Consider the following 56596-nt stretch of genomic DNA (forward strand, 5'->3'; position numbering starts at 1 on the left):
TCGTGGTGCCGGAGGAGACTCCGGCGCCCTGTGTCCGCCTGGACCACCTCTCCGATTACGGGGACACCCTCGATCTGGCCCGGCACGACATCACGACGATCATCTGGTGCACCGGCTTCGGGCCGGACTACCGGATTCTGCCGGACCGGCTGCTCGACGACCGAGGGGCGCCCCTCCAGGAGAAGGGCGTCCTCGGCACGGTCCCCGGGCTGTACTACGCGGGGCTCCCGGACGGGAACTCTCTCGCCCCGGTCGCCATCGCGGCCAGTGTCGAGAACGGGCGGTTCATCGCGCGCCAGATCCACATCGACCACGTCCTGAGGTCCGGCTCCGGGAAGACCTTCCTCACTCCCTGAGCGCCGCGCCCCGGGCCGGCCGGCCCGGGGCGCCTTCCCGGGGGGCGCGCCCGGGGGCCGGGGGCCACCCGGACGACGGAGGGCGCCCATCGATCCGCCCCCTCCGTGTGGCGGGCCCTCAGAAACGCCCATAGCGTCGCTTTATGGCACAACGACAAAAAAACTATGGAAAACCATTCGGATGCGCCCTGGGGATCGCCGCCGCCGTGGCCGGGGTGATCGGCGCCGCACCGGCGGGCGGCGGTGGCACGACCCACACCGTGCGCGCCGGGGAGTCGATCCAGGCGGCGGTCGACGCCGCGAGGCCCGGGGACACGGTGGTCGTGCGCCCGGGGACGTACCGCGAGAGCGTGCTCGTCACCACCGACCGGCTGACCCTGCGCGGCTCGGGCCCCGGGACCGTGCTGCTGCCCGCGACGGACCGCTCGCTCGCCGCGAACAGCTGCGCGCGCGAGGGGCACGGCATCTGTGTGACCGGCACCGGGGAGGCGGACACCGCGCGGGTGTCGGTCCGCTCGCTGACCCTGCGGGGGTTCAGCCGGCACGGGCTGTGGGCCTCCCGCACCGACCGGCTCTCCGTCCGGCAGGTAACCGCCGAGGAGAACGGGATCTGGGGGATCGCCCAGCAGCGCTCCACCCGGGCGTCGTTCCGGGAGAACACGGTGCGGGGGAACGGCGACGCGGGCATCTTCCTCGCCAACGCCGTGGACGCCGAGGGCGGCGCGACCGACCAGGGCGGTGCGGTGATCGCCGACAACAGGGCGACCGGGAACCGGATCGGCCTGACGGTGCGGCGGGTCCGGAATCTCACCGTCCGGGGCAATGAGCTCTCCGCGAACTGCGCCGGGATGTTCATCGTCGGCGACGAGTCCAGGCCCGCCGCCGGGGCGATGACCGTCCGCTCCAACACGGTCTCCGGGAACAACCGGCTCTGTCCGGCGACCCCGAGGCTCCCCGCCATCCAGGGCTCCGGGATCGTCCTCACCGGCTCCGAGGCCACCGTCGTCCGGGGCAACACGGTCCGCGACAACGTGGGTGCCGCGCCGATGTCCGGCGGGATCGTGCTCTTCGAGTCGATGGTCGGCGCGGCCAACACCGACAACGTCGTCGAGCACAACACGGTGACGGGCAACGCCAGGGCCGATCTGGTCCACCGGGGCGGCGGCAGCGGCAACCGGTTCGCCCGGAACTCCTGCGCGTCGTCCGAGCCCGCCGGAATGTGCTGACCCGGGGCCCGGGGCCGCCGGGCCCGCCCCTCCCACCCGCCGAAGGATTCGAGGCCCCATGACCACCCTCAGTACCCGACCGTTCCCGACCGCCCCCGCCGACGGTGCCGCCGCCCCTCCCCCGGGCATGCGGATGCGCGAACTCGTCTTCGGCGCGGCCGTCGCCGCCGCCGTGCGGGCCGCCGCCCGGCTCGGGGTCGCCGACGCGCTCGGCGACGTCCCCGCGAGCGCGGAGAAGCTGGCCTCGGCGGTCCGCGCCGAACCCCGGCCGCTGCGCCGGCTGCTGCGCGCCCTGTCCTGCCACGGTGTCTTCGAGGAGCGGCCGGACGGCACCTTCGGCCACACCGAGATGTCCCGGATGCTCCGCGAGGACGATCCGCAGAGCCTGCGCTGGATCGCCCTGTGGTGCACCGAGCCCTGGACCTGGGCCGCCTGGCCCAGGCTGGACGACGCCGTGCGCGCGGACGGCGGCCCGGTCTTCCAGGACCTCTTCGGCAAGGGCTTCTTCGAGTATCTGCACCAGGACGCCGGCGAGTCGGCCCAGGTGTTCAACCGGGCCATGACCACCTCCAGCCGGCAGTCCGCGCTGGAGGTGGCCGAGCTGCTCGACCTCACCGGGGTCGGCTCGGTCGCCGACATCGGCGGCGGCCAGGGGCATGTGCTGGCGAGCCTCCTGGAGAAGCACCCCGGGGTGAGCGGCACCCTCCTGGATCTGCCCGATGTGGTGGCGAAGGCCGACCCCCGGCTGCTCGACGGCGGGGCGCTGGCCGGGCGGGTGAGCGTCGTGCCCGGCGACTGCCGCCGGGAGATCCCGGTCGGCGCGGATCTCTACATCATCAAGAACATCCTGGAGTGGGACGACGACAGCACCCACGCCACCCTCCGCAATGTGGTGGCGGCGGCCCGTCCCGGGGCGCGGGTCGTGGTGATCGAGAACCTGGTGGACGACACCCCGTCGATGAAGTTCACCACCGCGATGGATCTGCTGCTGCTGCTCAATGTGGGCGGCGCCAAGCACACCCGGGAGTCCATGGTGGAGCGGATGACCCGGGCGGGGCTGCCGCCCGGCTCGGTCCGCCCGGTGAACTCCTATCTCCACGCGTTCGAGGCCGTGGTCGCGGAGGAGGGCACCGGCCTCGGCACGGACCCCTCGGCCCAGGAGGCGGTGGCGGCCGTACCCGGGTGAACCACCGCCGCGTCCCGGGTGCGCGAAGGCGCCCCGGGCCCCTTCCGGGGTCCGGGGCGCCTTCGCGCCGCGCGGTGGTCAACCCGGCGGGGACCAGGTGTAGAAACGGTGGGCCATGGCGTCCTTCGGGCCCTGCCAGGTCTCCGGGTCGTACGGGCTGATGTACGCGTTCAGCCGGTCGCTGAGGTCCCGGAACTCGGGGTGTTCGACCACCTTCGCCACGGCGGGCCCGGGCGGCCGGTCCGACTCGATCAGATGCAGATACACATCGCCGAACTGGAAGAGGCTGCGCCGTCTCACTCCGACGAGCCGCGGCAGTTCGCCCTCGTCGGACGCGGCGAACAGCTCGGCGATGCCATCGGCCGACTCGGGCGCCATCCGGGCCACGATCAGGGCCTGGTGCGGGTAGTGGGCAGGCTGGGACACGGTCGGTCGCCTCCCCGCTCAGCCGGCGGCGGGGGCCGCCGCGCGGCGCTCCCGGTCCCGCTGCTCGATCTTGTCCCGGATCAGCGCCATCTGGACCTTGGAGTTGCGGTTGATGTTGTCGGTCATCCAGTCGTCGTCGACCGGGGCGTCCGGCTTCATCGCGAAATCCTGCCGCCAGTGCATCCGGGTGCCGCCGGGCACCTCGGAGAACTCCCAGTGGATGTCCATGTGCTGGAACGGCCCGGTCTCCACCCGCCGGGCGCGCACCGTGCGGCTCTCCCGGTCGGGGGTGCGCTCGGAGACCCAGCTCCACACCTTCCCGTTCTCGTCGGGGTGCATGGTCAGCCGGAAGGTGGTGGTGTCGCCCCTGCGCTCCAGCACCTCGACCGAGGCGTACTCGCTGAAGAGCTGGGGCCAGTTCTCCAGGTCGTTGGTGATGTCCCAGACGACGTCCAGGGGGGCTCTGACGGTGATCTCGTTCTCGGTGTGTCCGGGCACTTCAGGCTCCGCTCTTGGTCAGGGACGTGTTCACGAGGTCGAGGAACTCGCGCGGGGTCGCGCACTTCTCCGCGTCCTGCGGCATCGGGGTGCCGTGCCGGTTCTCCAGCGCGGCGACGATGCCGAGCAGGCCGAGCGAGTCCAGGCCGTACTCCTCGAAGGAGGTGTCCGGGTGGTCCGCCAGCTCGGCCGGATCGACGGGGATGCCGGCGTTCTGCCGCATCAGTCCGGCCAGTTCCTCCGGGGTCACTGCGTCTGTCATGCGTTCTCTCCTTGTCGGGTGGGGTTCCGGGGCGGTGGCGCGGGGGCCGCGCTGCGCAGCACGAGTGCCGCGTTGGAGCCCATGAGCCCCCGGCTGAGGACCAGGGCCGTGCGCAGCGGCGCCCGGCGGGCCTTGCCGGTGACGACATCGATGTCGTGGCAGACGTCGAAGACATTGGGCGTGGGCGGTACGACTCCGTGCTCCATGGCCATGACGGCGGCGGCCACATCGAGCACCGGCCCGCCGCAGTAGGCCCGGCCGGTGCCGGTCTTGGGCGCGGTGACGGGCACCCGCCGGCCGTGCTGGCCCAGGGCGTCGGTGATCGCCAGCGCCTCGGCGCGGTCGGCCTCGGGCACACCGAGGGCGTCGGCGAAGACCACATCGATCTCCTCCGGCGCGCAGTCCGCCTCCCTCAGGGCGCCCTGGATGGCCCGGGCGAGGCCCTCCCGGGAGTCCTGCCAGCGGGAGGGGCCGCTGAAGGTGGCCGCGTGCCCGGCGATCCTGGCGCGCGGCCGGGCGCCCCGGCGCAGCGCCGCCGACTCCTCCTCGACCACGAGCATCGCACCGCCCTCGGCGGGTACGAAGCCGCAGGCCTCGGTGGTGAAGGGCCGGTAGGCGCGGGTGGGGTCCTCGCTGGTGCTCAGGTCCTCGTAGCCGAGCTGGCAGACGACCGAGTAGGGCGCGAGGGGGGCCTCGGCGGAGCCGACGACGACGGCGTCGGTGCCGCGCCGGATCGCCCCGGCGGCGTGGGCGAAGGCGTCGAGGCCGCCGGCCTCGTCGCTGCACACCACCCCGCAGGGCCCCTTGAAGCCGCCCCGGATGGAGATCTGGCCGGTGCTGGCGGCGTAGAACCAGGCGATGGACTGGTAGGGGCCGACGAAACGGGGGCTGTTGCCCCACAGGGCCTGGAGTTCGCGCTGGCCGAACTCGCCGCCGCCGGAGCCCGACGCGGTGACCACCCCGACGCCGAAGGGCGAGCCCTCGTAGTCGGCGCGGCCCAGCCGGGCGTCCGCGAGGGCGAGATCGGCGGCGGCCATGGCGAAGTGGGTGAACCGGTCGGTCTGGACCAGGAAGCGGTCCTCGACCAGGGTGTCCGGCTCCAGGTCGCGGACCTCGCCGCCGACGCGGAGCGGCAGGTGTTCACAGCCCTCGCGGGTGATCCGGTCGAGGACGCTGATGCCCTCCTGGGTGGATTTCCAGAAGACGTCCGCGCCGATGCCGTTGGGGGCGATGACGCCGATCCCGGTGATGACGGTCCGCCGGCCGCCGCGGTCCGGGCTCCCGCTCGGGTCGCGGCTGCGCCGGGTTCGGGTGGTGCTCATCGTGGCCTCCCACTGAGTCGGCTCATGACGACCGCTGACTGGAATCCGCCGAACCCGCTGCCGACGGAGAGCACATGGCGCAGCTTCCGGGACCGGGCGGTGCGCGGTACGTAGTCCAGGTCGCACTCGGGGTCGGGGGTCTCGTAGTTGGCCGTCGGCGGCACCGTCTGCCGGTCCATGGCCAGCACACAGGCCACCAGCTCGATCGCCCCGATCGCGCCCAGGGAGTGGCCCACCATGGATTTGATGGAGCTCATCGGGGTCCGGTAGGCGTGCTGTCCGAGCGAGCGCTTCACGGCGGCGGTCTCGTGGCGGTCGTTCTGCTTGGTGCCCGAGCCGTGCGCGTTGACGTAGTCGATCCTCGTGCCGTCGAGCCGGGCGTGGGCGAGCGCGGTGTCGATGGCGCGGGCCATCTCCAGCCCCTCGGGGGTCAGCCCGGTCATGTGGTAGGCGTTGCCGAAGGTGGCGTAGCCGCCGATCTCGCAGTACACGGTGGCACCGCGGGCTCGGGCGTGCTCCAGCTCCTCCAGGACCAGGACGGCACCGCCCTCGCCCATGACGAACCCGTCGCGGTGGGCGTCGAACGGCCGGGAGGCGTGCTCCGGGTCGTCGTTGTTGGGCGAGGTGGCCTTGATGGCGTCGAAGCAGGCCACGGTGATCGGGGATATCGGGGAGTCCGACGCGCCGGCGACGCAGATGTCGGCGCGGCCCTCCTCGATGGCGTGGAAGGCGTAGCCGACGGCGTCCAGGCCGGAGGTGCAGCCGGTGGAGACGGTCTGCACGGGTCCGTGGGCGCCGATCTGCTCGGCGACGGCGGAGGCGAGGGTGCTGGGCGAGAAGGCGCGGTGGAGGTGGGCCCCGGCAGGGCGGTGGTCCACGTCCCAGCGGGCACCGGCCGAGGAGACGGCGACATAGTCGTGTTCCAGCCGGGTGGTGCCGCCGACCGCGGTGCCCAGGGAGACACCGATGCGCCAGGGGTCCTCGCGTTCGGGGTCGAGCCCCGCGTCCCGTATCGCCTCCCGGGCCGCCACCAGGGCGAATTGGATGTACCGGTCCGAGCGGGCGGTGTCCTCGGGGGCGAGGCCGTGCTCGGCGGGGTCGAAGTCGACCTCGGCGGCGATCCGGGAGCGGAACCCCTCCGGGTCGAAGAGGGTGATGCCGCGGGTCGCGGTGCGCCCGTTCGCCAGCAGGTCCCAGAACGCCGGGGCGCCGACACCGCCGGGGGCGACGACGCCGACCCCGGTGACCGCCACCCGCCGGTTCACGACACTGCCCCGGAACGTTCCGGCGGACCGCCGGGGGCCGAGGCCTGTTCGGTGCCCTCGGTGTCGACATGGCCGAGTTCGGGGCGGGGCGCGAGGGGGCCGAGGTGGAAGACCATCCGGGCCTCGGTGTCACCGACGTTGCGGAACCGGTGGCGCACATTCAGCGGGATCATCAGCCCCTGGTCGGGGCGCATGGAGTGGGTGACACCCTCCAGATCCACTTCCAGGAGCCCGCTGACCACATAGACGAACTCCTCCGAGTAGGGGTGGTAGTGCTCGCCGATGCGCTCACCGGGCTGGACGATGGCCAGGCCCATGAAGCCGCTGGTGGCGCCGACCGCCGTGGGGGTGAGCATGGCGCGCAGATCGCCGCCGCGCCGGGTGTTGGGCTGGGTCTCGCTGAGGTCCACGATGCGTGGGCTGTGCGTGGTCATACTGCTTTCCTCCAGTTGGCCCCGGTGGGCCTGGCGGTGCGGGGGTACGCGGGTCAGGACTCGGGCGCCGCGAGCCGGTCGGTGATCAGCTGCATGTCGGAGCCGGCGACGGAGCGGGCGATGTCGGCCTGGGTGCCCCGGGCGATGGCGTCCCCGTCGATGAGCAGCCGGCCGAGGATGGCGGCCTTGCGGGGGCCCCGGACACCGAGCGCGAGCGCCGGGTGGTCGTCGAGGGGGCCGTTGACGTCGATGAGCCGGACCACGATGTCGTCGCGCTGGAAGACCGTGCTGCCGACGATGGGGTTGTGCGGGTCCTCGGCCGCCGCCTCGTCCTGCCGGGAGAGCAGCCGGGCGACCGCGAGGCCGCACTCCTCCTTCGCCCGGTAGAGCAGGGCGTGCCGGTTCACATCGTTGGGTCCCGGCCCCTCGGCGGCGACATGGTGCACCGCGGGGAGCGCGGCGCGGGTGAAGAAGAGCCGGGCGGAGTTGGCGTCGTCCAGGTCCCGGTCCTGCTCCAGATAGGGGTTGATGGCCTCTTCCACGGCCCGTACCTCGGGCTGCCGGGCGACATGGCGCAGGGCGGCCATCAGGTCGCCCTGGACCTCGATGGCCCGCACCACCCGGTTGCCCTGCATGAAGAGGGAGGTGCGGCGCAGCCGGGTCTGGTCGTCGACCCGGGAGGACGGCGAGGTGTAGCCGGCGAGGATCTTCGCCACGGCCTTCTCGCTGCCGGGCTTGACGGTGAAGGTCAGGGCGTGGCGCACCACTCCGTCGCCGACCCGGGGGGAGGGCTGGAGGCCGCCCCTGGGCTGCTGCTCGGGGGTGGTGCTGAAGGCCTGGCCGGTCTCGCGCAGCACACTGAACCGCAGCGACCTGGTGTCGCGCACACAGCTGTGCAGCGGCAGGACGGTCTCCACGTGCTCCTCGCTGTTCACCCAGGCGAGGAACGGCGGCGCGCTCTCCCACTCGCTGGTGATCAGCCACTGGGAGGGGTTCTCGATGGACTGGCAGAGCTGGTCGCTGATGTGGCCGGGTACGGAGGCGACATGGTTGCGCATGTGCTCGTACGCCTCCAGGAACTGCTTCTGGGCCCCGTCGTAGAGATCCAGCAGCAGTACGACCCGGAGCCTCGACCCGTCGAAGGCGGACTGCGATATGCGTTCCGACAAGGTGGTCATCCCTGTTCACACTCCTTCGCGACCGCGCCGCCGCCACGGACATGGCCCGTCGTCAGTCGTCATCCGGTATCCGCCGCGGGGCGGTGGTCGGCCGCCGCGCGGTGCGCGTGATCACCCCTGGCGCGGGGCGCTCCCGTGCACCGATCGTGGTCCGGTACCACCTGTGGCGCGAGAGATGGGCACCATGCGAGTGAATGGGCGGGGGAAGGCCCGTCGCGACGGGCACACAGATTCCATGCATGGGACCACTGAGAGAGCCAAGAACACCGGGACCCCAGATGTCCGGGTGCCGATCCTGATCGTGGGCGGGTCCCTGGTGGGCCTGTCCACCTCGATGTTCCTGAGCCGGCACGGCATCGGACATCTGCTGGCCGAGAAGCACGCGGGCACCTCCACCCATCCGCGCGGACGGGGGATCAACGTCCGGTCGATGGAGCTGTTCCGCCGCGCCGGGGTGGAGCGGGAGATCCGCGAGGCCGCCGCCGTCCTCGCCGGCAACCATGGAATCCTCCAGGCCGGATCGCTGACCGGCGAGGACCAGGAGTGGCTGTTCCGGGAGATCGACCCGGGCGGCGGACTGGCCCGGATCAGCCCGTCCACCTGGTGTCTGTGCAGCCAGAACGACATCGAGCCGGTGCTCGCCGCCCGTTCCCGGCAGGAGGGCGCCGATCTGCGGTTCGGCACCGAGCTGCTCTCCTTCGAGCAGGACGCCACGGGGGTGACGGCGCTGATCGAGGAGCGGTCGTCGGGTGAGCGGACCACCGTGCGGGCGGACTATCTGGTCGCCGCCGACGGGCCGCGCAGCCCGGTCCGCGAGCAGTTGCGCATCGGCCAGAGCGGCAACGGCGAGCTGTTCCACAACGTGAGCCTGACGTTCACCTCGCGGCAGCTCGTCTCCATCGTCGGGGACCGCCGCTTCATCGTCTGCTATCTGACCGCGCCGGGGGCCGACGGGGCGCTGCTGCCGGTGGACAACGCCGAGCGCTGGGTCTTCCACGCGCCCTGGCACCCGGAGCGGGGCGAGCGGCTGGAGGACTTCACCGACGACCGCTGCCGGGACCACATCCGCCGTGCGGTGGGCGCTCCGGAGCTGGATGTGGAGATCACCGGCAAGGCGCCCTGGCACGCCGCCGAACGGGTGGCCCGGCGGTACTCGGTCGGACGGGTGTTCCTCGCCGGTGACGCGGCCCACGAGATGTCCCCCACCGGCGCCTTCGGCTCCAACACGGGCATCCAGGACGCCCACAACCTGGCCTGGAAACTGGCGGCGGTGCTCCGCGGATGGGCCGGGGCGGCGCTGCTGGACAGCTACGGCGAGGAGCGGCAGCCGGTGGCGAAGGCGACGGGTGAGCGGGCGTCCGCCCGTTCGGCGGAGCACAGCCACCCCGGTTACGAGGCCCCGGCGGTGCCCGGCGGGCGGCAGGGCGGGGTGCTGACGGTGGCCCTGGGGTACGGCTATCCCCGGGGCGCGGTCGTCGGTGTCGACCCGGCGCGTCCGGTCGTACCGGAGCGGATGTCGCTGACGGGCGAGCCCGGCACCCGCGCGCCGCATCTGTGGGTGCGCCGGCAGGGCGAACGGATGTCGACCCTCGATCTGTACGAGCGCTCACTCGTTCTGCTCTGCGGGGAGGGCGCGGTGTGGCACGACGCCGCGCACAAGGCCGCGGCGCGGCTCTCCGTACCGCTGGACGTGTACGCCATCGGGGACGGGCCGCTGGCGGAGCTGGTGCCGGAGGAGGGCTGCGACTGGACCGGGACGCACGGCACGACGGCCGAGGGCGCGCTGCTGGTGCGTCCGGACGGCTTCGTGGCCTGGCGCTCCGCGGGTGGCGCGCTCGACCCGGAGAAGGCGGTGGCCGAGGCGCTGGCGCAGGTGCTGCGGCTGGGCGTGTCGGGGCAGCACCAGGACTGAGCGGCCCCCGGACGGCCCGGCGGACGCGCCTTCCGGAGGTCGCACGCGTACGGAGATTTGCGCAAAGACATCGCGCGTGTGACCTCCGCGTTCTACCGTGCGCGGATAGCCCACCGTGTGCGGGAGGTGTACAAAGAAGACATGGCCGAACGTTACGGTCGCCCACGCTCGGTTCTGCGGATGCGGACTGTTGCCGGGCAGGTCTTTCTCCTCCAAGTGGCGATCGTGCTGTTGCTCGTCGGCGCGAGCATCGTCGCGCTCGTCCTCCAGTCGCACGCGGACACCGAGCGGGAGGCCGTCAACCGGTCGGTCGCGGTGGCCCGGACCTTCGCCGACTCCCCCGGGATGGACGCGGCGCTCAAGAGCCGCGACCCCACGGCGATCCTCCAGCCGAGCGCCGAGGACGCCCGCAAGGACTCCCATGTCGACTTCATCGTGGTGATGAACACCGACGGCATCCGCTACACCAGCCCGCTGCCGAACGAGATCGGGGAGAAGTTCGTCGGTGACATCGGGCCGGCGCTCGCCGGACAGGAGGCCACCCAGCGGGTGCCCAGCGGGCTCGGACCGCTCGTCCAGGCCGTCGTCCCGGTCTTCGACCGCGGTGGCACGGTGATCGGGGTGGTCTCGTCCGGGGTGACCCTGGAGCGGGTCAGCGGGGCCGTCGAGGACCAGTTCCCGCTGCTGTTCGGCGCCGCGGCCGTGGTGCTGCTGGTCACCACCGGCGGTACGGCGCTGGTCACCCGGCGGCTGCGGCGGCAGACCCATGGGCTCGGTCCGGAGGAGATGACCCGGATGTACGAGCACCACGACGCGGTGCTGCACGCCGTCCGGGAGGGGGTGCTGATCGTCGGCGGCGACGGGCGGCTGCTGCTCGCCAACGACGAGGCGCGCCGGCTGCTGAAGCTCCCGGCCAGGGTGGAGGGCAGGCTCGTCGGCGATCTGGGGCTCGACCCGGCGACCGCCCGGCTGCTGGCGTCGGGCCATCCCGCCACCGACGAGGTGCACCAGGTGGGCGACCGGCTGCTGGCCGTGAACCAGCGCCCCACCAGCCGGGACGGCAGCAGGCTCGGCAGTGTGGCGACCTTCCGGGACACCACCGAACTCCAGGCCGTCAGCGGACGGGCGGAGGTCGCGCAGGGGCGGCTGAAGCTGCTGTACGACGCCGGTACGGAGATCGGCACCACCCTGGACGTGGTGCGCACCTGCGAGGAGGTGGTGGAGTTCGCCGTCGGCCGGTTCTGCGACTACGCCACGGTCGACCTGGTGGAGTCGGTGCTGCGCGGCGAGGAGCCGACGGCGACGGGCGCGGGCGCGGACATGCGGCGGATCGCCGCCGCCGGGACCGGCGACGCGACCGCCCACTTCCGTCTCGGCACCACGATCCGCTATCTCCGCAGCACCCGGATGGGCGCGGGGCTCAACCAGGGCGAGGCGATCCTCGAACAGGACCTGGGCGCGTTCTCCGGGTGGGAGCAGCAGGCGCAGGGGCGGGCGGAGAAGCTGGTGGAGGCGGGTTTCCACTCGATGATCGCGGTACCGCTGCGGGCGCGCGGGGCGATCCTGGGGGTGGCCATCTTCTGGCGCTCCGAGACGTCCGAGGCGTTCGAGGAGGAGGACAGGTCCCTCGCCGAGGAGCTGGTGGCCCGCGCGGCGGTGAGCGTGGACAACGCCCGCCGCTACGACCGTGAGCACACCATGGCGGTGACGCTTCAGCGGAGTCTGCTGCCGCGCGGGGTGCCGGAGCAGACCGCCCTGGATGTCGCCTACCGCTACCGGCCCGCGCAGGCGGGGCTCGGCGGGGCCGGCGGGGTGGGCGGCGACTGGTTCGACATCATTCCGCTGCCGGGCGCGCGGGTGGCGCTGGTCGTGGGCGATGTGGTGGGGCACGGGCTGCACGCCGCGGCCACCATGGGCCGGCTCCGCACGGCGGTGCACAACTTCTCCACCCTCGATCTGCCGCCCGACGAACTGCTGTGGCACCTCGACGAGCTGGTGGCCCGGATCGACGCGGAGGAGACGGCGGGCGGGGAGTCCCAGGTCACGGGGGCGACCTGTCTGTACGCCATTTACGACCCGGCGTCCGGGCGCTGCACGGTCGCCCGGGCGGGGCACCACCAGCCGCTGGTGCTGCGCCCGGACGGCACGGCCGTCTTCGCCGATGTGCCCGGCGGGCCGCCGCTGGGCCTCGGCGGGCTGCCGTTCGAGACGCTGGAGCTGGAGCTGCCGGAGAACAGCAGTCTGGTGCTGTACACCGACGGTCTGGTGGAGGACCGGGAGCGCGACATAGACGAGGGGCTCGCGCTGCTGCGGGAGACCGTGGCGGGGCATCCGGAGCGCACCCCCGACGAGACCTGCGAGGCCGTGCTCGCCGCGCTGCTGCCCGAGCGTCCGCGCGACGACATCGCGCTGCTGGTGGGCCGTACCCGGGTGCTGGGCACGGCGGAGGTGGCGGAGTGGGAGGTGGCGTCGGACCCGTCGGCGGTGGGCGAGGTGCGGAACGCGGTCACCCATAAGCTCGGTGAATGGGATCTGGGAGAAGAGGCGTTCACGACCGAGCTGATCCTCAGCGAGCTGGTCACCAACGCGATCCGCTACGCGATCGGGCCGATCCGGGTGCGGCTGATCCGCGACCGGACGCTGATCTGCGAGGTGTCGGACCACAGCAGCACCTCGCCGCATCTGCGGCAGGCGGCGAGCACCGACGAGGGCGGGCGGGGGCTGTTCCTGGTGGCGCAGTTCGCGGACCGGTGGGGGACGCGCTACACCCCGGACGGGAAGGTGATCTGGACGGAGCAGCCGATCCCGGGGCACGAGGAGTGAGCCTGTGGATCGGGGGGCCGCCCGGCGCGGGGAAGACGACGGTGGCCAGGCTGCTGGCCCGGCGGCACGGTCTGCGCTGGTACGGCGCCGACGCGCACACCTGGAAGCACCGGGACCGGGCCATCGCGGCGGGGCACCGGGCGGCGATCCGCTGGGAGGCGCTTCCCCGGGAGGAGCGGTGGTCGGCGCCGGAGGAGGAGTTGCTCGCGATGTCGCTGCACCACGAGCGCGGCGCGATGATCGCGGAGGATGTGCGGGCGCTGCCGCCGTCGCCGCCGACGGTGGTGGAGGGCACCCCCGTGACCCCCCGGTTCGCCGGACCCCGCGCCCTGTGGCTGCTGCCCACCCCTGAGGTCCAGCGCCGCCGCCTCGCGGAACGCGGCCTGGAGCCGGGCCCGCTGGCGCTCTACCGGCATCTGGTGCGGGTGATCGAGGCGGAGGTGGAGGAGTACGGGGGCGCGGTGCTGCGGGTGGACGGGGAGCGGGGGGTGGCCGAGACCCTGGCGGAGGTGGAGGGGTTCTTCGCGGGGGAGTTGTCGGGGGTGCGGACGGCGGAGGGGCGGCGGGGGTTGTTGCGGTACGCGAACGGGGTGGTGGCGGAGCAGTACCGGGGGTTCCTGGGACGGGCGTGGGCGCCCCGGGCGGGCCTGGTGGCCCGTTTCGCCTGCGAGTGCGCCTCCCCTGTGTGCGAGGAGGACGTCCCCCTCGACCCCCTGGCCTACCCCCCACCCCTCCCCCTCCTGGCCCACGGCCACGCCGCACCCCCCAACGCTTCCGCCGTCTGAGGCACCCCTCTCAGCCCCACTGGCGTTTGAGGCACACCCCTCAGCCCCACCGGCGGCTGAGGCAGCACCACCCAGCCCCGCCGGCGGCTGAGCAGCACCACCCAGCCCCACCGGTGACTGAGCAGCACCACCCAGCCCCACCGGTGACTGAGCAGCACCACCCAGCCCCGCCGGCGATTGAGGCGCGGGGGTCCGGGGCTGGCCCCCGACCCGGGCCCGCACAGTGCGGGCACCTGTCGCACAGGGTCCGTCCTCAAACGCCGGACGGGCTGGATCTCTCAGCCCCTCCGGCGATTGAGGAGCACCACCCAGCCCCGCCGGTGACTGAGCAGCACCACCCAGCCCCGCCGGCGATTGAGGCGCGGGGGTCCGGGGGCCGGCCCCCGACCGTGGCCCGCACAGTGCGGGAACCTGTGGACCAGGGTCCGTCCTCAAACGCCGGACGGGCTGGATCTCTCAGCCCCTCCGGCGATTGAGGAGCACCACCCAGCCCCACCGGTGACTGAGCAGCACCACCCAGCCCCGCCGGCGATTGAGGAGCGGGGGTCCGGGGGCCGGCCCCCGACCGTGGCCCGCGGGATGCGGGCACCTGTCGCACAGGGTCCGTCCTCAAACTCCCCCGGAGCTGCCTCTGGCAGGTGCCCCCAGACGGGCTGGGTTTGCTCGGGCTACCGTGGCGCGGGGGCCGGTATCACGGGTGGGTGGTGGGGGTTTGACTCTCACATCGGTGTGAGGGTTTAGCGTCGGGGCACGGGCAACCGCCAGCTCACCACGGGAGTGACACCCATGCCCCCTTCTGTCGTCCACCTCAACGGCCACCCCACCACCACCCCCGCCCTCTCCCCCCTCGCCTTCGCCGGCCACGCCCACTTCACCGCCATGCAGGTCCGCGACGGCGGCGTCCGCGGGCTCGATCTGCATCTGGAGCGGCTGCGCGCCGCCTCCGTCGTGTTGTTCGGGCGGGCGCTCCCCGAGGAGCGGGTGCGCTCCCGTCTCCGGGCCGCGGTGGCCGCGGCCGGACCCGGCGATCTCTCGCTGACCGCCACGGTGTTCTCCCCGGCGGGCGAGTTCACGGTCGCCGGGCCCGAGGTGGAACCCGGGGTACTGGTCCGTACCGCACCCCCCTCCTCGGGCCCGGCCGGCCCGCTCACCCTCACCACCGTCGAGCACGAGCGCTTCCTCCCGGCGGTGAAGCACGTCGGCGAGGTCGCCAAGACCCATCTCCTGCGGCAGGCCGCCGCGGAGGGCTTCGACGACGCCGCCTTCGTCGACCGCCGCGGCCGGCTCAGCGAGGCCACCATCTGGAACCTCGCCTTCTGGGACGGCACCGCCGTGGTGTGGCCCCGCGCCGCGATCCTGACCGGGACCACCATGGGCATCCTCCGGCGGCAACTGGCCCACCTCGGCGTCCCCCAGCAGGTGCGGGACGTCACCCCCGCCGATCTGCCGGGGCTGTCGGGGGCGGTGGTGATGAACTCCTGGACCCCGGGCGTGGCGGTGCGCCGGATCGGCTCGGCGGCACTGCCCGCCGCGCCGGACTTCCTGGAGGTGCTCCACCGCGCCCACGGCGCCGAACCCCTCACGGCTCTCTGAGGAGCCGGGTGCCGCAGCGCAGATTCCAGCGCCCGGCCCGGGAGCTGAGTTCGGTGAGCGTCAGCGGCGCGATGTCCAGCCGCCAGAAGACGGGCAGCGGCAGGCCGAGCGCGTGAACCAGCGCGGCGCGCGCCACCGCCGGGTCCACCACCGCGACGAGCCGGCCGGTATCCGGGGGCAGCGCGTCCAGCCAGCCCCCGACCCGGGCGCACAGCGCGGTCAGCGCCTCCCCTCCGTGGGGCGCGGCCGACGGGTCGGTGAGCCAGTGCCCCACCGCGTCCGGCTCGTCCCGGCTCACCTCCGCGAGGCTCCGGCCGCGCCAGCGGCCCATGTCCCACTCGCCCAGCTCCGGCGCCTCCCGGGCGGCGAGCCCGAGCGCCCGGGCCGTCAGCCGGCAGCGCGGCGACGGCCCGGACACCGCCCGGTCCGCCCTCGGCAGCCCTCCGGCCGCCGCCCGCGCGCTCACCAGACCGGCCTCGTCCGGCGGTTCGCCCGCCTCGAAGCGGGCCTCGCGGAGGGCCTCCGTCGCCACCGGCGCGACCATCATCATCCGTACCGTCATTTCCGGCCACCCCGCGCCGTAGCGGTGCCCGCCCGCAAGCGGTACGGTCGCGTGGACATGACGAGAGTGTGATGGAAGTCCGGTGGGAATCCGGCACGGTCGCGCCACTGTGTACCCGCACCGACGCGGGAAGTCAGACCCCGCGCCCTCGTCTGCGGCACCAGGCACCACGACCGGGACGCGTGCTCCCTCAGGAGGTTCTGCCATGGCTCAATCCGCTGTGCCCGCCCCCACCGCCACACCGGCGGTCACCCCCGTCTCCTGGAAGGAACTCGCCCCCTGGGCGGCCTTCGTCGGCATCCTCATGCTGATCCTCCTCTACTTCGTCGGCGCCGAGCAGGGCGCCACCGCCCTCGTCTCCGGCGAGGGTGTCCATGAATGGGTCCACGACGGACGCCATCTGCTCGGCTTCCCCTGCCACTGAGGGCGGCCTGCGATGAACTCCATATCCGTACGGGCCCTGCTGGTACGGGGCATGCTCGCGGGCCTGATCGCGGGGGCGGTGGCCCTGGTGGTGGCGTACTTCCTCGGTGAGGGGCCGGTGGACGCGGCGATCGCGTTCGAGGAGAGCCACAGCCATGGGCACGGCGGCGAGGAACTCGTCAGCCGGGCCGTGCAGTCCACGGCCGGTCTCGCCACCGGTGTGCTGGTCTTCGGGGTCGCGGTCGGCGGTATCGCCGCGCTCGCCCACTGCGCCGCCATCGGCCGCGCCGGGAGCTTCGGCCCCCGTGCCACCGCCGCGTTCGTCGCCCTCGGCGGGCTGCTGACGCTGTATGTGGTGCCGTTCCTGAAGTACCCGCCGAACCCGCCGGCGGTGGGCGACCCGGGCACCATCGGGGAGCGGACGGCGGTGTACTTCCTGATGGTGGTGGTCAGTGTGCTGCTGGGGCTCGCGGCGCTGATCACCGGGAGGCGTCTCGCGCCCCGGCTGGGCAACTGGAACGCGACGGTGGCGGCGGTGGCGGGGTTCGTGGCCGCCACCGGACTGGCGTTCGCGTTCCTGCCCTCGTACAACGAGGTACCCAAGGACTTCCCGGCCGCGGTGGTCTGGGAGTTCCGGCTGGCGACACTGGCGATCCAGGTGACGCTGTGGGCGGTGTTCGGTCTGGTCTTCGGCCATCTGGCCGAACGGCTGCTCACCCCCGGGGCGCGCTCCGGGGCCCGCCGGACGGCGGCCACGGCGCGCTGACCACCGTACGGACACCGGCGGAGCCCCCGCCGGTGTCCGATTCCTTCAAGACCGGCGGCGCGGGGCCCGCCTACGGTGGGGGCATGACTCCGCGCTTCGACTCGATCGGCATCGTCGCCTCCGACATGGCCGCGTCTCTCGCCTTCTACCGCCGGCTCGGCCTGGACGTCCCCTCCGGCGCCGACTCCGCCCCGCACGCCGAGGCCACGCTCCCCAGTGGGGTGCGGGTGCTCTGGGACACCGAGGAGACCATCCGCTCCTTCGACCCCGGGTGGACCCGGCCCACCGGGGGCGAGCGGCTGGGGCTCGCCTTCCGCTGCGACACCGCCGCCGAGGTGGACTCCGTCCACGCGGAGCTGGTCGCCGCGGGGTACCGGAGCCATCTCGAACCGTGGGACGCGGTGTGGGGGCAGCGCTACGCGGTGGTGCTGGACCCCGACGGCTGCGGTGTCTCGCTGTTCGCGGACACGGACACGGACACGGACGCGGGCACGGACGAGGACTAGGCCGTCTCCTCAGGGGCGGGACGCGGTGTAGGCGGTGAGGGTCGTCCCGGCCAGCTCGCGCATCTCCCGGGCGAGGTGTGCCTGGTCGGCGCAGCCCGCGGCGAGCGCTGCCGCCGTGAACGGCACCCCCCGGCGCACCAGGGCCAGGGCCCGCTGGAGCCGCAGCACCCGGGCGAGGGTCTTGGGTCCGTAGCCGAAGGCGTGGAGCGAGCGGCGGTGCAGTTGCCGGGCGCCGAGGCCGACGGCGCGGGCGGCGGCGGAGACCGTCTGCCCGCTGTCCAGATGCCGGACAATCCGTTCCAGTACGGGGTCCGGCGGGTCCGGCGCGCCGGCGGCCGTCCGGAGCACCAGCTCCTCCAGCGCGGCGGCGGGGTCGGCCGCCGCGTCGATCCGCTCGGCGAGCCGGCGGGCCACGGCCGCGCCCCAGAGGTCGGCCAGCTCCACCCGCTGATCGCGCACCTCGTGCGCGGGGACGCCGAGGAGCGCGGGCGCGGTCCCGGGAGCGAAGCGCACCCCCGCGTACCGGGCGCCCTCCCCGCCGGTGTGGGCGCGTGTGTCGGGCCCGGCGACCAGCAGCCGCCCGGGGGTCCACACCAGATCCATGCACCCGTCGGGGAGGACGGGGTGCGGCCCGCTGTGCGGCTGCTGCCAGACAACGGCACCCGTGAGCCGCGCGGGCCGTTCGCTGTACATGCGCCCGAGGCTAACCGCTTCCGCCGCCCGGCCGCCGGTCGAGCTCCCCGATCAGCCCGAGCGCCCCGCCGAGCAGCCCCTCCTCGCCCCCGGGGCCGGCCGCCCGGCGCGCGGGACCGGGGCCCGAGCCGAGCGGCTCACCCGGCCCGTTCACTCCCCCGGCCCCGGTTTCTCCTGGCGTGCGCGGGGCTGTTCGCGGCCGGTGTGGAGGCGGGACCTCACATCGTCGAGCGGGAGGAAGCGGGACCAGCGCTCGGGGAACTCGGACGGCATGTCGCCGGTGCCGCCGTCCCCGTCGTAGAAGTCGTCGTCATCGTCGTCGTCATCGTCGAACTCCTCGAAGATGTGTGCCGCTCGCGCCCTGGCCAGCACCTGCGCGGCCTGGGCCGCGCGGGCGCGCTCGTTGTCCGCGCGGGCCGCCGCCGTGGCCACCGAGGGCCAGACATGGTCGATCGCCGCGTTGACCGCCGCCCCGACGAGCACCGCGAAGGCGGAGATCCCTATCCACAGCAGGACCGCGATCGGCGCCGCCAGCGACCCGTAGATGGTGGGGCCCTCGACCTGGCTCGTGAGGTAGATCCGCAGCAGGAAGCTGCCGAGCACCCACATCCCGAGGGCCACCAGCGCCCCGGGCACATCCTCGATCCAGGGCGAGCGCACCGGCACCGAGACGTGGTACAGCGTGGTCAGGAAGACGATCGAGAGCAGACTGACCAGCGGCCAGTACAGGACGGTGACGACCTCGGTGCCCCAGGGGATCAGCTCCACCACCCGGTCGGGGCCCACCACCGCGAGCGGCAGCACCACCGCGCCGATCAGCAGGGCCATGAGGTAGAGCAGAAACGCCAGCAGCCGGGTGGCGACGATGCCGCGCCGGCCGTCCAGCCCGTACATCACGGTGATCGTGTCGATGAAGACATTCACCGCCCGCGACCCCGACCAGAGCGCGATGGCGAAGCCGATGGAGATGATGTCGGGCTGGCCGCCGTGGGTGACATCCGCCAGCAGCGGCCGGGCGATGTCGTTGACGCCCCGGTCGGACAGGACGGTGCCGACCGCGTTGAGGATGTTCACCTCGATCGAGGCGACCGTGGTGGTGTTGGTCCAGTCGTCCATGTAGCCGAGCAGGCCGAGAAGTCCCAGCATCAGCGGCGGCAGCGAGAGCAGCGTGAAGAACGCCGCCTCGGCCGCCAGGCCCAGAATGCGGTATTCGATGCATGAATTGACCGTGTCCTTCAGCAGCAGCCACGCCATCTTCCGTTTGGAGACGTTGCGGTAGAGCACTCGGGCCCGGTGGAGACGGCCCGATGGCCGCTCGGGTGTTTCATTTGCTGCCTGCACCTCCTTACCGTATCGGCATGGCAGCTAGCACCCACACAGTGACCAACCAGGCTCCGCCGCTGGTCGGGTACGACGTCTACACCGCGGACCGGGTCCTGACCGAAGCCGTGGAGCGGCATGTTCCGCCGGAGCTGACGAAGGTGGTGCACGGCGAGCTGGCGGAGCTGGGCCGTGCCGCCGGTTCGGCCGAGGCACAGCGCTGGGGCGCCGAGGCCAATGAGAACCCGCCGCGGCTGCGCACCCACGACCGGTACGGCGTCCGGATCGACGAGGTGGACTTCCACCCGTCCTGGCACCGGCTGCTCGGCCACGCCGTGGGGGCGGGGCTGACCGACGCCTGGGGCCGGCCGTCCGGGCACGTCCGGCGCGCCGCCGGCTTCCTGGTGTGGACCCAGGCGGAGGCCGGGCACGGCTGCCCGCTGTCGATGACCCACGCCGCCGTGCCCGCGCTGCGCACCGACCCGGGGCTGGCGGCGGCCTGGGAGCCCCGGCTGACCTCCCACGGCTACGGGGGCGAGCTGCTGGAGCCCGCGTCGAAGCCGGGGAATCTGCTCGGGATGGGGATGACGGAGAAGCAGGGCGGCAGCGACGTCCGGACGAACACCACCGGCGCCCGGCCACTGGACGCCGCCGGGGAGTACGTGCTGACCGGCCACAAGTGGTTCTGCTCGGCGCCCATGTCGGACGGCTTCCTGGTGCTCGCCCGCGCGCCCGGCGGGCTGACCTGCTTCCTGGTGCCCCGGGTGCTGGAGGACGGAACCCGGAACGTCTTCCGCATCCAGCGGCTCAAGGACAAGCTGGGCAACCGCTCCAACGCCTCGGCCGAGGTCGAGTTCGACGGCACCTGGGCGCGCCGGGTCGGGGAGGAGGGCCGCGGGGTGCGCACCATCATCGACATGGTGGCGGCGACCCGGCTGGACTGTGTGATCGGGTCCGCCGCGCTGATGCGGCAGGCGGTGGCGCAGGCCGTCCACCACAGCGCCCACCGGGAGGCGTTCGGCGGGCCGCTCCTCGACAAGCCGCTGATGCGCAATGTGCTGGCCGATCTGGCGCTGGAGTCGGAGGCGGCGACCGTGCTGGGGCTGCGGCTGGCCGCCGCGTACGACGCGGACACGGAGGACGAGCGGGCGTTTCTGCGTCTCGCGGTGCCGGCCGCGAAGTACTGGGTGACCAAGCGGTGTACGCCGCTGGTGGGCGAGGCGCTCGAATGCCTGGGCGGCAACGGCTACGTGGAGGAGTCGGGGATGCCCCGGCTGCTGCGGGAGGCGCCGCTCAATTCGATCTGGGAGGGATCGGGCAATGTGCAGGCGCTGGACGTGCTGCGGGCCCTCCAGCGCGAGCCGCGGGCGCTGAACGCGTTTCTGACCGAGGTCGGGGCGGCGCGCGGGGCGGATCACCGGCTGGACGGGGCGATCAGGGAGCTGCTGACCGAGCTGGCCGATCTCAGCGGACTGGAGGCGCGGGCGCGCCGGCTGGTGGAACGGATGGCGCTGGTGCTCCAGGGGTCGCTGCTGGTGCGCTGGGCGCCGCCGGAGGTGGCGGACGCGTTCTGCGGTTCGCGGCTGGGCGGGGACTGGGGCACGGCCTTCGGGACGCTGCCGCACACCCTGGCGCTGGGGGCGGTGGTGGAGCGGGCGCGGGCGGTGGGGTGAGCCGCCGGCGCGGGGCCCGGGCGGAGACGGAGCCGTCCCGAGTCGCCGGGTGACGCGCTGGACAGAACGGAACCGAAAAGGAGGAAACGGGCGTCACGTGGGGCAGGACCGCCCCGAGCGGCCCGGCGGCCGGGCGTGGTGTGATGGCTGCCCGTCGTAGATGATCATGCTCGGGGTGGTGCTGCGCCGACACGGCACCACCCCTCGCGCTGTTCACTTTCGGACACCGCGAACCGATTCGCGAGGGTTGCAGAGGGTTGCAGCCGTGTCGGTGCGGTACCGCACCACCCGTACCACCGCGCAGGAGGACCCCCGCGTGCAGACCAGACCGATCGACCTGGCCACCCTCGCCGCCATGGACACGGCGGAGTCCACCGGACTGCTCAAGAAGGTGCGGGAGGCGACGCTCGGCGGGCGCAGACCCCCGGTGGGGCCACGGGCCGAGATCGGGGAGTCCTGGCAGCGGCTGGTGCGGCTCGGGGTCGATCCCGAGCGGGAGCGCCCGGCGGCGCCGCTCCCCCTCGACGAGGTCGAGCGGCGCCGCTCCGGCTCACCGCTGGGCGAGGTGCTCCGGGTGCCGAGGGACGGCCTGGTGTCGATCGCCGAGGCCGCGCAGCACGTGGTGGTCGTCGCCGACAGCGAGGGGCGGCTGCTGTGGCGCGAGGGGAAGGCGGCGGTGCTGCGCAGGGCCGACGCGCACGGGTTCGTCCTGGGGGCCGATCTCACCGAGGAGTCCATCGGCACCAACGCGGTGGGCACCCCGCTGGTCACCGGGCGCCCGCTGCATGTGCACGCGGCCGAGCACTTCCTCTCCGCGCACCACAGCTGGACCTGTTCGGGCGCGCCGGTGACCGACCCCCGGGACGGCCGGCTGATCGGGGTGATCAATGTCAGCGGCGCGCTCTCCACCCTCCATCCGGCCACCCTCGCCCTGGTCACGTCGGTGGCCCGGCTCACCGAGGCGGAGCTGCGGAGGCAGCACTTCCGCGCGCTGGAGCGGCTGCGCTGCGTGGCGGGGCCGCTGCTGGCCCGGCTGACCGGGCGGGCGCTGGTGGTGGACGCCGACGGATGGCCGGCGGCGGTGATCGGGATGCCGCCGCCGGAGCGGCTGCCGCTGCCGAAGTCGCCCCCGGGCGGGCCGCTGTGGCTGCCGTCGCTGGGGATGTGCGTGGTGGAGCCGGTGCCGGGCGGCTGGCTGGTACGGGTGGTGGAGGAGGGGCGGCCCGCGGGGTCCGGCGCCCGGGTGGTGCTGGATCTGAGCCGCCCGCGGCTCGCGTCGGTGACGGTCCGCGGCGAGGCGGGGAGCTGGACCCAGGAGCTGAGTCCGCGCCACGCCCAGCTGCTCGGCGCGCTGGCGCGGCACCCGGAGGGGCGGAGCGCGGCCGAGCTGGCCCGGGATCTGTTCGCCGATCCGACCCGCACGGTCACGGTGCGCGCGGAGATGTCCCGGCTGCGGCGGCACCTGGCGCAGGTGCTGGCCAGCCGCCCGTACCGGTTCGCGGACGGGGTGGAGGTGGAAGTGATCCCCCGGCTGTGGCCCGGGCGGCCCGGCGTGCTTCCCTGACCTGTATGAACATCGCCGTGACCACGTGGTCCCTGGAGCAGACCTCCCCCGCCGAGCTGCGGCCCTCAGCCGCGGCCCCCGGGGATGTACGGATCGTCCGGGCCGAGGTGCCCTCGCCCGAGTTCAGCCGGTTCCTCTACACGGCGGTCGGCGGGGACGTCCAGTGGTCGGACCGGCTGGCGCTGACGCATCCGGAGTGGGAGGAGGTGCTCGGCAGGCCGGGCACCGAGACCTGGGTGGCGTACGAGAAGGGGACTCCGGCGGGGTACGCGGAGCTCCAGGCGCAGGACGGCGGCTCGGTGGAGATCGTCTACTTCGGGCTGATCGCGGCGTTCCGGGGCCGGCGGATCGGGGGCCATCTGCTGTCGTACGCGGTGGCCAGGGCCTGGGATCTGGCGGAGCGCTGGCCGGAAATCGCCCCGACCGAGCGGGTCTGGCTGCACACCTGCTCCAAGGACGGGCCGCACGCGATGGACAACTATCTGCGGCGCGGCTTCCGCCTCTTCGACACCACGGTGGCGGACGAGCCGGACACCCCCACGCCCGGCCCCTGGCCTGGTGCGCACCCCGCCGCCTCCTGAGCGCCGGGCCGGCCGCGCTCCGGGCAACCGGAACGCGGCCGGCTAGTGACCGACCACACAGTGTCTCGCGATACGGGACATCTCTGTCCACCATGCGGATAATGGTGGACTGTCGTCCGATCGCCATGACACGCTTCCGTCATGTCTGAAGCTGGAATTGCCTTGGTGAGTCGGCGGCACGTCGATCTCGGCCGCATGTGCAGTGCCATCTGTCCCGCCTGCTGACAGCTCAGCGCAGTCGGGCCTCTTCCCGATGTCTCCCTGAACTCCCGGCGTTCCCCGCAGCCTGCCCCGCTTCGCAGTCTTAGCCGTCTCCCGTCTGAGCCGCCTCGACGATCACCGAAATCGCCACCCTGCGCACCGTCGCGCCTCCCCGCGAGTGTGCAGCTCAGAGCCGCCCTCCTGCAGCATCGAAGGACATATCGCCATGCCCGCCACCCCGGAAAAGCCCGCCCCCGCCGCGCCCCGCCGCCGAGCTGGACGCCACCGCGGCGAGGGCCAGTGGGCCGTTGGCCACATGACGCCCCTCAATGCCAATGAGCAGACCAAGAAGGACGACGACGGTCTCAATGTGCGGACACGCATTGAGACGATCTACTCCCGCCAGGGATTCGACTCCATCGACGGCGCCGATCTGCGCGGACGGATGCGCTGGTGGGGTCTCTACACCCAGCGCAAGCCCGGGATCGACGGCGGCAAGACCGCGATCCTCGACCCGGAGGAGCTGGACGACAAGTACTTCATGCTCCGGGTCCGCATCGACGGCGGCCGGCTGACCACCGCTCAGCTGCGGGTCATCGGCGAGATCTCCCAGGAGTTCGCGCGCGGCACCGCCGACATCACCGACCGGCAGAACGTGCAGTACCACTGGATTCGCATCGAGGACGTCCCGGAGATCTGGCGCCGGCTGGAGGCGGTGGGCCTCTCCACCACCGAGGCCTGCGGCGACACCCCCCGGGTGATCCTCGGCTCCCCCGTCGCCGGGATCGCCGAGGACGAGATCATCGACGGCACCCCCGCGATCGACGAGATCTACCGCCGGATCGTGGGCAACAAGGACTTCTCCAACCTGCCGCGCAAGTTCAAGTCCGCGATCTCCGGCTCCCCGCTGCTCGATGTGGCGCACGAGATCAACGACATCGCGTTCGTCGGCGTCAACCACCCCGAACTGGGCCCCGGTTTCGATGTCTGGGTCGGCGGCGGGCTCTCCACCAACCCCAAGATCGGTGTGCGTCTGGGCACCTGGGTGTCGCTGGACGAGGTCCCCGATGTCTACCAGGGCGTCATCTCGATCTTCCGCGACTACGGCTACCGCCGGCTGCGCAACCGCGCCCGGCTGAAGTTCCTCGTCGCCGACTGGGGCCCGGAGAAGTTCCGCCAGATCCTGGAGGAGCAGTATCTGCTGCGGAAGCTGGCCGACGGGCCCGCGCCCGACCAGCCCGTACAGCAGTGGCGTGACCATGTCGGCGTCCACCGGCAGCGGGACGGACGGTTCTACGTCGGGTTCGCGCCGAGGGTCGGGCGGGTCGACGGCACCATCCTCACCAAGATCGCCGCGCTGGCCGAGGCGCACGGCTCGGGCCGGGTGCGCACCACCGCCGAACAGAAGATGATCGTCCTGGACATCGCGGAGGACCAGGTCGACTCCGTGGTGGCCGGTCTGGAGGCGCTGGACCTGCGGGTCAAGCCCTCCCCCTTCCGGCGCGGCACCATGGCCTGCACCGGGATCGAGTTCTGCAAGCTGGCCATCGTCGAGACCAAGGCGCGCGGCGCCTCGCTCATCGACGAACTGGAGCGCCGGCTGCCCGAGTTCGACCAGCCGATCACCATCAACCTCAACGGCTGCCCCAACGCCTGCGCCCGTATCCAGGTGGCGGACATCGGTCTCAAGGGGCAGCTGGTCCTGGACGACGACGGCAACCAGGTCGAGGGCTACCAGGTCCACCTGGGCGGCGCGCTCGGGCTGGAGGCCGGATTCGGCCGGAAGGTCCGCGGGCTCAAGGTCTCGGCCGACGAACTCCCCGACTACGTCGAGCGGGTGGTGCGCCGCTTCCAGGAGCAGCGCGAGGACGGCGAGCGCTTCGCCGCCTGGGCGGCCCGCGCCTCCGAGGAGGCCCTCTCATGAGCGAGCGGGCGGCCCCCTTCTACTGCCCCTACTGCTCGGACGAGGACCTGCGCCCCAGCGAGCAGGGCCACGGCGCGTGGGAATGCGCGGGGTGCAACCGCGCCTTCCAGCTGAAGTACCTCGGGCTGCTGGCCCGTGGATTTCAGCGCAACGACGGTGGAGGCGACGGGATATGACGGCACTTCGGACCAGTGATCTGCGAGGGCTCGCCGAGCGGGCCGGGCGGGAGCTGGAGGAGGCGGACGCGCTCACGGTGCTCACCTGGGCGGCGGAAACGTTTGGCCCCCGGTTCTGTGTCACCTCCTCCATGGAGGACGCGGTGGTGGCGCATCTCGCGTCCCGCGCCTTCCCCGGCGTCGATGTCGTCTTCCTCGACACCGGTTACCACTTCCCCGAGACCATCGGCACCCGGGACGCGGTCGAGGCGGTGATGGACGTCTCGCTGATCACGCTCACGCCCCGGCAGAGCGTGGCCGAGCAGGACGCCCAGTACGGGCCCCGGCTGCACGACCGCGACCCGGACCTGTGCTGCTCCCTGCGGAAGGTCAAGCCGCTGGAGGAGGGGCTCGCCGGGTACGACGCCTGGGCGACCGGGCTGCGCCGCGACGAGTCCCCGACCCGGGCCGGCACCCCTGTCGTCGGCTGGGACGAGCGGCGCCAGAAGGTCAAGGTCGCGCCCATCGCCCGCTGGACCCAGGAGGACGTGGACGGCTACGCGGCCGAGCACGGCGTGCTCACCAACCCGCTTCTGATGGACGGCTACGCCTCCGTGGGATGCGCGCCCTGCACCCGCCGGGTGCTGGAGGGCGAGGACGCGCGCGCCGGCCGCTGGGCCGGCCGGGGCAAGACGGAATGCGGGCTGCACGGATGACCGATCAGGACCCGAAGACCACCCAGGGGCAGGAGAAAGACGTGACTGGGGCCACCATCTGGCTCACCGGGCTGCCGAGCGCGGGCAAGACCACCATCGCCCTCGCCCTCGCCGAGCGGCTGCGCGCCGAGGGACACCGCACCGAGGTGCTCGACGGCGACGAGATCCGCGAGTTCCTCTCGGCGGGCCTCGGCTTCGGCCGCGCGGACCGGCACACCAACGTCCAGCGCATCGGTTTCGTCGCCGAACTGCTCGCGTCCCACGGCGTCACGGTCCTCGTCCCGGTCATCGCGCCCTACGCCGACAGCCGCGAGGCCGTCCGCAAGCGGCACGCCGCCGAGTCGACGCCCTATCTGGAGGTGTATGTCGCCACCCCGGTGGAGGTGTGCTCGGAGCGGGATGTGAAGGGGCTGTACGCCAAGCAGGCCGCGGGCGAACTCACCGGTCTGACCGGCGTGGACGACCCCTACGAGGCTCCGGCCGCCCCCGATCTGCGGATCGAGTCACAGGATCAGAGTGTCGAGGAGTCGGCGGCGGCTGTGCACGCGCTGCTGGCGGGGAAGGGTCTGCTGTGAGCGACGCGCACGGTACGGCGGTGGTGAGGTCCGGGGCCGGGGACACTCCCTACGCCCTGTCGCATCTGGACGCCCTCGAATCCGAGGCGGTGCACATCTTCCGCGAGGTGGCGGGGGAGTTCGAACGGCCGGTAATCCTCTTCTCCGGCGGCAAGGACTCCATCGTGATGCTGCATCTGGCGCTCAAGGCCTTCGCGCCGGCGCCGGTGCCGTTCTCGCTGCTGCACGTGGACACCGGGCACAACTTCCCCGAGGTCATCGAGTACCGCGACCGCACGGTCGCGCGCCACGGGCTGCGGCTGCATGTGGCGCTGGTGCAGGAGTACATCGACGCCGGGACGCTGCGGGAGCGGCCCGACGGGACCCGCAACCCGCTCCAGACGGTGCCGCTGACCGACGCGATCCGGGAGCACCGCTTCGACGCGGTGTTCGGCGGCGGACGGCGGGACGAGGAGAAGGCCCGGGCGAAGGAGCGGGTGTTCTCGCTGCGCGACGAGTTCTCGCAGTGGGACCCGCGCCGGCAGCGCCCGGAGCTGTGGCAGCTCTACAACGGCCGGCACGCCCCCGGCGAGCATGTGCGGGTGTTCCCGCTCTCCAACTGGACCGAGCTGGATGTGTGGCAGTACATCGAGCGGGAGGAGATCGAACTCCCGGAGATCTACTTCGCCCATGAGCGGCCGGTGTTCCAGCGCGCGGGCATGTGGCTGACGGCCGGGGCCTGGGGCGGGCCGAAGGGCTCGGAGGCGGTGCAGACCCGGCTGATCCGGTACCGGACGGTGGGCGACATGTCGTGCACGGGCGCGGTGGACTCCGACGCCACCACCCTGGACGCGGTGATCGCGGAGATCGCCGCCTCCCGGCTCACCGAGCGGGGAGCCACCCGAGCCGACGACAAGATGTCCGAGGCCGCGATGGAAGACCGCAAGCGCGAGGGGTACTTCTAGCCATGACCACCACCACCGAACATCTCTCGGCCACCACCCTGCTGCGGTTCGCGACGGCGGGCTCGGTGGACGACGGCAAGTCGACGCTGGTGGGGCGGCTGCTGCACGACTCCAAGTCGATCCTGACGGATCAGCTGGAGGCCGTGGAGAGCGCCTCGCGCTCCCGGGGCCAGGAGGCGCCGGATCTGGCGCTGCTGACCGACGGGCTGCGGGCCGAGCGGGAGCAGGGCATCACCATCGATGTCGCCTACCGCTACTTCGCCACCGCCCGGCGCCGGTTCATCCTGGCCGACACCCCCGGCCATGTGCAGTACACCCGGAACATGGTCACCGGCGCCTCCACGGCCGAGCTGGCGGTGGTCCTGGTGGACGCCCGCAACGGCGTGGTCGAGCAGACCCGCCGCCACGCGGCCGTCGCCGCCCTGCTTCGGGTGCCGCATGTGGTGCTCGCCGTCAACAAGATGGACCTCGTGGGGTACGCCGAGCCCGTCTTCGCGCGGATCGCCGAGGAGTTCACGACGTACGCCTCCGAACTCGGCGTCCCCGATGTGGCCGCCATCCCGATCTCGGCGCTCGCCGGGGACAATGTCGTGGACCCCTCGGCGCACATGGACTGGTACGGCGGGCCGACCGTCCTCGAACACCTGGAGACGGTCCCGGTCAGCCATGACCTCACCGCCTGCCATGCCCGGCTGCCGGTGCAGTACGTCATCCGTCCGCAGACGGCCGAGCACCCGGACTACCGGGGGTACGCGGGCCAGGTCGCGGCCGGCGCGTTCCGGGTCGGCGAGCAGGTGACCGTCCTGCCGTCGGGGCTCACCTCCAGGGTGAGCGGGATCGATCTGCTCGGCCGGGCGGTGGACATCGCCTGGGCGCCGCAGTCGGTGACGCTCCTCCTGGAGGACGACATCGACGTCTCCCGGGGCGATCTGATCGTGCCGAGCGGTGACACCCCCGCCACCACCCAGGACATCGAGGCGACGGTCTGCCATGTGGCCGACGCGCCGCTGACGGTGGGGCAGCGGGTGCTGCTGAAGCACACCACCCGCACGGTCAAGGCGATCGTCAAGGACATTCCGTCCCGGCTCACCCTCGACGACCTCTCCCAGCACCCGGCGCCGGGGCAGCTCGTCGCCAACGACATCGGCCAGGTGCGCCTGCGCACCGCCGAGCCGCTGGCGCTCGACTCGTACGCCGACTCCCGGCGCACCGGCTCCTTCCTTCTGATCGACCCGGCCGACGGCACCACGCTGGCGGCCGGTATGGCGGGCGACTCGTTCGCGAGCACCGCCAAGGCCGCACCAGCGGCCGACGACGACGCGGAATGGGACTTCTGATGATGACGACCGATGTGTTCGCGACCTTCGCGAAGGAGGGCGGCCGCGTGGGGAGCGGCACCCTCGGCGCGGGCTCCGGGGGTGTCACGCGATGTGCGCGATGACCCGTACCCACCACCCGTACCAGAAGCGAAGACACCGTACTGCCGACTTCCCGGCCACGCCCGATACGCGTGAGAGCCGGGGCCAACGAGGGGACCATCTCCCGTGCCAGCCACCCGCACCACCCTGCGCCGCGGTGTTGCCGCAGCCGCCGCCCTGCCGCTTCTGATCGGAGCACTCGCCTCCTGCGGATACGGCTCCGAAGCCACCGAGGACGAGAAGGCCCCGGCCGCCAAGGGCGAGAAGCTCTCCTCGGACACCGTGAAGCTCGGCTACTTCCCGAACCTCACCCACGCCACCGCCCTCGTCGGTGAGCAGGAGGGCATCCTCCAGAAGGAGCTGGGCGGGACCCAGCTCACCTCCACCACCTTCAACGCCGGCCCCTCCGAGATCGAGGCGCTGAACGCGGGCTCGATCGACATCGGCTTCATCGGCCCCTCGCCCGCCATCAACGGGTTCACCAAGTCCAAGGGCAAGAGTCTGCGGGTCGTCGCCGGCGCCGCCTCCGGCGGAGTGAAGCTGGTGGTCAACCCCGAGAAGATCAAGACGCTGGACGATCTCAAGGGCAGGAAGATCGCCACCCCGCAGGTCGGGAACACCCAGGACGTCGCCTTCCTCAACTGGATAGCCGAGCGGGGCTGGAAGACCGACGCCCAGAGCGGCAAGGGCGATGTCAATATCGTCCGCACCGACAACAAGATCACCCCGGATGCCTACAAGTCGGGCTCCATCGACGGCGCCTGGGTGCCCGAGCCGACCGCGTCGAGGCTGGTGAGCCAGGGCGCCAAGGTGCTCCTGGACGAGTCGACGCTCTGGCCGGACAAGAAGTTCGTCATCACCCACATCATCGTGTCGCAGAAGTTCCTCAAGGAGCACCCGGACGTGGTGGAGGCCGTGGTGCGCGGCTCGGTGAAGACGAACAACTGGATCAACACCAACCCGGAGAAGGCCAAGGCGTCCGCGAACGCCAAGCTGAAGGCGCTCACCGGCAAGGCGCTCCCGGCCGAGATCCTCGACCCGGCGTGGAAGTCCATCCAGTTCACCTCCGACCCGCTGGCGTCCACCCTGCGGACGCAGGCCGGGTACGCGGTGAAGGCCGGGCTGCTGAAGGCGCCCGACCTGAACGGCATCTATGACCTGAGGGGGCTGAACGAGGTCCTCAAGGCCGACGGCAAGCCCGAGGTCTCCGACTCCGGTCTCGGCGTCAAGTAACCCGCGCAGCCACGTTCCCCAGGAGGTGACGACCATGGCCACCCTCACCAAGGACCAGGCCGAGGACCGTACAACGGCCGGGCACGCCGCCCGTATCGAGCATGTCTCGAAGTCCTTCGCGGGTCCCGGGGGGCGGCAGCTCGTCCTGGACGACATCAGTCTCGATGTCGCTCCGGGCGAGTTCGTCACCCTCCTGGGTGCCTCGGGCTGCGGAAAGTCCACCCTGCTCAATCTGGTGGCGGGGCTCGACGCGCCCTCCGCCGGAACCATCACCACCCAGGGCCGTCCCGCGCTGATGTTCCAGGAGCACGCGCTGTTCCCCTGGCTGACGGCGGGCAAGAACATCGAACTCGCGCTGCGGCTGCGCGGGGTGGCCAAGTCGGAGCGGCGGGGCGAGGCCGAGCGGCTGCTCGACCTGGTCCGTCTCGGCGGGGCCCACGGCAAGCGGGTGCACGAGCTGTCCGGCGGTATGCGGCAGCGGGTCGCGCTGGCCAGGGCGCTCGCCCAGGACAGCCAGCTGCTGCTGATGGACGAGCCGTTCGCGGCGCTCGACGCCATCACCCGGGATGTGCTGCACGACGAGCTGACCCGGATCTGGCGGGAGACGCGGCTCTCGGTGCTGTTCGTCACGCACAACGTCCGGGAGGCCGTGCGGCTCGCGGAGCGGGTGGTGCTGCTGTCGTCCCGGCCGGGGCGGATCGCCCGGGAGTGGACGGTCGGCATCGAACAGCCGCGCCGGATCGAGGACGCCGCCGTGGCGGAGCTGTCGGTCGAGATCACTGAAGAACTGCGTGGGGAGATCCGCCGACATGGCCAGCACTGACACCACCACCACCGGCAAGGCGGGCAAGGCCGGCCGGACCGACGACCTCGCCGGTCTGGAGGCGGGGCTCGACGCGCTGGACGCGGTGCAGTCCCACCGCACCCCGCTGCGTCAGGTGCTGCTCCAGAAGGTGCTGCCGCCGCTGGTGGCGGTCGCGCTGGTGATCGCCGTCTGGCAGATCCTGGTGGAGATCGAGGTCACGGACGAGGGCAGTCTGCCCGCGCCGTCCGCGGTGTGGGACAGCGTGTCCACCCTGTGGGTCCAGGGCACCCTGCTGGAAGTGGTGTGGACCAGCGTCTCGCGCGGTCTGCTCGGCTTTCTGCTGGCGCTCGCCATCGGTACGCCGCTGGGGCTGCTGGTCGCCCGGGTGAAGTTCGTCCGGGCGGCGATCGGGCCGATCCTGTCGGGGCTCCAGTCGCTGCCGTCGGTGGCCTGGGTGCCGCCCGCGGTGATCTGGCTCGGGCTGAACAACCAGATGATGTACGCGGTGATCCTGCTCGGCGCGGTGCCGTCGATCGCCAACGGTCTGGTCTCCGGGGTGGACCAGGTCCCGCCGCTGTTTCTGCGGGCGGGGCGCACCATGGGCGCCACCGGGATGAAGGGGACCTGGCACATCGTGCTGCCGGCCGCGCTGCCCGGCTATGTGGCGGGGCTCAAGCAGGGGTGGGCGTTCTCCTGGCGGTCGCTGATGGCCGCGGAGATCATCGCCTCCTCGCCCGATCTGGGGCTGGGGCTCGGCCAGTTGCTGGAGAACGGACGGAGCAACTCGGACATGCCGGGGGTGTTCATGGCGATCCTGCTGATCCTGCTGGTGGGTATCGCCATCGATCTGCTGCTCTTCAGCCCGCTGGAGCGGGCCGTGCTGAGGGGGCGCGGGCTGCTGGTCAAGAGCTGAGCGCGGGCTGTCGCCCCCGTCACTTCCCTTCCTTCCTCCGACCGGAACAGAGTCCGTGCCATGCGCCCTCCCGTCCTGCTCGTCGTCGCCCACGGCAGCCGTGATCCACGGCACGCGGCCACCGTCCACGCCCTGGTGCGCCGGGCCGGGGAGCTGCGGCCGGGGCTCCGGATGGAGACCGCGTTCCTGGAGTTCGACACACCGTCCGTGCCGGAGGCGCTGGAGCGGCTCGCGGCGGCCGGGGGCGGCCGGGCGGATGTCGTCGCCCTGCCGCTGCTGCTGACCCGGGCCTTCCACGCCAAGTCGGACCTCCCCGGTGTGCTGGGGGAGGCATCGGCGCGGCTGCCGGGGCTGCGGGTCCGGCAGGCCCGGGTGCTGGGCCCCTCGCCGCTGCTGCTCGCCGCGGTGGAGCGGCGGCTGCGGGAGGCCGGGGTCCGGCGGTCCGACCGGGGCTCGACGGGGCTGGTCCTGGCCGCCGCGGGCTCCACAGACCCGGAGGCGATCGCGGCGATCGCAGCCATGGCGCGGGAGCTGAGGCGCACCGGTTGGTGCTCCGTGCGGCCCGCGTTCGCCTCCGCATCCCTGCCGCGGACCGAGGACGCGGTGCGTTCGCTGCGGCAGGACGGCTGTGCCCGGGTGGCGGTGGCGCCGTATGTCATCGCCCCCGGCCGGCTGCCCGACCGGATCGCCGAGGGGGCCCGGGGGGCGGATGTCCTCGCGGGAGTGCTGGGTCCCTCCCCGGAGCTGGCCCGGCTGCTCCTCGAACGCTACGACGCGGCGGCGGCCTGCGCGCCGGCCGCCGCGAGGATGGGCGTCCTCGCCTGACACCCCCCGGGAGGCGCGGCCGTGTGACAGGGCCGTGGCCGTACGGTGACGGGTGTGGTGCGCACCCCGCGCACCATCGAGGGAAGGAGGCCACTCATGTCATTCCACTACCACAAGCGGATCACTGTGATCCCCAAGCTGCTCCATCTGAACATCGGCTCGCGCGGCTGGTCCTGGACCGTCGGCACCCGGCGGGCGCACATCACCCGGGACCGGCACGGCCGCCGCACCACCGCGGTCCGTCTCCCGGGCGGGTTCACCTGGCGCCGGCGCTCCCGCCGGCACTGAGACCGGGACCGCGGGCGAGTGGCGTCCGCGCCCCGTGGGGGAAGGGCACGGACGCCGCCCGGCCGGCTACTTCACGAGCTTGAGCAGCTTGTTCGGGGTGCCGGGGGTGGAGTTGGACACCTTGCCCGGGGTGGCGCCGTCGGTGAGGGCCCGGGCGATCTGCGCCGGGGTGGCACCGGGGCGGGCCGCGAGGTGGAGCGCCGCCGCGCCGACCACGTGCGGGGCCGCCATCGAGGTGCCGGAGATCGTCCTCGTACCGGTGTCGCTGGTGTGCCAGGCGGAGGTGATGTCCGAGCCGGGCGCGTACAGGTCGACGGCCCGGCCGAAGTTGGAGAAGGACGACTGGGCGTCGGTCCTGGTGGTCGAGGCGACGGTGATGGCCTCGGGGACCCGGGCCGGTGAGACACGGCTCGCGTCGGAGGACTCATTGCCCGCGGCGACGCCGAAGGCGACCCCGGAGGCGATCGCCTTGCGCACGGCGGTGTCGAGGGCGACATCCGCGCCGCCACCGAGGCTCATATTGGCGACCGAGGGGCCCTTGCGGTTCTTGGTGACCCAGTCGATACCGGCGACGACCTGCTCGGTGGTGCCCGAGCCCCGGTTGTCGAGCACCCGCACGGCCACGATCCGCGCCTTCTTCGCCACCCCGTGGCTCGCACCGGCGATGGTGCCGGCGACATGGGTGCCGTGGCCGTTGCCGTCCTGCGCGACGGTGTCGTTGTCGATGGCGTCGAAGCCGTTGCTCGCGCGGCCCTGGAAGTCCCGGTGGGTGACGCGGACGCCGGTGTCCAGGACGTACGCCGTCACTCCCGCGCCCCCGCCGTCGGGGTAGGTGTACGCGCGGTCGCCGGCGGTGGCGGTCTGGTCTATCCGGTCCAGGCCCCAGGACGGCGGGTTGGTCTGGGTGGCGCTGATGGAGAACTTCTTGTTCTGCACCACCTTGGCGACGGCCGGGTCGGCGGCGAGCCGCTTGGCCTCGGTCTCGCTGAGCCCGGTGGCGGAGAAGCCGTTGATGGAGGAGGTGTAGTCGCGGCGCAGTTCGCCGCCGTACTCCTTGGCCAGTTCGCGCTTGTCCGCCTTCTCGTCGAGCATGACGATGTAGCTGCCGCTGACCGCGCCGGCGGCGCCGGTGCCGTGGACGGTGCCCTCGGGGGGTGCGGAGGCACCGGCGAAGGAGGCGGTGAGGGCGGTGCCGCCGATGGTGGCGGCGATGGCGGTGAGGGCGGCGGTGAGCTTGATTCTGCTCTTGCGGCGGTGGGTTGCCATGGGGAGGGGGCTCCTCGTGAGCGGGGGGTGGGGGGTGCCCGGGGAGGGGGTCGTCCGGGCTGGCTCGAACCCTGGCTCATTGACGCGCTCAGATCAAGCTGCTGTGATTTTCACAACAAGGTTATGTAACGATAAGTCAGCGATGTTTCCCGGCGCATGACTTGCCGGCCACCCTCCGTCCCCTCCCCCGCCTCAATCCCCGGCCGGTCCTGGCGGCACCTCCCAGAGGCAGCTCTGCCAGAGCTTGAACACGGCCCCTGGTCCACAGGACCCCGCACAGACCGACCAACCCAGCCCGTCCGGCGCTTGAGGACGGACCCTGGTCCACAGGACCCCGCATCCCGCGGGCCACGGTCGGGGGCCAGCCCCCGAACCCCCGCTCCTCAAACGCCGGAGGGGCTGGATTTCGTACCCGGAGGAGCTGAGTTCGCTCGGGGAGGGCGGGAAAGTCAGCCCGTCCGGCGCTTGAGGACGGACCCCGCACCACGGGAAGGCAGGCACACCACCCCGGCGCGGGGCACCCCGTCAGCGGGGCAGCTCCGCCTCGATGAGGGCCGCCGCCATCGGCGCACCCCCTTCCGCCGCCATCCGCGCCCTCACCTCCGCGAGCCTCACCCCCACCCCCTCATCCCCCACCAACCCCAGCACCGCCTCACGAATCTCCCCCGGAGTCGCCGTCGCCGAATCCAGCCGGCGCGCCACCCCCAGCCCCACCAGCATGTCGGCGTTGCCGAACTGATCCACCGCCTGGGGGACCGCCACCATCGGTGTGGCCGTCGCCAGCCCCTCCTGGCTCCCCCCGGCCCCCGCGTGCGTCACAAACGCGTCCGCCTGCTCAAGGACCGAGAGCTGCGGCACCCACGCGTGCACCTCCACATTCCCCGGGATCTCCCCCAGCTCCCCCACCTCCACATGCCGGCCGATCTGCAGCACCATGTGCCACCCCGCCAGCCCCCCGAACGCCTCCAGGCAGGCGCGGTAGAAACCGGGGTGCTTGGTGTAGGACGACCCCAGCGACACCAGCAGCACCTTCTCCGCCCCGGCCGGCCGCTCCCACCGGCCCTGGTCCGCCCGCTTCCCCTGGCAGGCGCCCACAAAGGTGAAGACCGAGGTGTCGACCCGGTCGGCGTTGGGCTGGAGGGCGCTCGGGATCAGCACCACCGCGCGCCGGGGCCGGGCGAGCAGATCATCGGGGTGGGTGTCGCCCAGCCCGTTCTCCGTGAGCCAGTCACCGAAGCGCGCGTAGTACGCCCGGCCCCGCTCGCTCGCCTTCAGCTCCGCGTACAGGGGCTGGGCCACCTCCTCGTCGTACCCCTCCCAGGGAACGAGGTTGGGCCAGAGCGAGACGGCCGGCACCCCCCACCGGTGGGCCAGCACCTGCGCGGAGTAGGCGGTGATGTCATGGAGGACCAGATCGGGCTCGTCCCCCTCGAACGCCGCCGCGAGCTGCGGCAGCACCTGGATCGCGTCCCGGAGGAAGGGCTCGATGTTGTCGATCAGATCCGTCCCCCACCCGTCCGGGTCGTCCTCGGTGGGCAGGACGGAGTCGTAGACCACGGGTGTCGCCCCCGTCGCGGCGACCCTCCCGGCGAAGGACGCCGGGATCGCGTAGCTGACCCGGTGGCCGCGCGCCACCAGCTCGCGGATGACCTCCAGGCTCGGGTTCACATGCCCGGGGGCGGCGATGGAGAACATGGCGATGTGCGCGCGCTGCGGTTCGTTCATTCCCTCACGCTAAACGAGACGATACGTATCGTGCAACTCATATTCCCCGGCCGCCCGGCTCATCTCTGATACCTGGCCAGCACCAGATTCCCGTCCTTCACCAGCCGCTCCGCCAGCTCCTCCCGCCCGATCGCCCCGCTGTAGAACTCCTGGTACGCCGGGGTCGCCACCTTGTCCTTCCACTCCGGATACCCCCGCACGGACTGCGCCGGGGCGGGCCTCAGCCCCCGCGCCAGCGCCGCCCCCACCGCCCAGCCGTCCTCGCGCACCCGCAGGGCGGGATCGGCGAGCGCGGCCGACCCGGTCGGCAGCATCCAGTCGCCCTTGGCCAGCCGCACCATGTTCTTGGGCTGGAGCATGAAGTCCAGGAACCGGACGGCCTCCTTCTTGTACGGGGTGTCCTCGGCGATCGACAGGGTCTGCGGGCTCACCCCCTGCACCGTGCCCCCGGGGCCGGCGGGCGCCGGCAGCACCATCCACTCGAACCCCTCGGGGGCCTGCTGCGCTATCTGCTGGCGGTAGGCGAACCCGAGCGGCACCATCGCGTACTTCCCGCCGAAGAAACCGGGCAGCGCGTCCGACCCGCCCATCCCGAGCGTGCCGCGGGAGGCGGTGCGATCGGTGTTGACCTGGTCGTGGACGGTCCCCGGCACCACGCCGTCCCCGTCCTCGAAGCGGACCGTCACCTTTCCGTCGGCGCCCCGGTGGAAGAGCCGGCCCCCGGCCGAGAGCCCCAGGTTGAGGGTGACGGAGACCGGCTCCTTGAGCGGCCAGGCGACCGCGTACCCCCCCTCCCCCATCGACGCGGTCAGCACCTTCGCGACCTCCCGGAACTCCCCCCAGCTCCAGGGCCGCTCCGGGGTGGGAATCCGTACGCCCGAGGACTCGACGATCCTCCGGTTGGCGATCAGGACCCGGGGCTCCTGGAGGAAGGGGACGCCGTAGACGCCCTCGCCGAAGGTGACGCTCTCCCAGCTCCGCCGGGGGATGTCGGAGGTGAGCCGGGCGGGCAGCAGCCCGCGGAGATCGGCGAGATAGCCGCCGTGGGCGAAGTCCGCGAGGTCGTCGGAGGCGTCGTGGATGATGTCGGGGGCCTCGCCGCCCTCGAAAGAGGTCAGCAGCTGGTCGTGGACGCTGTCCCAACTGCCCTGCACATATTCGACCCGCACCTCGGGATGGCGCGCGTTCCACTCCCGTACCAGCTCCTTGTTGGCGTCGACGGACTCCTTCTGCCAGGCCAGCGACTGGAAACGGAGCCTGATCGTCCCGTCCCCCCGCTCGCCGTCGCCTCCGCCGCCCGAGCAGCCGGTGAGCAGCAGGGCGAGCACGGCGAGGACGGCCGGCAGGGAGCGGACGCGCGTGCGGGTACGGGCCCGAGGCGTGCGCATCAGGCCTTCACCGCCCCGGCCACCATGCCACCCGTGATCCGCCGCTGGATCACCGCGAAGATGACCAGCGAGGGGAGGGTGGCCAGAAACGCGGCGGCGGCGAGCGGCCCGAGGTCGGCGACCCCCTCCGCGCCGAGGAAGTGGGTCAGCACGACCGGCAAGGTCTGTTTCTCCGGGGTCTTGAGGAGGACGAGCGCGAAGAAGAACTCGTTCCACGCGGTGATGAAGGCGAAGAGCCCGGTCGCGACGATCCCGGGCGCGAGCAGTGGCGCGACGACCGAGACGAGTATCCGCACCCGGCCCGCGCCGTCCACGGCGGCGGCCTCCTCCAGTTCGGGCGGGACGGCCCGGACGTAGCCGACGAGCATCCACAGCGCGAAGGGCAGCGCCCAGACGACATAGACCAGGATCAGCCCGCCGAGGGAGTTGATCAGCCCCAGATTCTTCAGGATCAGAAAGAGCGGGATGATCACCAGAATGAAGGGGAACGCCTGGCTGACCACCACCCAGCCGGTGGCGGCGGTGGCGAGCCGGGTGCGGTGACGTGCGATGACATAGGCCATCGGGGTCGCGATCGCCACACAGACCAGCGCGGCGCAGACAGCGCTGAGCAGGCTGTTTCCGGCGGCCCTGAGCAGGGGCTGCTCCTCGAACGCCGCGCGGAAGTTGGCGAGGGTCGCATCCTGCGGAATCCAGGTCGGGTGGAGCGAACCCAGCTCCCGGGCGGGTTTGAAGGCGGTGGAGATCAGCCAGAGAAAGGGGAACGCGAGAAAGACGAGATAGCCGAGGAGCGCGAGGTACTGTCCGGCGCGCCCGGCCCGTCCGGTGCGGATCACTGGTCGTCGCCTCCCCTGAGCCGTCCCACGAGATGGAGCGCGAGCATCACCGAGATCACCGCGACCATCACACAGCTCATCGCGGCGGCGTAGCCGAACTGGCCGTAGCGGAATGCCTCCTCGTACGCGAAGAGCATCGGGAGGCGGGTGCGCCCGCCGGGGCCGCCGCCGGTGAGGACCCACACCAGGGCGAAGGAGTTGAAGTTCCAGATGAAGTTGAGTGCGGTGATCGCGAGGGCGACGGGTCTGATCGCGGGCCAGGTGACGGTGCGGAACCGCCGCCAGGCGCCCGCGCCGTCGAGCGCGGCTGCCTCGTGGAGTTCGTGCGGGGTGTTCTGGAGCCCGGCCAGCAGGGCGACCGTCGTCTGGGGCATGCCCGCCCAGACACCCACGACGATCACGGCGGGGAGGGCGGTGCCGAGCCCGGTGAGCCAGTCGCGGCCGTCGCCGAGGCCCAGATCGCGGATGGTCTCGTTGAGGATGCCGGCGTCGGGGTTGTAGACCAGCCGCCACATGATGCCGACGACGACCTCGGGCATCGCCCAGGGGATGATCGCCAGCGCGCGGGCCAGCCAGCGCAGCCGCAGATTCTGGTTGAGGAGCAGCGCGAGGCCGAGGGCGAGCGCGAACTGGGGGACGGTGACCCCGACCGCCCACAGCAGGCCGATGGAGAAGGAGTCCCAGAAGAGGGTGTCGTGGACGAGGTCCCGGAAGTTGAGGGTGCCGATCCACTGGGTGGGCTGGGTGCGCCCGGACTGGGAGTCGGTGAAGGCGAGGGAGATGCCGTAGAGCAGCGGGGCGACGCTGAGGACGAGGATCGGGATCAGGGCGGGGAGGACCAGGAACCAGGCGCCGTGGTCCAGGGTCTTTCCGGGCCGCCCCCGGGCGGGGTCCCGCCCGGACCTGCCGGATCTTCCGCGCTTCCCGGACCCGCCCGACCCGCCCGACCCGCCGGACCCGCCGGACTCACTGGACCCACCCGCGCCACGGGGGCCCCCGGAACCTCCCGGCCGCTCCGGCCGAGGGGGCGCGCTCGCCGATGTCACGTATGACACTCCTTTGGGCGGCTTTCCACCGATCTGGCCGCCCCGGCGGCCCCCGTCATCGTCCTGACGGGACGTGAGTTCGTCAAGGAGACGTTCGGGCGGATGGGAGACTTTGGCGGATTCCTACGGGTGAGACACGGCGGGAGAGGGCGCGGCGATGGACGAGGCACGGGCACGGCGGGTACTGGAGGCGGCCGGGATCTCCCCGGGCGCGGAGCTGCTGGCCCTCGGCGAGAACGCGGTCTTCGCCGCCGGTGACACGGTGGTGAAGGTCGGCCGCTCGGCCGAGCTGCTGGGCCGGGCCGAGCGGGAGATCGCCGTCGGGGTCTGGCTGGCGGAGGCCGGGGTGCCCGCGGTACGGCCCGCGCGGTCCGCCGCCGAACTGGTCGACGGCCATCCGGTGACCCGGTGGCACCGGCTGCCGGACCCGGTCCGGCCGGCCGGGCCCGCGGACCTGGCGGGGCTGCTGCGACTGGTGCACGCGCTGCCCGCGCCGGACTTCGCCCTGCCCGCGCGGGAGCTGCTGGGCGGGGTGGAGCGGTGGCTGCGCCTCGCCGGGGACGCGATCGATCCGGCGGACGCGGCCTATCTCCGGGAGCGCCGGGACGGCTTCGCCGCCGCCTCGGCCGCACTGGTGCCCCGGCTGCCCCCGGGCCCGGTCCACGGGGACGCGCTGCCGCGCAATGTCCAGGTCGGACCCGACGGCGCCGTGCTGGTGGATCTGGAGACCTTCTCGGCGGATCTGCGGGAGCACGATCTGGTGGTGATGGCGCTCTCCCGCGACCGGTACGGGCTGGCGCCCGAGGCGTACGCGTCGTTCACCGAGGCGTACGGGTGGGATGTGCGGGAGTGGGAGGGGTGCGCGGTCCTGCGCGGTGCGCGGGAGACCGCGAGCTGTGCCTGGGTGGCCCAGCACGCGCCGTCGAACCCCCGGGCTCGGGAGGAGTTCTCCCGGCGGGTCCGGTCCCTTCGGGAGAACCGGCCCGAGGTGCGCTGGCACCCCTTCTGAGCAGGGGGCGGACGGCGGGCCCGCCGCGAGCCGGGGGGCCGGGGCCCGGGCGCCCGCCGGGAGCGGGGGCGCGGTGCCTCAGGCTCCCGCCGGCGCGAGGAGCTTGGTGGGCCACGCGGTGTCCACCACGGCCTCGGTGTTCCCCTTCCGCCGCAGAAACGCCTGGAAGCCCGCCGCCCACTCGGCGTACCACCCGATCTGACGCTCATGCAGCTCCGCCGGGTCCAGCGCGGCCACCGAGGGGTGGCGCCCGGCCACCGCGATCGCCACCCGCACCGCCGCCACCGCGTCCGACGTGGCGTCGTGGGCGGCCTCCAGCGCGATGCCGTACTCCGCGCAGACGGCCTCCAGGGTGCGCTTGCCCTTGCGGTACCGGTCGACGGCGCGGTCGATGGTGTACGGATCGACGACCGGGCCGATCGGGCGGCCGGCCAGCCGCTCGGAGAGCGAGGGCAGCCGGTGCCGGTGCAGTTCGGCGGTGAGCAGTGTCAGATCGAAGGCCGCGTTGTACGCGACGACCGGGACGCCGCGCTCCCAGTGGCCGGTGAGCGCGGCGGCTATCTCCTCGGCGACCTCCGCCGCCGGGCGGCCCTCCGCCGCGGCCCGCTCGGTGCTGATGCCGTGGATCGCCGTGGCCTGCTCGGGGATGCGGACCCCGGGGTCCGCCAGCCACAGCCGCCGGCCGACCGGCTCCCCCGCCCGCACCCGGACGACCGCGGCCGTCACGATCCGGGCCTCCAGCGGATCGGTGCCGGTCGTCTCCAGGTCGAAGCCGACCAGTGTTTCCCCGTGCCAAGCCATCGTGCAGCCCTCCTTGTGCGGTGTTTTCCCCCATCGGTTCCTCACCTTCCCACGCGCCACTGACATCGGTGCGGGCACGGCCGGAGGAAGGAGGGAAGAGGAAGGAAGGAGGGGACAGGAGGGGCGGGAGGGGCGGGGCGACGGCTCAGGAGACGGGCCGTGAGTCGGCCCACTCCGACTCGAACTCCTCGCGGTAGGTCTGGAAGAGCCCGTGCTCCCCCTCGTTCCCCGCCCGGACCACGGAGCGGCCCCCGCCCCGCAGCACCAGCACCGGCGCCTCCATCCCCCGCGCCTTGCGCAGATAGGTCTGGACGACCGCCAGGCCGTCGGGCCCGTCGCCGTCGACCAGATAGGCGGTGAAGCGCGGGGTCTCGTCGAAGACCTGGATCTCGAAGGCCCCCGGGTCCCTGAGCCGGGCGCGCACCCGCCGCATATGGAGGATGTTCATCTCCACGGTGCGGCTCAGCTCGCCCTTCTTGAGACCCATCTCCCGCTCGCGCCGCTTGACCGCGCTGCTCGCCGGGTTGAGGAAGAGCAGCCGGACCCGGCAGCCCGACTCGGCGAGCCGGATCAGCCGGCGGCCGGAGAAGTTCTGCACCAGGAGGTTCAGCCCGATCCCGATGGCGTCGAGCCGCCGGGCGCCGCCGAAGAGGTCCTCGGCGGGCAGCTGCCGCTGGAGCCGCACCCGGTCGGGGTGGACGGAGACCACATCGGCGTACCGGTCGCCCACCAGGTCCTCGACCGCGTCGACGGGGAGCCGGTCGGCGGACGGGACCCCCGCGCCGCTGCCGAGTATGTCGAGCAGCCGGGCCGACGCGCGCTCCGCCTGGGCGAGGACCGCCTCGTTCAGGGCGCGGTTGCGGGAGACCACGTTGCGGGTGACCTCCAGCTCGTCCAGCGCCAGTTCCACATCGCGCCGGTCGTCGAAGTACGGCTCGAAGCAGGGCCAGTGCTGCACCATCAGCTCGCGGAGCTGGGGCAGGGTGAGGAAGGAGAGGACATTGTCGTCGGCGGGGTCCAGCAGATACCCCTTGCGGCGGGAGACCTCCCGTACCGCCACCGCGCGCTGCACCCACTCCTGGCCGGCGGGGCCCGCGGCGGCCACCACCCAGTCGTCGCCGTGCACCGGCTCGTAGATCGGGCGCAGCACCGCGGCCACGACGGCGCGCAGCCGCTGCTCGACCAGGTTCAGCCAGATGTAGGCGCGCCCGGCCCGCTGGGCGCGCGTACGCACCTCGCTCCAGGCGTCCGCGTCCCAGTCCAGCTCCGCCCCGATCTCCATCGGTCTGGCGAGAGAGACCGCACCGGGCGGGATGTCGCCGGGGTCCCCCTCGTGACCCGTGTCACCGGGGGGTAGCTCCAGACCTCCCGAGCTCACCCGCGCACCGCCTTCCCGTCCCCACCCAACGATCAAGGAAGACTACTCCGCATGCGGGACACGGTGCAGCCGGATCGCCGGGGCGGTTTCCCAACTCCCGGACCACGCCGATACGTTCCTCCAGGCGAGATCCGCCGGAGTGAGCCGATTCATAGCGGTACGGTCCGCCGGTCGCCCGGGAAGTACAGATGGAACGCGATGTTGACCGCGTCATCCACGGCTGCCGGGCGCGGCCACGATACGTTCGTAACGATCCGGTCGTTCTGTCCTCCCGTATCCGGATCGGAAGGGTAAGAGTTCTTCCATGCAGGTCTGGCCGGGACAGGCGTATCCCCTCGGCGCCACCTACGACGGCGCCGGAACCAACTTCGCGGTGTTCTCCGAGGCCGCGCACCGCGTCGAGCTGTGTCTGCTGCACGACGACGGCTCCGAGACGGCGGTGGAGCTGCGCGAGACGGACGCCTTCGTCCGGCACGCCTATCTGCCGGGTGTGATGCCGGGTCAGCGCTACGGCTTCCGGGTCCACGGCCCGTACCGGCCGGAGCGCGGCCAGCGGTGCAATTCCGCCAAGCTGCTCCTGGACCCGTACGCCCGTGCGATGAGCGGTCGCGTCGACTGGGGTGAGGCGGTCTACGGCTATCACTTCGGCCGTCCGGACTCCCGCAATGACCTGGACTCCGCTCCGCACACGATGGCCTCGGTCGTCGTCAATCCGTACTTCGACTGGGGCGACGACCGCTCCCCCCGGACGGACTACCACCGCACGGTGATCTACGAGGCCCATGTGAAGGGTCTGACGATGCTCCACCCGGAGCTGCCGCCGGAGCTGCGCGGAACCTACGCCGGACTGGCCCACCCGGCGGTGATCTCGCATCTGACGGAGCTGGGCGTCACCACGCTGGAGTTAATGCCGGTGCATCAGTTCGTCGACGACCACCGGCTGGTGGACGCCGGGCTGCGCAACTACTGGGGTTACAACACCATCGGCTTCTTCGCCCCGCACAACGCCTATGCCTCCTGGGGCGACCGGGGCGAGCAGGTGCTGGAGTTCAAGCACGCCGTCCGGGCGCTGCACCAGGCGGGCATCGAGGTCATCCTCGACGTCGTCTACAACCACACGGCCGAGGGCAGCCATCTGGGGCCCACGCTCTCCTTCCGGGGCCTCGACAACGCCTCGTACTACCGGCTCGCCGAGGACCGCCGGCACTACACGGACACCACCGGCACCGGGAACTCGCTGCTGATGCGGAGCCCCCATGTGCTTCAGCTGATCATGGACTCGCTGCGGTACTGGGTGACCGAGATGCATGTCGACGGTTTCCGCTTCGATCTGGCGGCGACGCTCGCCCGGCAGTTCCACGAGGTGGACCGGCTCTCGTCGTTCTTCGATCTGGTGCAGCAGGACCCGGTGGTCAGCCAGGTGAAGCTGATCGCCGAGCCCTGGGACGTGGGCGAGGGCGGCTACCAGGTGGGGAACTTCCCGCCGCTGTGGACCGAGTGGAACGGGATGTACCGGGACACGGTGCGGGATCTGTGGCGCGGCCAGCCGCGCACCCTCGCCGAGTTCGCCTCCCGGCTGACCGGCTCGTCCGATCTCTACCAGGACGACGGGCGGCGGCCCCTGGCCTCCATCAACTTCGCCACCTGCCACGACGGCTTCACCCTGCACGACCTGGTCGCGTACAACGGCAAGCACAACGAGGCCAACGGGGAGGGCAACCGGGACGGCGAGAGCCACAACCGGTCGTGGAACTGCGGGGTGGAGGGGGAGACCGACGACCCCCGGGTGCTGGAGCTGCGCGGCCGGCAGATGCGGAACTTCATCGCGACGCTGATGCTGTCGCAGGGCGTGCCGATGCTCAGCCACGGCGACGAGTTCGGGCGCACCCAGGGCGGCAACAACAACGCGTACTGCCAGGACAGCGAGATCTCCTGGGTGAAGTGGCCGGAGCCGGGTGCCGCGGACGAGGGGACGCTGCTGGAGTTCACCCGGACGATGGTGTGGCTGCGCCGGGACCACCCGGTCTTCCGGCGGCGGCGCTTCTTCCACGGGCGCCCGGTGGAGGGCACCCACGACGAGCTGACCGATATCGCCTGGTTCACTCCCCAGGGGAAGGAGATGGCCCCGCGGGACTGGCAGGCCGCGCAGGCCAGGGCGCTGACGGTGTTCCTGAACGGGCACGCCGTCTCGGAGCCGGGGCCCCGGGGGGAGCGCATCCGGGACGACTCCTTCCTGCTGATGTTCAACGCCGGGGCCGAGGACCTGGACTTCGTGGTGCCGGTGCACCACGGCCGGCTCTGGCAGGTGGTGGTGGACACCGCCCGCGCGGAGGGGGTCCCGCCGGGCGCGGGCTCGAAGGTCGCGGCCGGGGAGCGGGTGTGGCTGGTGGGACGGAGTCTGGTGGTGCTGCGGAGACCGGCGTAGGGGCCGGGGGCACGCCGGGGAGGCGACCGGGCGGGCGCCGGGGCGGACCCGTCCGGAGCCGATCGGCCGACACCGGGCTCCGGCCCGGTGACACAGACCGCCTCCCAGGGGGTACGTAGGCAGTCATGAAGCCCACCGCCACCTACCGGCTCCAGCTCCAGCCCGCCTTCCCCTTCGCGTCGGCCGCCCGGGCCGTGCCCTATCTCGCCGGGCTCGGCGTCTCCCATCTGCATCTCTCCCCCGTCCTGGAGGCGGTGCCCGGGTCGGCGCACGGCTATGACGTCACCGACCCCACCCGGGTACGGGAGGAGCTGGGCGGCGAGGAGGGGCTGCGGGCGCTCGCCCGGACCGCCCGCGAGCACGGGCTCGGCCTCGTCCTGGACATCGTGCCGAACCACATGGCCGCCGTCCCCCGGTACAGCCCCGCCTTCCGGGACGTGCTGCGGCAGGGGCCGTCCTCCCCGTACGCCCGCTGGTTCGACATCGACTGGGAGGCGGGCGGCGGGCGGGTGCTGCTGCCGGTGCTGGCCGGCCGGATCGGGGACGAGACGGCGGCGATGCGGGTCGAGGGCGGGACACTCCACTACGGGGAGCACCGCTTCCCGCTCCGGGAGCGGACCGCCGATCTGCCGCTGCCGGAGCTGCTGGACGCCCAGTGGTACCGGCTCGGCTGGTGGCGCCTCGCGCGCACCGAGCTGACCTACCGGCGCTTCTTCACCGTCCCGGAGCTGATCGGGGTACGGGTGGAGGACCCCGGGGTCTTCGAGGCCACCCACGCCAAGATCCTGGAGCTGGTGCGGGACGGGGTGGTGGAGGGACTGCGGATCGACCACCCCGACGGGCTCGCCGACCCGGAGGAGTATCTGCGGCGGCTGGACCGGGCCACCGGCTCCGGCTGCTGGACCGTCACCGAGAAGATCCTCACGGGGGACGAGCGGCTGCCGCCCGGCTGGCCGGTGGCCGGGACCACGGGGTACGACGCCCTGCGGCGCGTCGATGGCCTCTTCACCGATCCGGCGGGCCACCGGGAACTGGTCCATCAGTACCGCGAGTTCTCCGGGGCCGCCGGGGACCGGGGCGGCTACTGGGAGGCCACCGTCCGCCGGGCCGCGTACCGGGTGCTCACCCATGAACTGGACGCCGAGGTCTCCGCGCTGACCCGGCTCGCCGAGCGGGTCTGCGCCGGTGACCCCGGGCTGCGCGACCACGCCCCCTGGGCCCTGCGCACCGCGATCCGTGAGCTGCTGGTGCGGGTGCCGGTCTACCGGCCGTACCGGATCGGCGGCGACGAGGTGCTGACGGTCGCGGCGGCGGCGGGCGCCAAGGGCGCGTTCGCGGTCCCCGAGGAGGCCGGCGCCGTCGATGTCGTACGGGATCTGGCGCTCGGCCGGCTCGGGGAGAGCCCCTCCCGGGACGCCTTCCGCGCCCGGTTCGCCCAGACCTCGTCCGCGCTGCGCGCCAAGTCGGTCGAGGACACGGCGTTCTACCGGCACACCCCGCTGGTCTCGGCCAACGAGGTGGGCGGCGACCCGGGCAGGCCCGCCGTGGGGGTGGCGGAGTTCCACGCGTACGGCGAGCTGCTGGCGCGCGACTGGCCGACCACCGGGACCGTGCTGACCACCCATGACACCAAGCGCAGCGCGGATGTGCGGGCCAGGATCGCGGTGCTCTCCGAGTGCCCCGAGCGCTGGGCCGGTTTCCTGGCGGGGATCACCGAGGAGTCGGCCCGGCTGGAGGGCGGACGGGCGCCCGATCCGCATCTGGCGTGGGTGGCGTGGCAGACGGCGCTCGGCTTCGGCTTCCCCTATGGCGAGCGGTTGCAGAACGCGCTGCTCAAGGGGGTGCGGGAGGCGGCGCTGCACACCACCTGGACGGAGCCGGACCCCTCGTACGAGAAGGCCGTGACCACCTTTGTGAACACCGGGCCCGCCGGGCCCCCGCTGTACTCGGTGGCCCGGTTCGCCCGGGAGCTGGCTCCCTACGCGCGGGCGAACGCGCTGGGCGCGGCGCTGCTCCAGCTGGCGATGCCGGGGGTGCCGGATCTGTACCAGGGCACGGAGCGGGAGTATCTGGCGCTGGTCGACCCGGACAACCGGGGGGTGTTCGAGGAGGGCGCCCCGGACGAGCGGACGGCGCTGACCCGGGCCGCGCTGCTGCTGCGGCGGGAGCGGCCGGAGGTGTTCGGCGCGTCGGGCACCTATGTGCCGCTGCGGGCGAGCGGCCCCGCCGGGGACCACTGTGTGGCCTTCTGCCGTACGGGCGAGGTGGTGGCGGCCGTCACCCGGCTGTCGCTGGGGCTCGAACGGTCGGGGGGCTGGGGGGAGACGGAGCTGACGCTGCCGGCGGGCCGGTGGGCGGATCTGCTGGCGGAGGGGCGGGAGTCCGGTCCGTACCGGGCCGGGGGGCCGGTGCGGTTGGCGGAGCTGTTCGCGGACCGGCCGGTGGCGCTGCTGGCCCGGGTGCGGGAGGGGGCACACGGGGCCGGGGGTCCGGAGGGGCCCGGCGGGGGGTGAGGGCCGGGGCGGTGCGGCCGGCGGGGCGGCGGCTCAGCGGGCGGTGAGGGCCGGGGCGGTGCGGCCGGCGGGGCGGCGGCTCAGCGGGCGGTGAGACGGAAGCTCATCCGGCCGAAGCCGACCATGTCACCGTCCCGCACCACCACCGCGCCGGTCACCCGCCGCCCGTTGACGGTGGTGCCGTTGGTGGAGCCGAGGTCGCGCAGGAGCCAGGCGCCCCGGTGCAGGCTCAGTTCGGCGTGCGTCCGGGAGACCGTGTCATGGCTCAGCCGCAGTCCGTTGCCCGGGTCGCGGCCTATCCGCAGCGGATGGGGGCCGGGCTCGGGCAGCAGCAGCGGCGGCAGCTTCTCGGCCTGCCAGGCCCTGCGCAGCCGTACGAAGAAGGCGGACGCGCCGCCCACGGCGCCCACCAGCCGCTGGCCGATGCCCTCCGGCGGTCCGCCGAGGTCGGCGGTGAGGGCTTTCAGCTCCTCCACCCGGACGGCGAGCAGGGCCAGTTCCATCCGCCGCAGAAAGGTGTCGTGGGACAGCCTGCCGTCGGCCGCGCCTTCCCTGAGCACACCGACCACCCGGTCCCGCTCGGCGTCGGAGAGCCGGGCGGGGGCGGAGTGAGTGGGGAACTCGAAGGACGATGTCACCCTGTGATTGTCGGGCCGAAGAGAGCGCGCTGTCCAGGAAACGGACCGTCCCGGTCGTCCGAGTACAGCGGCTGACCTGCACGGAAGCCTCGGTTCCGGGTTTAATTGTCCCCGCTCCGGGGGCTGTCGGATGGGTAGAGTGGGCTCCACGCCCCGGACCGAGGAGAGGAGGCGAGTGCCGTGTTCACCCCACCCATCCCGCGCTCCCGCCCCGTCCGCCCGGCGTCCGCTGTCTGAGACCGGGAGCGCACCACCGCTTTCTCCCGGAGGACACTCCCATGACCGGTCTGGTCATTCGCGCGCTCGACGAGCGCGACGCGGCACTCTTCGACACTCTGCCCGACCCGCTCGGCACCGGCCGTGCGCTGGCCCTCGCCACCCACCGGCCCGAGTGGAAGCGGGTCGCCCTGCGCGACGGCCGGGTGGTCGCCCGGGCCGCCTGGTGGGGCGGGCCCGATGATGAGAAGCCCCTGCACATCAACTGGTTCGACCTCGCCGAGGGCGAGGAGGAGGCGGGCGCCGAGCTGCTCCGCGCCGGGCCCCACCGCGTCCCCTATCTGCTGATCCTGCCGCGCGGCTGGCGCGAGGACCCGGTGCTGCGCGCGGCCGGCGAGGCACGGCTGCGGGCCGCGGAGGCGGCGGGGATGAGCGTGCTCGTGGAGCGCCACCAGTACCGCTGGACGCCCTCCTGCGGGCTGCCCGCCCGGCCGGGCCGGCTCGTCTTCCGGCCCGAGCCCGACGACGAGGTGATCCTCCGGGTGCTGCGCCGGATTCACTCCGCGACGCTCGACGTCCACGCGCTGCGGGACATCGCCGAGGGCGGCCCGGACCGGGCGGCCCGCTCGGAGCTGGAGTACTTCCACTGGTGCCCGTCACCGCGCGAGTGGCTCCGGCTCGCCCACACCCCGGACGGCGAGCTGGTCGGGATGCACGCCCCGGTGCACAACCCGTCGGGGCCCTGCGTCGGCTTCATCGGGGTCGTACCGGAGCAGCGCGGCCACGGCTACGCGTACGACCTGCTCGCCGAGTGCACCCATGTGCTCGCCGGGCACGGCGCGCGGTTCATCGCCGGCGCCACCGACCGGACCAATCTGCCGATGGCGGCGCACTTCGCCCGGGCCGGGCACCCGGTGATCGAGGAGCGGGTCCATCTGGTCCCGGGCTCCGGCGGCGCCGCGCGCTGACGGGCGGGCGGGGGTGCCCGGTCTCCCCGGGCGCCCCCGTCGGCGCCGTGGTGTCAGGGGCGGACCATCACCTTGAGGCGGGCGCGGGTGTCCATCGCCCGGTAGGCGTCGGCGACCCGGTCGAGGGGGACTTCGGCGTCGAACACCCGGCCGGGCTCGATGCGGCCGTCCAGCACGTCCCGGAGGGCCTCGTCGAGGTAGGCGCGCACCGGTGCGGGGCCTCCGGTCAGGGTCGCGTTCTTCCCGAAGAGGGAGCCGAAGCCGACCGGGGCCTCCTCGTACTGCGGCACCCCGACCCGGGAGACCACCCCGCCGGCGCGCACGATGCCGTACGCCTGCTCGTAGGCGGGCAGCAGCCCCACGGCCTCCAGCACGACGTGGGACCCCTCGCCGCCGGTCAGCTCCCGCACCCGTGCGACGCCCTCGTCCCCGCGCTCGGCCACCACATCGTCCGCGCCCCACTCCCGGCCCAGGCCGGTGCGGTCCTCGTGGCGGCCCATGAGGATGATCCGATCCGCGCCCATGCGCGCGGCGGCCAGCACCGCCGACAGGCCCACGGCGCCGTCGCCGATGACCGTGACCGTCTTCCCGGCGGACACCCTGCCCATGTGGGCGGCGTGGTAGCCGGTGAGATAGACATCGCTGAGGGCCAGCAGGGAGGGCAGCAGCGCCGCGTCGGCGTCCCCGGGGATCTTCACCAGGGTGCCCGCGGCCTGCGGCACCCGGACGGCCTCGGCCTGCGCGCCGCCCACCCCGCCCGCGCCGTACCAGCCGCCGCGCGGACAGGCGGTCTGGAAGCCCTCGCGGCAGATCGCGCAGGTGTTGTCCGCGAACGCGAACGGCGACACCACGAAGTCGCCCTCCGCCAGGCCGGTGACCTCGGCACCCGTCTCCTCGACGACCCCGAGGAACTCATGGCCCATCGGCGTGGGCTCCGGGCCGTCGGGCGAGGCACGGTAGGGGTGCAGATCGGAGCCGCAGACACAGGCCAGGGTCACCCGCACGACCGCGTCCGTGGGCTCCTCGATCCGCGGACGGGCCGTCTTCTCGACCCGTATGTCCCCGGCGCCGTGGAGGTAGGTGGCTCGCATCGGCTCTCACACCTTTCGCACCCGCTTCTCCTTCCACCATCCGCCCGATCCCCGCGACGCGCACGGCGGCGCCGGGGCCGCCGTGCGCCGGGCGCGACTCCCCCGCGTTTCGCGGGGTGGCTCGGTGTCCCCGGGGGCGGGGAGTTGCCAGGATGGGCCCCGGACCCGGGACACCGCCCGGGTGGAGCCGCGCCGGGCCCGGACGGGCCGGGGGCGGCCGAGCGACGAGGGGAGCGCCAGTGCTGTTCGAGGTGTGGGCGCCGGCGGCGGGTGAGCGGGTGGAACTGTGGCTGGAGGGCACCGGGCATCCGATGGCGCCGGTGGCGGGGCGGCCCGGCTGGTGGGGCGCGGAGGTGCCGGCGGCCGACGGCGCCCGCTACGGCTTCGCCCTGGACGGTGGCCCGGTACTGCCCGACCCCCGGGCGCGGCGGCTGCCGGACGGACCGGGCGGGCCGGGCGCCGTGGTCCTCCCGGACTCCTTCGTCTGGCGCCACGACTGGCCCGGGCGGACCCTGCGCGGCGCGGTCCTCTACGAGCTGCACATCGGTACGTACACCCCCGAGGGGACCCTGGACGCGGCGGCCGGGTGCCTGGGGGACCTGGTGGACCTCGGGGTCTCGCACATCGAGCTGATGCCGGTCTGCCCCTTCCCCGGAGTGCACGGCTGGGGGTACGACGGGGTGGCGCCGTGGGCGGTGCACGAGCCCTACGGCGGGCCGGCGGCGCTGAGGCGCTTCGTCGACACGGCGCACGGTCACGGCCTGGGCGTGGTGCTGGACGTGGTCCACAACCACCTCGGGCCCTCGGGGAACCATCTCCCCGCCTTCGGCCCCTATCTGACCGGCACCCACCGGACCCCCTGGGGCGCCGCGGTCAATCTGGACGCGCCGGGCTCGGACGAGGTGCGGGCCTATCTGCTGGACAGCGCGCTGGCCTGGCTGCGCGACTACCGGCTCGACGGGCTGCGGCTCGACGCGGTGCACGCGCTCGCGGACACCCGGGCGCTGACCTTCCTGGAGGAGCTGGCGGCGGCGGTGGACGCGCTCTCCGGGGAGCTGGGCAGGCCGCTGTTCCTGATCGCCGAGTCGGACCGGTGCGATCCGCGCACCACGGCGCCGAGGGAGGCCGGGGGCACCGGGCTGCACGCCCAGTGGAACGACGACTTCCACCATGCCCTGCACACCGCGCTGACCGGCGAGTCCCAGGGGTACTACGAGGACTTCGCGCGGGCCCCGCTCGCCGCGCTCGCCAAGACCCTGACCCGGGGGTTCTTCCACGACGGCACGTACTCCTCCTTCCGGGGCCGCTCGCACGGGCGCCGGGTGGATGTGACGACCACCCCCGCCCACCGCTTCCTCGGCTATGCCCAGACCCATGACCAGATCGGCAACCGGGCGCTGGGCGACCGGCTGTCCGGGTCGCTGAGCCCCGGTCTGCTGGCGTGCGCGGCGGCGCTGGTGCTGACGGGACCGTTCACCCCGATGCTCTTCATGGGCGAGGAGTGGGGGGCGGGCACCCCCTGGCAGTACTTCACCGACCACACCGATCCGGGCCTGGCGGCGGCGGTGCGGGAGGGCAGGAGGCGGGAGTTCGCCGCGCACGGCTGGGCCGCCGGGGACGTCCCCGACCCCCAGGACCCGGCGACCCGCGACCGCTCCTGTCTGGACCGTGCCGAGCGCTCCCGGGAGCCGCACGCCCGGCTGCTGGCCTGGCACCGCGAGCTGATCGCGCTCCGCCGCACCCACGCGGACCTGGCCGACCCGGATCTGGCGTCGGTGCGGACGGCGTACGACGAGGAGGCCCGCTGGCTCGCGGTGCGGCGGGGGGATCTGCGGATCGCGGTCAACCTCTCCCCCGAGCCGGCGGGCATCGCCCTGGGCGGCGGCCCGGAGTCCCGGGTGCTGGCCTCCTGGGAGCCGGTGGAGGCGCCGGGGGCGGACGGGGTGCTGTGGCTGGGCGGGGAGTCGTGCGCGGTGCTGGCGGACGGGTGAGACGGGGGGCGGGCCGGGCGCGCGGGGTCAGTCCCGGCCGCCGCCGCCGAGCAGGCGCTCCAGCAGTTCCTGGAACTCCTCGCCGACCACGATCCGCAGCCCGTCCCCGTCCTCGTCGCGGTCGCTGAGCTGGGTGAGGGTGCCCTCGCGCCACCAGTAGACATAAGGGGTGATGGCGCCGGGGGTGTCGACGAACCCGGAGGCCGCGAAGCCGGCCATGGCGTTGAGGGCGGGGATCACCCCGGCGTCCCGGATGACATGGAAGGCGAGCTGGTGCCGGAAGGGCATCGCCACCAGGGCGCCGTCCGCGGTGAGCTGCTCGCCGGTGGTCTCCCGTACCGCGTGCTCCAGGGTCAGCACCCGGCTCGCGGTGTAGAAGGAGTCGCCGAGGAGCACCTCGAAGCGCATGCCGGCGTCGCCCTTGACGGTCTCGTGGCCCTCGATGGGCAGACCGCGCAGGTTGTAGAGGGCCTGCTGGCGCAGATAGTGGAGGTCGCCGAGGGGTTCGAGCGCGTCGTCGGTGAGCATCATGACGCTCTCGGGGAGGTCGAGCGCGAGGATCTCGTACAGTCCGGACGCGGGCGAGCGGGCGTAGTCGAAGTTCTCGGGGTCGAAGCCGTCGGCGCCGAGGACCCGGGGGAAGAGCTGGGAGCGGATCTGCTCGGTGGAGAGAGTGTCGAGCGCGGAGGGCGCGTCCATGGTCCGGAGCACCATCCCGACATGGCGGCGGACCAGATCCGGCCAGGCGCGCGGGCCCCGGTCGTCGTTGTGGAGGACGGCGGCGAGGTTGGCGAGGCCGAACTGGCGGCCGGCGTTGTCGGAGACCACATCGGGGTGGATCGAGACCTCCAGGCCCTGCTCGGCGAAGGCCTCGCGGACCAGGGCGCGGAACCGGGCGCCCTCGTCGGCCGAGAAGTAGCCGAATGCGGGGTCGCGGGGTCTGTCACGCCCGTCGCGCTTCGGCCTCCGCCGGAACAACCCCACGTCATCCGCCTCTCGTCCGCCCCCGGAGCCCGGCTCCCGTCAGGCCCTTCCCGCCTCGGTCCGCGCTTGTGAGGGTACCCACCCATGGTCGTTCCACCCGGCGCGGGGGAGGTTTACGACAGGGGTACGACGAGGTCGGCGCGGTGCTTGCCCAGGGCCACCAGACGGGCGTTGGGCTCGTCGGAGGCGCGCACCCACCCCTCCGCGTATGCCCGTTCCTTCCCGAATCGCACATGGCGGTCGATGAGCCGGTCCACCCGGGTGGCGGGGTCGAGTTCCAGAAACCAGGCCTCGTCGAGCAGGGGCCGGACCCGGGCCCAGGGGCCCTCGTCGTGGAGGAGGTAGTTCCCCTCGGTGATCACCAGCGGGATCTCCGGAGGGACGGCGATGCTGCCCGCGACGGGCTCCTCCAGGGCGCGGTCGAAGGCCGGGGCCCAGACCGTGACACCGGGGACGGGAGCGCGCAGCCGGGTGAGCAGGGCGCGGTAGCCGTCGGGGTCGAAGGTGTCGGGGGCGCCCTTGCGCCCGGCCCGGCCGAGCCGCTCCAGGGTCGCGCCGGCGAGGTGGAAGCCGTCCATGGGGACCAGGACGGCCCGCCCGCCGAGCGCCGCGCAGAGCTGTTCGGCGAGGGTCGACTTGCCCGCTCCGGGGGCTCCGGCGATGCCCAGGACACGGCGCAGGCCCGGGGCGGCGAGGGCCTCGGCGCGCTCCAGGAGGTCGGGCGGGGGCGTCCGCATGCGGTGCATCGGGACATTCTCGCAGGCGGGGGCCGGGGGCGCGGGCCCGCCGCCCCGCCCGGCACCCCCGCCCGCGCGAGCGTCAGCTCTCGCCGGGCGTCAGCTCTCGCCGGGCGTCAGCTCTCGTCGGGCGTCAGCCGGAGCGAAATGGAGTTGATGCAGTACCGCTGGTCCGTCGGGGTCGGATACCCCTCACCCTCGAACACATGTCCGAGATGCGATCCGCAGCGGGAGCACCTGACCTCCGTGCGCGTCATTCCGTGCGAGCGGTCCTCGATCAGCTCGACCGCGTCGGTGTCCTTCGGGTCGTAGAAGGACGGCCAGCCGCAGTGCGAGGAGAACTTGGTGTCCGAGCGGAACAGCTCGGCCCCGCACGCCCGGCAGGAGTAGACGCCCTCCGTCGTGGTGTCCGTGTACTCGCCCCGGAAGGCGGGCTCGGTCCCGGCCCGGCGGAGCACCTGGTACTCCTCCGGGCTCAGCTCCGCGCGCCACTGCTCGTCCGGCTTCTCGATGTCGTACGCCATGAAAACCGCTTCCTCAGCTCGACAGGCGGGCCAGGATCTCCGGACCGAGGTCCGTCACATCGCCCGCGCCCATGGTGAGAACGAGATCACCGGGCTTCGCCATTCCCGCGACCGCGCCGGCGACCTCCGCCATGGTGCCCACGGCGGTGACGTCGGCGCCCGCCGCGCGGGCCGCGTCGATGATCAGCTCGCTGGTGACGCCGGGGATCGGGTCCTCGCGCGCCGGATAGATGTCCAGCACCAGGGAGGCATCGGCCAGGGCGAGGGCCCGGCCCATCTCGGTGCCCAGCTCCCGGGTGCGGGAGAAGAGGTGCGGCTGGAAGACGACCAGCAGCCGGGCTTCGGCCGCCGCCCCGCGCATGGCCTCCAGGTCGGCGGCCATCTCGGTGGGGTGGTGGGCGTAGGAGTCGATGACCTGGACGCCCGCCGCCTCGCCCTTGAGCTGGAGCCGGCGCTTGACCCCGGTGTAGGTGCCGAGCGCGGAGGCCAGATTGTGCGCCGGGATGCCGAGGGCGACGCCGGCGGCCAGCGCGGCGACCGCGTTGTGCGCGTAGTGCCGGCCGGGGACCGAGACCGTGAAGGTCAGCGGCCTGCCGTCGAGCACCACGGTGACCTCGCTGGTCAGCCCGCGAGGGGTGATCCGGTGGATACGGACGTCGGCGGCCCCGGACTCGCCGTAGGTGACGGTCCTCAGCTCGGGCCGCCGCTCGCGCACCCGCCCGGTCAGCTCGGCCGCGCCCGCCTGGTCGGCGGCGATCACCAGGGTGCCGCCGGGGACGATCCGGTCGGCGAAGATCTCGAAGGACTCGTGGATCTCGTCCATCGAGGCGTAGTTCGCGTGGTGGTCCAGCTCCACGTTGAGGACGATCGCGACCTCGGGGGCGTACTTCTGGAAGGAGCGGTCGCTCTCGTCCGCCTCGGCGACGAAGATGTCGCCGTCGCCGTGCCGGGCGTTGGTGCCGGGGCCCTCCAGATCGCCGCCGATGGCGTAGGAGGGGTCGAGACCGAGAGCGGTCAGTGCCACCGCCAGCATGGAGGTGGTGGTGGTCTTGCCGTGGGTGCCCGCGACCGCGATCGAGCGCAGCCCGGTCATCAGGGAGGCCAGCGCGTCGGAGCGGTGGACCACGGGCACGGCCAGCTCGGCCGCCCGCACCAGCTCGGGGTTGTCCGCGCGGATCGCGCTGGAGACCACGACGGCGCTGGCGTCGTCGGCCAGGTGCCCGGCCGCGTGGCCGATGTGGACGGTGGCGCCCAGCTCGCGCAGGGCGTCAGCCGTCGGCGACTCCTTGGCGTCGCTGCCGGCGACCGCCGCGCCGCGCCGGGCGAGGATCTTGGCGATACCGGACATCCCGGCGCCGCCGATGCCGATGAAGTGCGGGCGTTCCATGGCGGTGGGGATGGCGGATGCCATGCGTGTGTCTCCCGGGGTGTACGACGATCGGTGCCGCCCGCCGGCCGACGGGCGAGCGGGTCCAGCCTATTCGCTGTGCGCGAAGAGTTTGAGCACCGGTACGCCGACCTTGTGCCGGGCGCGGGAGGCCCAGTCCCGGTGGAAGAACTCCTCCACGTAGTGGGGCGCGGTCAGCACGATCACCTCGTCGGCGCCCTTCTCCTCGACGACGCCCTTCAGCCGGTCGAGCGGATGGCTCTCCACGACCCGGCCCTCGGCCCGGCAGCCGGCCGCGCGCAGGGCGGCGAGGGAGTGCGCG

At 72.9% G+C, this 56596-nt stretch carries 53 protein-coding genes and 1 riboswitch (2 of these 54 only partly in view); of the genes, 29 read left to right on the top strand and 24 right to left on the bottom strand.

Annotation, left to right across the window (positions count from 1 at the left end; genetic code table 11):
• From ABT122_RS05285 to ABT122_RS05295, 3 genes are all read left to right on the top strand, one after another.
• On the top strand, positions 1-356 hold the 3' portion of the coding sequence (locus ABT122_RS05285) for a flavin-containing monooxygenase (RefSeq protein ID WP_351545609.1). Its footprint begins 943 nt before the window's first position; only the last 356 of its 1299 coding nucleotides appear in the window; its start codon lies off the left edge, out of view; it ends in the stop codon at positions 354-356.
• 143 nt (positions 357-499) lie between these two features.
• A complete protein-coding gene (locus ABT122_RS05290) occupies positions 500-1582 on the top strand; it encodes a right-handed parallel beta-helix repeat-containing protein (protein ID WP_351545612.1) in 1083 nt (360 codons plus the stop codon).
• Positions 1583-1640: 58 nt separating this feature from the next.
• The gene (locus tag ABT122_RS05295) at positions 1641-2768 is read left to right on the top strand and encodes a methyltransferase (protein ID WP_351545615.1); all 1128 of its coding nucleotides are present in this window, start codon (positions 1641-1643) and stop codon (positions 2766-2768) included.
• Positions 2769-2846: 78 nt separating this feature from the next.
• Here ABT122_RS05295 and ABT122_RS05300 read toward each other — a convergent pair whose 3' ends face one another.
• The 7 genes from ABT122_RS05300 to ABT122_RS05330 are packed head-to-tail and all read right to left on the bottom strand — an operon-like array spanning position 2847 to position 8153.
• Entirely contained in the window at positions 2847-3194 is a 348-nt protein-coding gene (locus ABT122_RS05300; protein WP_351545618.1) for a TcmI family type II polyketide cyclase, read from the bottom strand.
• Positions 3195-3212: 18 nt separating this feature from the next.
• Positions 3213-3692 (bottom strand): SRPBCC family protein, encoded by a 480-nt coding sequence (locus ABT122_RS05305; RefSeq protein WP_351545621.1) that lies wholly within the window; start codon positions 3690-3692, stop codon positions 3213-3215.
• 1 nt (position 3693) lies between these two features.
• A complete protein-coding gene (locus ABT122_RS05310) occupies positions 3694-3954 on the bottom strand; it encodes an acyl carrier protein (RefSeq protein WP_351545624.1) in 261 nt (86 codons plus the stop codon).
• Positions 3951-5276 carry a ketosynthase chain-length factor gene (locus ABT122_RS05315; protein ID WP_351545627.1) on the bottom strand — a complete coding sequence of 442 codons (1326 nt, stop codon included), beginning with the start codon at positions 5274-5276 and terminating at the stop codon, positions 3951-3953. Before ABT122_RS05315 ends, ABT122_RS05310 begins: the two co-directional genes overlap by 4 nt.
• A complete protein-coding gene (locus ABT122_RS05320) occupies positions 5273-6541 on the bottom strand; it encodes a beta-ketoacyl-[acyl-carrier-protein] synthase family protein (protein ID WP_351545630.1) in 1269 nt (422 codons plus the stop codon). The genes ABT122_RS05315 and ABT122_RS05320 overlap by 4 nt, the downstream gene beginning before the upstream one ends.
• On the bottom strand, positions 6538-6975 hold the full coding sequence (locus tag ABT122_RS05325; RefSeq protein ID WP_351545632.1) for a cupin domain-containing protein: 438 nt from the start codon (positions 6973-6975) through the stop codon (positions 6538-6540). Before ABT122_RS05325 ends, ABT122_RS05320 begins: the two co-directional genes overlap by 4 nt.
• A gap of 53 nt (positions 6976-7028) precedes the next feature.
• Complete coding sequence (locus ABT122_RS05330; protein WP_351545635.1) at positions 7029-8153, bottom strand: SchA/CurD-like domain-containing protein; 1125 nt, start codon at positions 8151-8153, stop codon at positions 7029-7031.
• A gap of 235 nt (positions 8154-8388) precedes the next feature.
• Between ABT122_RS05330 and ABT122_RS05335 the strand changes: the two genes are divergently transcribed.
• The 4 genes from ABT122_RS05335 to ABT122_RS05350 all read left to right on the top strand — a co-directional run bounded on the left by ABT122_RS05335 (position 8389) and on the right by ABT122_RS05350 (position 15266).
• The gene (locus ABT122_RS05335; protein WP_351545638.1) at positions 8389-10065 is read left to right on the top strand and encodes an FAD-dependent oxidoreductase; all 1677 of its coding nucleotides are present in this window, start codon (positions 8389-8391) and stop codon (positions 10063-10065) included.
• A 141-nt stretch (positions 10066-10206) separates the two neighbouring features.
• The gene (locus ABT122_RS05340) at positions 10207-12888 is read left to right on the top strand and encodes a SpoIIE family protein phosphatase (RefSeq protein ID WP_351545640.1); all 2682 of its coding nucleotides are present in this window, start codon (positions 10207-10209) and stop codon (positions 12886-12888) included.
• Complete coding sequence (locus tag ABT122_RS05345; RefSeq protein ID WP_351545642.1) at positions 12885-13673, top strand: hypothetical protein; 789 nt, start codon at positions 12885-12887, stop codon at positions 13671-13673. Before ABT122_RS05340 ends, ABT122_RS05345 begins: the two co-directional genes overlap by 4 nt.
• A gap of 786 nt (positions 13674-14459) precedes the next feature.
• Positions 14460-15266: an aminotransferase class IV family protein gene (locus ABT122_RS05350; protein WP_351545644.1), complete on the top strand. Its 807-nt coding sequence runs from the start codon at positions 14460-14462 to the stop codon at positions 15264-15266.
• Here ABT122_RS05350 and ABT122_RS05355 read toward each other — a convergent pair.
• A complete protein-coding gene (locus ABT122_RS05355) occupies positions 15253-15828 on the bottom strand; it encodes a histidine phosphatase family protein (RefSeq protein ID WP_351545647.1) in 576 nt (191 codons plus the stop codon). The two genes, ABT122_RS05350 and ABT122_RS05355, sit on opposite strands and share 14 nt — an antisense overlap.
• 59 nt (positions 15829-15887) lie before the next feature.
• Positions 15888-15981: riboswitch (adenosylcobalamin (AdoCbl) riboswitch) on the top strand.
• Positions 15982-16033: 52 nt separating this feature from the next.
• On the opposite strand from ABT122_RS05355, the gene ABT122_RS05360 reads away from it, so the two are divergent.
• The 3 genes from ABT122_RS05360 (at position 16034) to ABT122_RS05370 (ending at position 17523) form a co-directional block, all read left to right on the top strand.
• Positions 16034-16252 (top strand): CbtB domain-containing protein, encoded by a 219-nt coding sequence (locus tag ABT122_RS05360; protein WP_351545650.1) that lies wholly within the window; start codon positions 16034-16036, stop codon positions 16250-16252.
• A gap of 12 nt (positions 16253-16264) precedes the next feature.
• On the top strand, positions 16265-17017 hold the full coding sequence (locus ABT122_RS05365) for a CbtA family protein (RefSeq protein ID WP_351545653.1): 753 nt from the start codon (positions 16265-16267) through the stop codon (positions 17015-17017).
• 83 nt (positions 17018-17100) lie between these two features.
• The gene (locus ABT122_RS05370; protein ID WP_351545656.1) at positions 17101-17523 is read left to right on the top strand and encodes a VOC family protein; all 423 of its coding nucleotides are present in this window, start codon (positions 17101-17103) and stop codon (positions 17521-17523) included.
• 9 nt (positions 17524-17532) lie between these two features.
• On the opposite strand, the gene ABT122_RS05375 is transcribed toward ABT122_RS05370, so the two are convergent.
• On the bottom strand, positions 17533-18216 hold the full coding sequence (locus ABT122_RS05375) for a DUF6597 domain-containing transcriptional factor (protein ID WP_351545659.1): 684 nt from the start codon (positions 18214-18216) through the stop codon (positions 17533-17535).
• A gap of 150 nt (positions 18217-18366) precedes the next feature.
• Positions 18367-19557 carry a YihY/virulence factor BrkB family protein gene (locus ABT122_RS05380; protein ID WP_351545662.1) on the bottom strand — a complete coding sequence of 397 codons (1191 nt, stop codon included), beginning with the start codon at positions 19555-19557 and terminating at the stop codon, positions 18367-18369.
• A 17-nt stretch (positions 19558-19574) separates the two neighbouring features.
• On the opposite strand from ABT122_RS05380, the gene ABT122_RS05385 reads away from it, so the two are divergent.
• The 14 genes from ABT122_RS05385 to ABT122_RS05450 all read left to right on the top strand — a co-directional run bounded on the left by ABT122_RS05385 (position 19575) and on the right by ABT122_RS05450 (position 33351).
• Positions 19575-21209 carry an acyl-CoA dehydrogenase family protein gene (locus tag ABT122_RS05385; RefSeq protein WP_351545665.1) on the top strand — a complete coding sequence of 545 codons (1635 nt, stop codon included), beginning with the start codon at positions 19575-19577 and terminating at the stop codon, positions 21207-21209.
• Between the two features lie 316 nt (positions 21210-21525).
• Positions 21526-22773 (top strand): GAF domain-containing protein, encoded by a 1248-nt coding sequence (locus ABT122_RS05390; protein WP_351545668.1) that lies wholly within the window; start codon positions 21526-21528, stop codon positions 22771-22773.
• A 5-nt stretch (positions 22774-22778) separates the two neighbouring features.
• Positions 22779-23354 carry a GNAT family N-acetyltransferase gene (locus ABT122_RS05395; RefSeq protein ID WP_351545671.1) on the top strand — a complete coding sequence of 192 codons (576 nt, stop codon included), beginning with the start codon at positions 22779-22781 and terminating at the stop codon, positions 23352-23354.
• Positions 23355-23781: 427 nt separating this feature from the next.
• On the top strand, positions 23782-25479 hold the full coding sequence (locus ABT122_RS05400) for a nitrite/sulfite reductase (RefSeq protein WP_351545674.1): 1698 nt from the start codon (positions 23782-23784) through the stop codon (positions 25477-25479).
• Positions 25476-25655 carry a hypothetical protein gene (locus ABT122_RS05405; RefSeq protein WP_351545677.1) on the top strand — a complete coding sequence of 60 codons (180 nt, stop codon included), beginning with the start codon at positions 25476-25478 and terminating at the stop codon, positions 25653-25655. Before ABT122_RS05400 ends, ABT122_RS05405 begins: the two co-directional genes overlap by 4 nt.
• Positions 25652-26350: a phosphoadenylyl-sulfate reductase gene (locus ABT122_RS05410; protein ID WP_351545680.1), complete on the top strand. Its 699-nt coding sequence runs from the start codon at positions 25652-25654 to the stop codon at positions 26348-26350. The genes ABT122_RS05405 and ABT122_RS05410 overlap by 4 nt, the downstream gene beginning before the upstream one ends.
• On the top strand, positions 26332-26925 hold the full coding sequence (gene cysC / locus ABT122_RS05415; RefSeq protein WP_351545683.1) for an adenylyl-sulfate kinase: 594 nt from the start codon (positions 26332-26334) through the stop codon (positions 26923-26925). Before ABT122_RS05410 ends, cysC begins: the two co-directional genes overlap by 19 nt.
• Positions 26926-26945: 20 nt before the next feature.
• Positions 26946-27869 (top strand): sulfate adenylyltransferase subunit CysD, encoded by a 924-nt coding sequence (gene cysD, locus ABT122_RS05420; protein WP_451066609.1) that lies wholly within the window; start codon positions 26946-26948, stop codon positions 27867-27869.
• Positions 27870-27871: 2 nt separating this feature from the next.
• Complete coding sequence (locus tag ABT122_RS05425) at positions 27872-29206, top strand: sulfate adenylyltransferase subunit 1 (RefSeq protein ID WP_351545689.1); 1335 nt, start codon at positions 27872-27874, stop codon at positions 29204-29206.
• Between the two features lie 207 nt (positions 29207-29413).
• Complete coding sequence (locus ABT122_RS05430) at positions 29414-30520, top strand: ABC transporter substrate-binding protein (protein WP_351545692.1); 1107 nt, start codon at positions 29414-29416, stop codon at positions 30518-30520.
• 34 nt (positions 30521-30554) lie between these two features.
• Positions 30555-31343, top strand: a complete 789-nt coding sequence (locus ABT122_RS05435) for an ABC transporter ATP-binding protein (protein ID WP_351545694.1) — start codon at positions 30555-30557, stop codon at positions 31341-31343.
• Positions 31330-32238: an ABC transporter permease gene (locus ABT122_RS05440; RefSeq protein WP_351545696.1), complete on the top strand. Its 909-nt coding sequence runs from the start codon at positions 31330-31332 to the stop codon at positions 32236-32238. Before ABT122_RS05435 ends, ABT122_RS05440 begins: the two co-directional genes overlap by 14 nt.
• A 60-nt stretch (positions 32239-32298) precedes the next feature.
• Complete coding sequence (locus ABT122_RS05445) at positions 32299-33063, top strand: sirohydrochlorin chelatase (RefSeq protein WP_351545698.1); 765 nt, start codon at positions 32299-32301, stop codon at positions 33061-33063.
• 96 nt (positions 33064-33159) lie between these two features.
• Positions 33160-33351 carry a DUF4236 domain-containing protein gene (locus ABT122_RS05450; protein WP_351545701.1) on the top strand — a complete coding sequence of 64 codons (192 nt, stop codon included), beginning with the start codon at positions 33160-33162 and terminating at the stop codon, positions 33349-33351.
• A 66-nt stretch (positions 33352-33417) separates the two neighbouring features.
• On the opposite strand, the gene ABT122_RS05455 is transcribed toward ABT122_RS05450, so the two are convergent.
• The 5 genes from ABT122_RS05455 to ABT122_RS05475 form a co-directional block, all read right to left on the bottom strand.
• The gene (locus tag ABT122_RS05455; RefSeq protein ID WP_351545703.1) at positions 33418-34617 is read right to left on the bottom strand and encodes a S8 family peptidase; all 1200 of its coding nucleotides are present in this window, start codon (positions 34615-34617) and stop codon (positions 33418-33420) included.
• A 525-nt stretch (positions 34618-35142) separates the two neighbouring features.
• Positions 35143-36342 carry a macrolide-inactivating glycosyltransferase gene (gene mgt, locus ABT122_RS05460; RefSeq protein WP_351545706.1) on the bottom strand — a complete coding sequence of 400 codons (1200 nt, stop codon included), beginning with the start codon at positions 36340-36342 and terminating at the stop codon, positions 35143-35145.
• 59 nt (positions 36343-36401) lie between these two features.
• Complete coding sequence (locus tag ABT122_RS05465; RefSeq protein ID WP_351545709.1) at positions 36402-37730, bottom strand: ABC transporter substrate-binding protein; 1329 nt, start codon at positions 37728-37730, stop codon at positions 36402-36404.
• A complete protein-coding gene (locus tag ABT122_RS05470; protein ID WP_351545855.1) occupies positions 37730-38563 on the bottom strand; it encodes a carbohydrate ABC transporter permease in 834 nt (277 codons plus the stop codon). The genes ABT122_RS05465 and ABT122_RS05470 overlap by 1 nt, the downstream gene beginning before the upstream one ends.
• The gene (locus ABT122_RS05475) at positions 38563-39429 is read right to left on the bottom strand and encodes a carbohydrate ABC transporter permease (RefSeq protein WP_351545858.1); all 867 of its coding nucleotides are present in this window, start codon (positions 39427-39429) and stop codon (positions 38563-38565) included. The genes ABT122_RS05470 and ABT122_RS05475 overlap by 1 nt, the downstream gene beginning before the upstream one ends.
• A 340-nt stretch (positions 39430-39769) precedes the next feature.
• On the opposite strand from ABT122_RS05475, the gene ABT122_RS05480 reads away from it, so the two are divergent.
• Entirely contained in the window at positions 39770-40621 is an 852-nt protein-coding gene (locus ABT122_RS05480) for a phosphotransferase enzyme family protein (protein ID WP_351545712.1), read from the top strand.
• 78 nt (positions 40622-40699) lie between these two features.
• Here the strand turns inward: ABT122_RS05480 and ABT122_RS05485 are convergent, their stop codons facing one another.
• Together ABT122_RS05485 and ABT122_RS05490 are read right to left on the bottom strand one after the other, a co-directional pair.
• Positions 40700-41422: a 3'-5' exonuclease gene (locus ABT122_RS05485; RefSeq protein ID WP_351545715.1), complete on the bottom strand. Its 723-nt coding sequence runs from the start codon at positions 41420-41422 to the stop codon at positions 40700-40702.
• A gap of 145 nt (positions 41423-41567) precedes the next feature.
• Positions 41568-42800, bottom strand: coding sequence for a DUF5919 domain-containing protein (locus ABT122_RS05490; protein WP_351545718.1), 1233 nt, complete (start codon positions 42798-42800; stop codon positions 41568-41570).
• Positions 42801-43104: 304 nt separating this feature from the next.
• Between ABT122_RS05490 and glgX the strand changes: the two genes are divergently transcribed.
• The gene (gene glgX, locus ABT122_RS05495; RefSeq protein WP_351545721.1) at positions 43105-45225 is read left to right on the top strand and encodes a glycogen debranching protein GlgX; all 2121 of its coding nucleotides are present in this window, start codon (positions 43105-43107) and stop codon (positions 45223-45225) included.
• A 125-nt stretch (positions 45226-45350) separates the two neighbouring features.
• Complete coding sequence (gene treY / locus ABT122_RS05500) at positions 45351-47738, top strand: malto-oligosyltrehalose synthase (protein WP_351545724.1); 2388 nt, start codon at positions 45351-45353, stop codon at positions 47736-47738.
• Between the two features lie 80 nt (positions 47739-47818).
• Here treY and ABT122_RS05505 read toward each other — a convergent pair whose 3' ends face one another.
• Positions 47819-48376 (bottom strand): FHA domain-containing protein, encoded by a 558-nt coding sequence (locus ABT122_RS05505; protein ID WP_351545727.1) that lies wholly within the window; start codon positions 48374-48376, stop codon positions 47819-47821.
• A 278-nt stretch (positions 48377-48654) separates the two neighbouring features.
• Between ABT122_RS05505 and ABT122_RS05510 the strand changes: the two genes are divergently transcribed.
• Positions 48655-49560: a GNAT family N-acetyltransferase gene (locus tag ABT122_RS05510; protein WP_351545730.1), complete on the top strand. Its 906-nt coding sequence runs from the start codon at positions 48655-48657 to the stop codon at positions 49558-49560.
• Between the two features lie 53 nt (positions 49561-49613).
• On the opposite strand, the gene ABT122_RS05515 is transcribed toward ABT122_RS05510, so the two are convergent.
• On the bottom strand, positions 49614-50651 hold the full coding sequence (locus ABT122_RS05515) for an alcohol dehydrogenase catalytic domain-containing protein (protein WP_351545733.1): 1038 nt from the start codon (positions 50649-50651) through the stop codon (positions 49614-49616).
• A 239-nt stretch (positions 50652-50890) separates the two neighbouring features.
• On the opposite strand from ABT122_RS05515, the gene treZ reads away from it, so the two are divergent.
• Positions 50891-52642 carry a malto-oligosyltrehalose trehalohydrolase gene (gene treZ, locus ABT122_RS05520; RefSeq protein WP_351545736.1) on the top strand — a complete coding sequence of 584 codons (1752 nt, stop codon included), beginning with the start codon at positions 50891-50893 and terminating at the stop codon, positions 52640-52642.
• A 27-nt stretch (positions 52643-52669) separates the two neighbouring features.
• On the opposite strand, the gene ABT122_RS05525 is transcribed toward treZ, so the two are convergent.
• The 5 genes from ABT122_RS05525 to ABT122_RS05545 form a co-directional block, all read right to left on the bottom strand.
• The gene (locus ABT122_RS05525; RefSeq protein ID WP_351545740.1) at positions 52670-53626 is read right to left on the bottom strand and encodes a DUF1444 domain-containing protein; all 957 of its coding nucleotides are present in this window, start codon (positions 53624-53626) and stop codon (positions 52670-52672) included.
• 113 nt (positions 53627-53739) lie between these two features.
• Complete coding sequence (locus tag ABT122_RS05530; protein ID WP_451066421.1) at positions 53740-54372, bottom strand: nucleoside/nucleotide kinase family protein; 633 nt, start codon at positions 54370-54372, stop codon at positions 53740-53742.
• Between the two features lie 107 nt (positions 54373-54479).
• Complete coding sequence (gene msrB, locus ABT122_RS05535; RefSeq protein ID WP_351545743.1) at positions 54480-54887, bottom strand: peptide-methionine (R)-S-oxide reductase MsrB; 408 nt, start codon at positions 54885-54887, stop codon at positions 54480-54482.
• 13 nt (positions 54888-54900) lie between these two features.
• The gene (gene murC / locus ABT122_RS05540; RefSeq protein ID WP_351545746.1) at positions 54901-56298 is read right to left on the bottom strand and encodes a UDP-N-acetylmuramate--L-alanine ligase; all 1398 of its coding nucleotides are present in this window, start codon (positions 56296-56298) and stop codon (positions 54901-54903) included.
• Between the two features lie 66 nt (positions 56299-56364).
• A protein-coding gene (locus tag ABT122_RS05545) for an indole-3-glycerol phosphate synthase (protein WP_351545749.1) crosses the window boundary here: on the bottom strand, positions 56365-56596 show its 3' portion. 221 nt of this gene lie beyond the right edge of the window; 232 of the gene's 453 nt are visible here — the last part of the coding sequence; its start codon lies off the right edge, out of view; it ends in the stop codon at positions 56365-56367.

It is taken from the genome of Streptomyces sp. NPDC001985, from assembly GCF_040296845.1.
Taxonomy (GTDB): Bacteria; Actinomycetota; Actinomycetes; order Streptomycetales; family Streptomycetaceae; genus Streptomyces.

Coding starts and splice junctions, on each gene's coding strand:
- ABT122_RS05385 (WP_351545665.1), top strand. CDS start 19,575: ATGGCAGCTAGCACCCACACAGTGACCAACCAGGCTCCGCCGCTGGTC.
- ABT122_RS05425 (WP_351545689.1), top strand. CDS start 27,872: ATGACCACCACCACCGAACATCTCTCGGCCACCACCCTGCTGCGGTTC.
- ABT122_RS05335 (WP_351545638.1), top strand. CDS start 8,389: ATGCATGGGACCACTGAGAGAGCCAAGAACACCGGGACCCCAGATGTC.
- glgX (WP_351545721.1), top strand. CDS start 43,105: ATGCAGGTCTGGCCGGGACAGGCGTATCCCCTCGGCGCCACCTACGAC.
- ABT122_RS05290 (WP_351545612.1), top strand. CDS start 500: ATGGCACAACGACAAAAAAACTATGGAAAACCATTCGGATGCGCCCTG.
- ABT122_RS05445 (WP_351545698.1), top strand. CDS start 32,299: ATGCGCCCTCCCGTCCTGCTCGTCGTCGCCCACGGCAGCCGTGATCCA.
- ABT122_RS05340 (WP_351545640.1), top strand. CDS start 10,207: ATGGCCGAACGTTACGGTCGCCCACGCTCGGTTCTGCGGATGCGGACT.
- ABT122_RS05395 (WP_351545671.1), top strand. CDS start 22,779: ATGAACATCGCCGTGACCACGTGGTCCCTGGAGCAGACCTCCCCCGCC.
- mgt (WP_351545706.1), bottom strand. CDS start 36,342: ATGAACGAACCGCAGCGCGCGCACATCGCCATGTTCTCCATCGCCGCC.
- cysC (WP_351545683.1), top strand. CDS start 26,332: ATGCGGGCTGCACGGATGACCGATCAGGACCCGAAGACCACCCAGGGG.
- ABT122_RS05410 (WP_351545680.1), top strand. CDS start 25,652: ATGACGGCACTTCGGACCAGTGATCTGCGAGGGCTCGCCGAGCGGGCC.
- ABT122_RS05530 (WP_451066421.1), bottom strand. CDS start 54,372: ATGCACCGCATGCGGACGCCCCCGCCCGACCTCCTGGAGCGCGCCGAG.
- ABT122_RS05435 (WP_351545694.1), top strand. CDS start 30,555: ATGGCCACCCTCACCAAGGACCAGGCCGAGGACCGTACAACGGCCGGG.
- murC (WP_351545746.1), bottom strand. CDS start 56,298: ATGGCATCCGCCATCCCCACCGCCATGGAACGCCCGCACTTCATCGGC.
- ABT122_RS05325 (WP_351545632.1), bottom strand. CDS start 6,975: ATGACCACGCACAGCCCACGCATCGTGGACCTCAGCGAGACCCAGCCC.
- ABT122_RS05355 (WP_351545647.1), bottom strand. CDS start 15,828: ATGACGGTACGGATGATGATGGTCGCGCCGGTGGCGACGGAGGCCCTC.
- ABT122_RS05365 (WP_351545653.1), top strand. CDS start 16,265: ATGAACTCCATATCCGTACGGGCCCTGCTGGTACGGGGCATGCTCGCG.
- ABT122_RS05455 (WP_351545703.1), bottom strand. CDS start 34,617: ATGGCAACCCACCGCCGCAAGAGCAGAATCAAGCTCACCGCCGCCCTC.
- ABT122_RS05310 (WP_351545624.1), bottom strand. CDS start 3,954: ATGACAGACGCAGTGACCCCGGAGGAACTGGCCGGACTGATGCGGCAG.
- ABT122_RS05315 (WP_351545627.1), bottom strand. CDS start 5,276: ATGAGCACCACCCGAACCCGGCGCAGCCGCGACCCGAGCGGGAGCCCG.
- ABT122_RS05450 (WP_351545701.1), top strand. CDS start 33,160: ATGTCATTCCACTACCACAAGCGGATCACTGTGATCCCCAAGCTGCTC.
- ABT122_RS05295 (WP_351545615.1), top strand. CDS start 1,641: ATGACCACCCTCAGTACCCGACCGTTCCCGACCGCCCCCGCCGACGGT.
- ABT122_RS05405 (WP_351545677.1), top strand. CDS start 25,476: ATGAGCGAGCGGGCGGCCCCCTTCTACTGCCCCTACTGCTCGGACGAG.
- ABT122_RS05465 (WP_351545709.1), bottom strand. CDS start 37,730: ATGCGCACGCCTCGGGCCCGTACCCGCACGCGCGTCCGCTCCCTGCCG.
- ABT122_RS05485 (WP_351545715.1), bottom strand. CDS start 41,422: ATGGCTTGGCACGGGGAAACACTGGTCGGCTTCGACCTGGAGACGACC.
- msrB (WP_351545743.1), bottom strand. CDS start 54,887: ATGGCGTACGACATCGAGAAGCCGGACGAGCAGTGGCGCGCGGAGCTG.
- ABT122_RS05440 (WP_351545696.1), top strand. CDS start 31,330: ATGGCCAGCACTGACACCACCACCACCGGCAAGGCGGGCAAGGCCGGC.
- ABT122_RS05515 (WP_351545733.1), bottom strand. CDS start 50,651: ATGCGAGCCACCTACCTCCACGGCGCCGGGGACATACGGGTCGAGAAG.
- ABT122_RS05350 (WP_351545644.1), top strand. CDS start 14,460: ATGCCCCCTTCTGTCGTCCACCTCAACGGCCACCCCACCACCACCCCC.
- ABT122_RS05330 (WP_351545635.1), bottom strand. CDS start 8,153: ATGACCACCTTGTCGGAACGCATATCGCAGTCCGCCTTCGACGGGTCG.
- ABT122_RS05375 (WP_351545659.1), bottom strand. CDS start 18,216: ATGTACAGCGAACGGCCCGCGCGGCTCACGGGTGCCGTTGTCTGGCAG.
- ABT122_RS05400 (WP_351545674.1), top strand. CDS start 23,782: ATGCCCGCCACCCCGGAAAAGCCCGCCCCCGCCGCGCCCCGCCGCCGA.
- ABT122_RS05510 (WP_351545730.1), top strand. CDS start 48,655: ATGACCGGTCTGGTCATTCGCGCGCTCGACGAGCGCGACGCGGCACTC.
- ABT122_RS05360 (WP_351545650.1), top strand. CDS start 16,034: ATGGCTCAATCCGCTGTGCCCGCCCCCACCGCCACACCGGCGGTCACC.
- ABT122_RS05370 (WP_351545656.1), top strand. CDS start 17,101: ATGACTCCGCGCTTCGACTCGATCGGCATCGTCGCCTCCGACATGGCC.
- ABT122_RS05480 (WP_351545712.1), top strand. CDS start 39,770: ATGGACGAGGCACGGGCACGGCGGGTACTGGAGGCGGCCGGGATCTCC.
- treY (WP_351545724.1), top strand. CDS start 45,351: ATGAAGCCCACCGCCACCTACCGGCTCCAGCTCCAGCCCGCCTTCCCC.